The following is a 50908-nucleotide window of genomic DNA, read 5'->3' as shown; positions in this document are numbered from 1 at the left end:
GCGTGGCTCATAAAGCTTACAAATGTCAGCACAACGATACTTTATACATTTTACACAAAGAGTCTGGCAATCATTGTCGCCACACATATGGTGCATTTTGCAAATGCTTGCTCTTGGGTTGTTAGGATCATGATTGTTGGCACAGGGAATAGGTGCAAAGTTCTTGGACTTCCTATCAGCAATGTAAGAGTGTTTTCTGACCTCCTTTGATATGGTACTGGGATCTTTATCTATTGCTCTGGCAATGGTTCTAAATGAATCACCATTGTTAAGTCCCTGTTCTATCTTGTTCCTTGCTGATAGATCCATGTGCTTTTGATTGCCTTTTGGTCTATTATCATTCATCTTATCTCTCTTTCTACACAGGCAGGCAATCAACTGCCTGTCTATAATACAAAGAGATAAGAAAAAATATAAGTAAAAATTTATCGTGTAAGACTTATTTCTACGTACGTAGAATTTAGTGATGCAATGTAGAATTCAAAATAGCAATTAACCACTGCCTTATTTGAGGTTACCACACCATTATATAGATGATCATATGTTTCAGTTCACTTATTCAATGGATGTGGCAATCCATTTTTTCTTGTATATGCCCGTTTTCACTTCCTGAAAATTTGCCTATGGGTGTGTTAACTTAAAAATATGACTATATACCCATTCCACTGTGACAATCCTGCGGTGTAGGATAATTGCTTAGATATTGCTATTCTTATCTTATGGATTTAACCATTTTTATAGTGGTTTTTGTTCATGAGTAGGATAAATGTTTGATTTTTACTCTTTTTATCCTACATTCTGACTAGGATTTCTGCTGGTTTGTAGGCTAAATCAATAGATTTTTTCGCGTTTATCCTACTTTTCTCTCAATCGCAGTGTTCAGAAGGCTGAAAATGTAGGATAATTCCGATAGAACTTCATGTTTTATCCTAAGTCGCAGAAAAATCACTGTGATAAGATAGGATAAATATTACTATTCTCCCGCTTTTATCCTACAGCTCATTAAATCTCTCATTTGCCAAGTTTATATCGCCATTCAATTCATCCCTCAAAAAGGCCGTCCCCATTATCAGAATTGCCATTTATTTCCATTCGTGTTCAATTTTCCATGTTCAATTCAGTCCATAGATCGTGAAGAATAATGGTTTGGGCATATAGTACCCTTTACAATGGTAGTCGCGGGTATATAGTCACGCATATTTCTGAAAGTAGCCGCCCCCTACTGTTCTCGGAGTCAGAGCCTGAGGCAATAACACCCAGCCACACCGCCAGGTGCTTGCCATTGACGGGTTCTGAGGAAAACGCTACAATGCTGAATCCGACGGTGCGAGAAGATCTACTGTTCCCATCATCCTCACCGTCGGCTCACAGGCCAAGGCGTTTTTCTAAGGCCCAGTCAATGGTGGCGTACACAGCCGCAAACTATACTTTTTCTAATAGGGTCATTGGGATGCTTAAAGTGACTTATCAACAGACAAGGGCAGACATTGCCCCCTAACTTCTACCTCACTTAAGCATATACAAAGAAAGAGTATTTTGCTTATAGGTTTACTTTTTATATTGGAGTGATTCAGTGTGGAACAAATAAGAAAATACAAATAATCCATAAACAGTCAACTTCTTAAGGAAGTCTTAAGATTTGCGATAGAAATTCTTAAGATTGAGACAGTTCTATTTACATGCATTTTTAGTTGTGATAAAGTGGCATCGTTGAACGACAAGTTATTAGTTACGAAACCTTATTTCTGCTCGAAAGAGCAATGGATGATGCGGACAGCGTGTCTAATTCGCTGCTTATGATAGCTTACGCAGCTATGATTCTTGCGTCTTCCAAATCTCACAAACATTGAACATACAGGGATGTCTATGATTCCTTCATAAAAATAGTGTGATGATCACTATAGTTCTTTTGCGCGCTTTTTGCGTTGTCTAACTGACTCTTGCTGTAAGTGTCTGTCTGTATTCCTGTGTGTTTAATGTATTGTCTTTTATTATTGCAAAAACAAAGAAAAAAGTTGTCGAAAGATTTTTCTTTCGACAACTTTTTTTAAAGATTATCAATTGCGTTATTCATTGCTTCGTTGACCTGTGCATCCATCTTTGATGTGATCTCAAGGTGGAGCATATCGATTATTCTGTTATCTATTGAATATCCCAGTCTGTCAGCAGCCTGTTTAAAATCATCCTTATGAGAAGAAACATAGCTTTGACGCATGCTTGAATCAAGCATTCTGGTTGCCTGCAAAGAATCATATGCTTTGTCAAAGTCTTCACCAAATTTACCTTTTACATCTGCACCGGCGGTAAGAGCGTTTACAGAAGCGCTGCCTGGCGATAACTGATTTAAATACTTACTTGTTATTCCGTTTGCTGCGGCCAAAAAGTTAAAATCCATTTCCACTTTTCTCCTATATAAATAATTGCAAAGACGCTTATTTTTACCTCATGATGTATATCGGATGGAAAGTTTAAAATCTGAAGTGGTTAACCTAAAAATATCTCTTTTTGTTATAATATTGATAGTGAATGTCCTTATTTGTGGGAATTAGAGTATTTGAATAGCATTAACAGAATGGATTGACTGGTACACTAAGTGATGTTTTCGTCATAAATTGAATAATGAGGATAAAAAACTTATAATCAAAAAATAGTATTGTTTAAAAAAGAATAATAATCATAAGGGGAATATAAGATGAGTCCTAGAATTGCTAATCCGGAAAAATATGAAGAGTCAAAAATGTCAAAGGGAGAACTTAGATATACAGAGCGCAGCAGATGGCTTCTGTTTGGACTTCCCTGGACTTTTACAAAGTATGAGATAAGAGACAATGATTTCACTATAATTAATGGCTTTTTTACTGTTCGTGAGAACGACTGCTACATGTATAAGATCAGTGATGTAGAGATTACAAGAACGCTTCTTCAGCGCATTGCAGGGCTTTCAACTATTACTTTGTTTACGTCTGATGTCACAGATAGAACTATTACTATGAAGAATATAAAACATGGACGTGAGATAAAAGATTTTCTTCTGCAGGCTTCTGAAGCCGCTAGAATAAAGAGAAGAACTGTAAGTATGCAAAACATTGGTTTTGGAGCAGGGGATATTCATGATGCAGATGATTCTGATGACTTAAGCGGACATATTGACAACTAAAGAGAAAGCAAACATAAATGTGCATTTCGAATCCCTAATATGATATAATTATCTGCTTATCTCAATAGGAGGGGATCATTAATGGCAAAAGAATTTGATGTGATAATCATTGGCGCAGGCCCTGGCGGCATTTTCTGCGCATATGAACTTATGGAGAAGAGGCCTGATCTCAAGGTTCTGATGATAGAAAAGGGGCGCTCTATTGAAAAAAGAAATTGCCCCAAGAGAGTTACAAAGACTTGTGCGGGTTGTAAACCATGCTCAATTACTACAGGATTTGCGGGAGCAGGAGCTTTTTCTGATGGAAAGCTGTCACTTTCTCCTGATGTTGGAGGAACACTTCCTGATATTCTTGGGTATGATGAGGCTACAAAGCTTATCCATGAGTCTGATGAGATATATCTTAAATTTGGCGCAGACACAAGCGTGTATGGTGTTGATAAAGAGGTTGAGCTTCGTGAAATCAGAAGAAAAGCCATAAACGCTAATCTTAAGCTTGTAGAGTGCCCCATAAGACATCTTGGTACTGAGGAGGGATACAAGATTTACTCTCGTCTTCAGGAGCATATTTTAAGTAAGGGCGTCACAATAGAATTTAACACAATGGTCAAGGATATCCTTGTGGAGAACGGTATTGCTACAGGTGTGCTGACAGATAAGGGCGAGACATATCTTGCAAAAGAGATTGTATCTGCTGTCGGAAGAGAAGGCGCAGACTGGTTCAAGGACAAGTGCGAGGAAATTGGAATTGAGACAAAGCCTGGAACCGTAGATGTGGGAGTCCGTGTTGAAGTCAGGGATGAAGTGATGCAGTTTCTCAATGAAAATCTTTATGAGGCCAAGCTTATTTACCATACTCCAACGTTTGATGACAAGGTCAGAACCTTCTGTACAAATCCTTCAGGGGAAGTTGCTACAGAATATTATGAGGGAGGCCTTGCTGTAGTTAACGGACATGCCTATAAGGGAAAAGAGTTTAAGACAAACAATACCAATTTTGCACTTTTGGTGTCTAAAAATTTTACAAAGCCATTTAAAACACCAATTGAATATGGTAAAAAGATAGCAGAGTTATCAAACATGCTCTGTGGTGGCAAGATACTTGTTCAGACCTATGGTGATTTCAAAAGAGGCCGTAGAACGACTGAGGAGAGGCTTTGCAGGAACAATCTTATTCCTACACTTAAGGATGCTGTGCCAGGAGATCTTTCACTGGTATTCCCACATAGAATAATGGTCGATCTGGATGAAATGATCCAGGCTCTTGACAAGGTTACTCCGGGAATTGCTTCAGATGAGACCCTTCTTTATGGCGTAGAGGTTAAGTTCTACTCCAACAAAGTTATTGTTAATAAAGACTTTGAGACCAGCATTAAGGGGCTTCGTGCCATCGGAGACGGAGCGGGCGTCACAAGAGGTCTTCAGCAGGCTAGTGCGAATGGACTTTCTGTTGCACGCAGCATTATAGGCAATATGAAATAACAGGTAGACATGATTTTTAAAACTCTAAATAAGCGAAAAAGTAAACTGAATATTTTTTCAGCCACTTTAGCTCTGGCTTTATCTCTTGCTCTCACCGGGTGCGGTACGGATCTTTCTGATATAAGGCTTGTATTTACCACAGGTTTTTCCAAAAATGAGGTATTTACTATCGAAGACCGAAGCTGCAACTTGTCCGAGGCATTAGTGTATTTGGTAAATACCCAGGAAGGCTATGAACAGAGCTTTGGGAATGATATCTGGCAAAAAGAGACTGATGAAGGCACCGTTGAAGACAGATTGAAAGAGTCGGTTCTTGCCAAGGTTGCACAGATAAAGGCAATGAATCTTTTGGCAGAGAAAAACGGAATTGTACTTGATGATTCTGAGATGAGTCTTGCACTCCAGGCGGCAGATGAATATTATGGGGGTCTTACAGATGCTGATATAGCAGCAATGGGGAATGTTACTTTAGAAGAAGTGGCTTCCATATATGAGGAGAGAGCACTGGCAGATAAGCTTTATGATTACATCATAAGGGATATTAACCCTGAGATAAGCGATGATGAGGCGAGAACCATAACGGTTGAACAGATACTTCTTAAAACCTATACTCTTGATGCGAGCGGTGAGAAAACTCCGGTCAGTGATACTGAAAAAGCAGCTATCTACAGGAATATGAGGAGTATTGTAAGTGAGCTTAATGATGGAAAGAGCTTTGAAGAACTCATGACTCAGTACAATGAAGCTGACGAAGAGACTATATCTTTTGGTAAAGGAGATATGGAACCGATTTATGATACGACTGCATTTAATCTTGGAACAGGTGAAGTAAGCGATATCATTGAAACCTCAGAAGGATATGTGATCATCAAATGTATTACGACTTTTAACAGGGAAGAGACAGAAGCTAACAAGGAAAAAATTGTTGCTGAAAGGAAACGAGAGGTTTTCGGACAGCAATATGATGCCTTTGTGGCAACGTTGAATAAAAGACTTAATGAGAAATTGTGGAATTCGGTTACATTGGTGGCCGATGAAGGAGTTTCAACATCCAATTTGATGGATGTATATCAAAAATATTTTAGATAATAGTGCAAATCCCACAGACAGATTATTGTCATGTGGGATTTTTTGTACAAATAGTAAAAAAAGGCGTCAGCCCTTATTTATTTTATTTAGTTCAGTGGTTTCGATGACTACAAGGAGAGTAGTGTCTGAAGTGAGCTTTCTCTGAGGATCTATAAAGCCCCATTTTGTCTGGCTGTTTTTTACAGCGACAACGTTGAGCTTGTATTTCTTTCTGAGATCAAGCTCCAAAAGGCTCTTTCCAATCCAGCTGTCTCTTGGCCTTATTTCAACCATTGAGAGATTTTCATCGAGTTGGAAATAGTCAATGAAAGTATCCGAAATAAGGATTCTTGCAGATTGCAAACCTCCGAAGTCCTCAGGAATGATGATCTTATCTGCTCCGACTTTTTTGAGTATGGAAGACATCCTTTCTGAGGAACTTTTTGCTACAACAAGTGGAACACCAAGTTCCTTGGCAACTGCAACTGACATGATGCTGGCGGATAGATTTCGTCCCATGGCACAGACAACAATATCCATATTTTTTATATCAAGTGACTTTATTTCTTCTTCGTTTTCAAGATCGGCACATACGCCTACAGTACAGAAATCAGCCATTTCTTTTATAAGGTCTTCATCTTTGTCAGCAACAAGGACGTCAGCTTCCATTTCATATAAGCTTTTAGCAAGGCTTATTCCATATCTACCTAATCCTAAAACTGCAACTGATTTTTTCATTGTAATTCTCCTTTATCCTACGTAAAAATTGCCTTCGATATATTTAACTGAACTTTTTTTGTTTTTTCTTTTAGCAAAAAAGATTGCCATAGAAATGGGCCCTATCCTACCAAGGTACATGGATATTATTACGATAATGCGACCTGCCGGATTCAGGGTTGATGTAACGTCTCGTGAAAGACCAACTGTTGCGGATGCGCTTACTATCTCAAACAGGGCATCTGCAAACGGCAGTGATGAATCTGTTGCCATCAGTAAAAGAGTAAATACGATAACTGTAAATGAGCTGACAGCCAATATTACTGTGGACTTACGCATAAGGTCATAAGATACATTCCGGTTAAAGACAAGAGTCTTATCATCGTCGTTTATGTAACTTAAGATATTTAATGTTGCCAAGAAGAAAGTGACGGTTTTGACTCCTCCTGCTGTTCCTACCGGTGAGCCGCCTATAAACATGAGAATATAGGCCATGATGCAGGAGACATCGGTCATGGATTTTTGTGAAAAACTTGCAAAACCGGCAGTCCTAAGAGTAACAGACTCAAATAAGCTGTTTAGGATTTTTTGAGGAAGTGGCATGTTTCCTATAGTTCCTGCGTTGTTGTATTCAAATAGAAGGAAAGATAAAGTTCCAACTGTAATGAGGATACCTGTCAGTGAAAGAACAAGTTTTGTGTGTTCAGACAGGCGCTTCCAGATGATTTTTGGAGAGTATCTTTTTTTTATGCCATCTAAAATTCCGGCAGATAAGTCAAACCATACTACATAGCCGAGACCTCCCAGAACTATAAGCGTCATGGTGGTAAAAAGGACCAGTGAATTGGAATTGAAGATTCCCATACTGGTAGGACCGACGACGTCCATTCCTGCGTTACAGAAAGCAGATACGGAGTTAAAGATCGCAGCCCAAATGCCTTTCTTATATCCTAAAAGCGGGATAAAACTGATGGAATAAATAATAGCACCGAGTAGCTCGACAATTATTGTTCCGCGTATGATTCGCACAAGTATTCTAAGGACACCTGATCTTTCATTGAGGTTAAGGGCATCTGTGAGCATTATTCGCTGGCCCATAGAGATTTTTTTTCTGGTAAAGAGCATGAATAAAGATGCTACGGTGATGATACCAAGACCTCCGATTTGCGCAAGAATCATGATTACCACCTGTCCAAAGATACTCCAATGGCTGTAGGTATCAACTACAACAAGCCCCGTAACGCATACAGAGGTGGTAGCGGTAAAAAAAGCAGTCAGGAAATCTGTGGTATTTCCTGATGCTGATGCTATGGGAAGTAGCAAAAGCAGTGTTCCTATTAGTATAGCTCCTAAAAAACTGAGCGGTATAAGGTGTTCTGAAGAAAAACTCCATTTTTTCAAAAAGGTATTCCTCCTGGAAAACAAGCATTGTCAACCAATTATACTTCTTTGCTATTTGCTTAACAAGCGTGGACATTTTTTGTAGGAACATTTATCAGAAAGACTATAACAGATCCAATATTTGAATTATCCAATTCAATTGAGACAATAGACTTTATGACATATATATTCTTCCGTAATATTTTTATCTATATTATAATTATAGAAATGGAATTCTTGACATATATGTTAAGCAATACACAGGATATAACAACACTGGCATAGGAGGGATATATGAATGATAATATGAGAGTTATTGGAAGGAAGATGGGGATCAGAATGGGAATTCTTATGAGCTTTTGCCTGGCACTCACCGGGACACTTTCTTCAGGTCACTTTACGCCTGTTGGATTTATTTTTAGTTTCATTGTAAGTGCGATCATTAGCATACTCATTGGTTTTGTGGTCCCAGTAGGTAAAATAACCGGTGATGCTTGCCGCAAGGCAGGATTTAAGCAGGGAACCATAAAAGAGCGCCTGTTAAGCAGTCTTATTTCAAATCTTATTTATACGCCACTTATGACTTTTGTAATGATACTACTTGCATATACTATGGCCATGAAACAAAGCGGCGGGATGGCACAGCTTTCATTCCTTCCAATGTTTCTTCATTCTCTGGTCATTTGCTTTATAGTTGGGTACGTGCTTATTTTTATATTCCAGCCGCTGTTTATGAAGCAGCTTTTGAAAAAATATCATTCTTGACATATGACTGATATGTACCGAACCGGCCGCAGAAAAAATTTTAACTGAATTTGCCAAAATGTATTTCGATTCGTATAAATGGATAACAAATAAAACAAAACATTTGTTGATTACGATTATACTTGTATGAATTATGTTGATTCAGAAACAATTGTTTATTTATTGGAGGGCAAAACTATGGCTGATGAAAAGAATGTAAGAATGGAAATAACTGATGAGTATCTTGAGGATGTAATTGGCGGTGCCAGGCACAAGGGAAGCTGTCCAAAGGGCGGAGATCATGAGTTTGAGAAAACCGGAGTTAAAGTTCTAAAAAAAGATGTTCTTAAGTGCAAGAAGTGTGGAAAGAGGATAGCAGCCAAGTAAATACATGTTTTTGGGAATGATTTAGTTGTTGTGTAATATTGCGATTAATGCTTTTTAATGATAGAATCTTTGAGTCGCTGACAAAAATTGTTGGTTAGATATTCAAATAGCGGAGAAAGTATTCACGATTAGGAGATTTGTTCATGTTAAAAAAGTATATCATCGTATTTTTGATTTCAATGGTTCCTCTGGTGGAGCTTAGAGGAGCTGTTCCTTACGCAATAGCTATGGGACTTCCCGTGCTTCCAAGTTACATTATCGCAATTATCGGTAATATGGTTCCGATGCCTTTTATTTTCTTTTTTGCAAGAAAAGTGCTTGAATGGGGCAAAGATAAGCCGGTGATCGGTGGATTCTTTACATTCTGCCTTGAAAAGGGACATAAAGGAGGAGAAAAGTTAAAAGAAAAAGCAGGAAAGGGTTTATATTGGGCGCTTTTCTTATTTGTAGGAATTCCGCTTCCCGGAACAGGTGCATGGACAGGTACACTTGCTGCTTCAATCCTCGATATGGATTTCAAAAAGAGCGTTAAGGCTGTTGTTTGCGGAGTAGTACTTGCAGGTATTATAATGGGACTCGGAACAAAGGTAGTAATGCTTATAGGAAGTTTGTTTTAATAGAAAATGACTATTTGTTTGATGACATTTAGTTTTACCAAAAAGGAATAAACATGGAAGCTTATACAGATTTTGCAAGCGTATATGATACATTCATGGATGAAACCCCATACGACGTATGGGGTAATTTTATTGCAGAATTAATTGAAAAATATGGTATTAGCAAGCCTGCAGTGACAGAGCAGGACGAAATTGAAGAAAATAGCGAAGAAGCACTTACTCAGGAAAAAAATCTTGTGGTGGAACTTGGCTGCGGCACAGGCAGCTTTACAATTGAAATGGCCAAAAAAGGCTATGACATAATGGGAATTGACTTGTCTCCGGATATGCTTGATATTGCCAGAAACAAGGCGGCAAAAGAAGGGCTTAATCTCATGTTCCTTGAACAGGATATGAGAGAGCTTGACCTTTATTGTACTGCCGGAACGATAGTTAGTGTCTGTGACAGCATAAATTATCTGCTTGAAAATGATGACGTTATAGAAACCTTCAGACTTGTCAACAATTTCCTGTTTCCAAAAGGATTATTCATATTTGATTTTAATACCCTTCACAAATATAGAGATGTGATAGGTGATGTGACTATTGCAGAAAACCGGGAAGATTGCAGTTTTATCTGGGATAATTATTATCATGATAAAGAACATATAAATGAGTATGATCTGACAATCTATGCCTGTTGTGACAAGAAAAAGGAACTGTTTAGAAGGTCAGTAGAAACACATTATCAAAGAGGCTACACTCTTGAAGAGATGATTTCTTTCATAGAACAGGCAGGCCTTGAATACATAACTGCCATAGATGCGGATACTCATGCTGAGCCGACGCCTGACAGCGAGAGGATTTACATTATCGCAAAAGAAGCGGGAAAAAATATGTAAAATTCATATCAGAAGTATGGAACTATTGAATGTAACACTGGTTTACATATCCATGTAAATATATTAAAATAACGTGTATGCTTTGAAAAAAAGTAACAATTTATAATAAAAAACGAAATAGGAGTATTGAATTATGGCATTACTTAAAAAATGGCGTGATATGGCTTATTCTGAAACTGCAGATAAGGGAAGTCTTCAGAAACTGTGGACAGAGTATTTTCAGAAAGAGCGTGATATTTATGCAACTCTTTTGAAGAACCCTGATGAAGTTGTAAAGGGAACTGTAAAAGAACTTGCTGAGAAATATGGCGTTGATATTATGACAATGGTTGGATTCCTTGATGGTATCAATGACTCTCTTAAGGAACAGAACCCTATCGATGATATGGAAGAAGACACAGAGGTTAACCTTGGTTTTGACAAGGAACTTCTTTACAAAAACATGGTAAATGCCGGTGCTGACTGGCTTTACAATCTTACTGAGTGGAAAGCTATCTTTGATGATGATAAGAGAAAAGCCCTTTACAAAGAGGAGAAGGCTTCACATACAATCAGAAAAGAGAACAAGGTATATCCTAATGATCCATGTCCATGTGGAAGTGGCAAAAAGTATAAGAAGTGCCACGGCAAAAATGCTTAATTTGCGATATTGATCCGATAGATAGGATTAATACAATATAAATTTTGAAAGAGGCTGCTCCCGGTAGGGGTAGCACGAAAGGATGAAAAATGAATAAAGAAGAGTATTTACAAGTTTACCGTCACTCACTTGCACACATTCTTGCCAAGGCAGTTATCGAGCTTTACGGTGAGGAAGTACAGTATGCTATCGGACCTCAGATTGAGGATGGATGCTACTATGATTTCGTACTTCCCAAGGCTGTAACACAGGATGACTTCAAGACAATCGAAGACAAGATGCGCGAGATTATCAAGAGAAGAGAGGATTGGACACGTAAAGAGGTCTCAAAGTCGGAGGCACTTGAAATGTTCAAGAATCAGAAGTTCAAGACTGAACTAATCAATGATCTTCCAGAGGATGAGGTAATTACTGTTTACTATACAGGTGATGATTATGTGGATCTTTGTCGCGGACCTCATGTAGAAAACTCTCAGGAACTCTTTAATGCATCTTATCAGATCAAGTCTGTATCAGGTGCATATTGGAGAGGAGATGAGCATAGAGATCAGCTTTCAAGAATCTATCTTTATGCTTTCCCTAGCAAGGATGAGCTTAAACAGCACATCAAGATGATCCAGGAAGCTATGGAGAGAGACCACAAGAAGATTGGTGCTGCGCTTGATCTTTTCATGTTTGATGAGACAGCTCCTGGTATGCCTTACTGGCTTCCAAGAGGATGGAAGATGTATCAGGCACTTCTTAAGTATTCAAGAGAAGTACAGGAAAGACATGGCTATACAGAAATTGCAGCTCCTCTTGTTAACAACAAGAAGCTCTGGCTTATCAGTGGTCACTGGGCTCATTACGTAAACAACATGTTCATGGTTCCCGGTGTTTCAGGATGGCTTAAGGCAGACGCTGAGATTCCCGGTGTACTTGAGAATATCAATGAGCCTGCAGAAGAGCCAAAGAACATCAAGATCCAGGCTGGTTCTGTTATCTATAATCGTGAGCAGGACGATACAATGGCAGCTAAGCCAATGAACTGTCCTAATGCCATGATGACATATAAGAGAACAAATCACTCATACAAAGAGCTTCCTATCCGTTACAGCGAGTATGATGTTCTTCACCGTAAAGAGAAGTCAGGACAGATGAATGGTCTTTTCCGTGTTCAGGAGTTCCGTCAGGACGATGACCATACATTTGTAATGGAATCTCAGATAAAAGAGGAAATTGCAGACGTTATCTCTATCGCAGATGAGATTTACAAGACATTCGGTGTAACATACAGAGCTGAGCTCTCAACAAGACCAGAAGACTTTATGGGTGATATTGAGGTTTGGAACAGAGCTGAGGCTGCTCTGAAGGAAATTCTTGATGAGAAATACGGCGAGGGCGGATATGAAGTAAATGAAGGCGATGGTGCTTTCTATGGCCCTAAGATTGACCTTCAGATCAAGGACGCGCTTGGAAGAGAATGGCAGTGCGGAACTGTACAGCTTGACTTCCAGCTTCCTCATAACTTTGGCCTTACATACCAGGCTCAGGATGGCACAATGCAGATGCCGGTAGTTATCCACAGAGCTATTTATGGATCACTTGAGAGATTCATTGGTATCATCATTGAGAACTTCAAGGGTGTATTCCCATTCTGGCTCAGCCCATATCAGGTTGGTATCGTTCCGATTAGAGTTGAGCATAACGAATACGCTGAGAAGGTAGAGAAAGCTCTTATGGCAGCAGGCGTTCGTGTTGAAGCTGATTACTCAGACAACAACATGAAAGAGAAAATCAAAAAGTTCAAGAATTACAAAGATCCATACATTCTTGTAATTGGAGACAAAGAAGCTGCTGAGGGTACAGTGTCTATCAATGTACGCGGTTCAAACAAGCAGGTTCAGAATGTTCCTTTAGAGACATTTGTTGAAATGTGCAAGAAACTCAACACAGAGCATTCACTTGAACTTATAGAATCACTTTAATTAACCATAGGCACAGCTATTTATTGGCTGTGCCTATATTTAAGAGGATGGAATGTCTGAAAAAAGAATTAAAGTCACAAAAGACTGTATTGGAATAGGGTTTATTGTTGCGGCTATATATTGTCTGGTCAGAGCATTTCTTCTGACCTTTTCTACTGATATTTGGTACGACGAGCTCTTTTCAATAGAATTTGCCAAAAGACCTTTTGAGGAACTTATAAGACTTACTTCAAAAGATGTGCACCCGCCGTTTTACTACATGATCGTAAGGGTGTTTTTGGTTCTTGGGAACAGCTTCGATCTGCCAATTGAAACAAGCTGCAAAATTGCTTCAATAGTGCCGTTTTTGCTGCTATTTATTTATGCAGTAACTATCATCAGAAAAAATCATGGGATGCTTGCTGGCGGACTTTTTTGCTTTGCGTCAGTTACAATGCCGGGACTTCCTGAATACACAACAGAAATCAGAATGTACAGCTGGGCACTTTTCTTTGTGACAGCTTCACTTATACATGCCTTCAATCTGATGAAAAACTATCTGAGCGAAGACAGAAAATGGGATTTACCAAACGGGATTGCGCTGTTTTTGTTTGGAACAGCAGCTTTTTATACCCATTACTATGCTGCACTTTCAGTGGCAATTATTTATTTCTATGTTTTACTTTGGATGATAATAAAGTACGTTGCTGTTATGGGCGGCAAAGGTGACATAAAACACCTTAATTTCAAGGCAATCGCAGCTGTTATCATCAGTGCTAACCTGACAGCTGTTTGTTATGTTCCATGGCTTTCGGTTCTCCTTGGACAGGCACATACTGTGAGCGGCAACTACTGGATACAGCCTGTGGGACTTAGGACCTTTGGAAGCTGTATCAAATATCTTTTTAGCGGATATTTCTCAAATAGCATCATTACTACTGTCATAGCGGTTATATTGTTCATACTTGTTGCCTTTATTGTGGTTAACAATGCGATCAGACTGGTAAAATGTGGATATCAGGATGAAAATGAAAAGGTAAAAGACCTTCAGAATCTTATGGCAGCCATGGTACTTCCTTTATTGGTTATTGTCGGAATTGTGGCATCAATGTTGATTCGCCCTGTGTTTGTTAACAGGTATATGATCCCGGCAATGGGGACTTTCTATTTTGCTATGAGCATTAGTATAGGGAGTGTATTTAATGGGAAAGGTACCAAAAAAATCACACAGATAGTATATTGTACATTGGGGATACTTATTGCTGGAGTCGGATGTGTGGATTTTAAAGGCTTTATTGGTAATGAAGAGTACCGACAGGTCAACATGGAAAAGACATTGGAGCTCTTTTCCGAAATAGATTCAGATACAATCATTATCAGTAACTTTGATCATGTGCAGGGGCTTTTGGGATATTATTTAAATGGTGATGAGCTGGAAGATGGGCACAAGATATATCTCTACTACGGACAGCCGGAGACGCTTGTGGATGAAATGATCACAGGACTTTATTCGATTGAGGATTCTGTGGATGTTGAGAATTATCTTTTGTCAGGAAAAAGAGTTCTTTTTCTCGGAAGTTTTAACAGCAGAGAAGTTATACTTGATGAGTGGAATAAAGAATATGGTATAACCTATGAGAATCTTGGCAGCTATCTCATGGAAAGATATTGGTTTGATGTATTTGAACTGAGTCTTTAATTGGAGGAAATATGAAAAGGATACGAGCCGTTTATCTGCTTTTGCTGGCTGTTTTCTTGGCTATTATAAGTAGTGTTGGAGTTTTAGATGGCATAACAGTTTTTGCCAAGGATGAATTAAAAGAAGCCAGACAGTGTACATTTGTAGTGCCATCTGAGTTTACGCTTCAGGCTGAGACGGGGATTTTTATCAATAAGAACGAGCCTATGGAGTCTTCATCAATAAGCTATGATATTTATGATAATGGTAAAAAGGTAACCCTTACTAATAGGGAAAAGAAAATGAATCCTGCGTCCATAGAAAAAGCTGCAATAGACAATACGTCTAATCTCACTAAAAGTGAGTATGAAAAGCTTTTATCAGATTCATACAATGATGCATTTGGAAGTGATGTTGACTTTAAGGTGGAAAGCTTTGAGAATATTACAGTGGATGGCTATCCGGGATACCATATTGAGTCAAGCTTTATGGTACCTGATCAACAGAAGGCGTACCAGACAGTGTACATGATACTGTCTAAATACAAGACTTTTACGATCACTTATCAAAGGGCTGAAGATGATAAGTGTCAGGAGCTTTTTGAGCAGAGCGCAGCTACAATTCATGTGAATTAAAGAGCTAAGTATTGTCAATTTGTGGCAATACTTAGCTTTTGCTTTGGAATAGCCGATATATTAATAGCTATTTGTGGTAGAATATATAAGGATTTTTATGTCTTTGGAGGAAAGTTATGCGAATTATTATTGTGGGCTGTGGAAATGTTGGTCAGACCCTTACTCAGCAGCTCAGCAAAGAAGGACATTATATTACCGTTGTAGAGGAAAAAAGTAGTGTTGTTCAGAATGTCGTAAACAGCTATGACGTTATGGGAATTGTGGGCAATGGTGCCAGCTACTCTATCATGAAGGATGCCGGAATTGAAAAGGCAGACCTTATGGTGGCTGTAACTGACTCGGATGAGCTTAATCTTTTGTGCTGTCTTATTGCTAAGAAGGCAGGTAATTGCCACACTATTGCACGAGTACGTAACCCTGTTTATAAGAAAGAAATAAATTTTATAAAAGAAGAACTTGGCTTATCAATGGTCATCAATCCTGAGGAGGCTGCTGCCAATGAAGCTGCAAGACTGTTAAAGCTCCCTTCAGCAACAAAGATTGAGACATTTGCGCGAGGCAGGGCAGAGCTTATCAAAATGGTTATCAGTGAGGATTCAAGGCTCCGCGATAAGGCACTTAAAGACATCCCTACAGATCTTAAAAAGCAGGTTATCATCTCAGTTGTTTCAAGAGGAAAGGATGTCTTTATCCCTGATGGAAACTTCATATTAAGAGCAGGAGATGAGATTACTATCATCGGCTCCAGCAGAAATACGCTTAATTTCTTTAAAAAGATGGGTCTTCCGACTGCTAAGGTTCATTCAACAATTATTGTCGGAGGCGGTGAGACCGGTTACTATCTTGCCGGTCAGCTCATATCCTATGGTATTAAGGTAACTATTTTTGATAAGGACACAGAGCGTTGCAAAGAGCTTTCAGAGCTACTTCCACAGGCACTTGTGATCAATGGAGATGGTACTGATAAAGATATGCTTTTGGAAGAAGGGATTACCAGAGTAGAGTCATTTGCTTCTCTTACCAATCTTGATGAAGAGAACATAATGCTCTCCATGTATGTTAAAAATATCAATCCCAAGGCAAAACTTATTACAAAGGTTCACAGAGTCAACTATGGTGAGATAATAGGGTCTCTTGATATTGGAAGTATCATTTATCCAAAGAACATCACTGCTGAACGAATAGTGCAATTTGTTCGTGGGATGTCAGCATCAAAGGATAGCAATATAGAGGCACTTTATAAGCTCAATGATGAGAGAGCTGAGGCCCTTGAATTTATAGTAAGAAGTGGAAGCCCTGTTATTGGCGTTCCTTTGGCTCAGCTTAATCTTAAGAAGGGCATTCTTATAGCCTGCATAAATCATTACGGAGAGATCATAACTCCTAGTGGAGAGAGTGTTATAAGAGACAGAGATTCGGTAATTGTAGTAACTACGCTTACCGGATTAAAAGACATTAACGACATACTGGAGAAGTAAAATGAACTATTCAATGATCAGATATATCCTGTTCAGACTTTTCAGAATCATGGGATTTCTTTTGATGTTGCCGTTTTTTGTGGCAATCATTCACAAGGAATATGACAGCGCGGAGTCTTTCTTTTTACTGATTGTTATCACGCTTGTTGTTGGTATCCTTGGTTCAGTAAAAAAACCAAAGAGCACCGTTATTTATGCAAAGGAAGGCTTTGCAATAACTGCTCTTGCCTGGATATTTATGAGTATGCTTGGAGCTGTGCCGTTTGTTATGACAGGCACAATTCCTAACTATATAGATGCTCTTTTTGAGACTATATCAGGCTTTACAACTACAGGAGGAAGTATTCTCACTTCAGTAGATGGAATTGAATATAGTGTTCAGTTCTGGCGTACATTTACTCACTGGATTGGTGGCATGGGAGTATTAGTGTTCCTGATAGCGGTTATTCCAATGGTTGATGGCTATAGCATGCATCTTATGAGAGCCGAGAGCCCCGGACCTGTAGTTGGTAAGATTGTTCCAAAGGTAAAAGATACAGCAAAGATCCTTTATCAGATATATATCGCTATTACTCTTTTGGAGATCATCTGCCTTATTATTACTGGAATGCCTATATACGATGCGGTTACTATTACTTTTTCCACTGTAGGAACCGGTGGATTTTCTGTTAATAATGCAGGTATCGGTGGATATTCAATCGCAAGCCAGGTGGTTATCACTGTATTCATGGCACTTTGCGGTGTTAACTTTACTGTATATTATTTTCTTATCAATAGAAAGCCTAAAGAAGCATTTGCAGTAGATGAAGTTAAGTACTATTTTGCAACTATGTTTATAGCTGCTTGCCTTATTTCCATAAACGTATATAAGGCGGGAATAATTACAGATGGAATGCTTTCGTTCCATCACTCACTGTTTGCTGTTACTTCAGTTATGACTACGACGGGATTTGGAACTTTGGACTTTGATAAATGGCCTATGTTTTCCAAAATGATTCTTTGCCTGTTATCTCTTGTTGGAGCCTGTGCGGGTTCTACAGGTGGTGGATTTAAGTTCTCAAGAGCGATAATTGTTATAAGAAATGCCAGAAATGAACTTAACTACCTTGTTCATCCTAAGTCCGTAAAAAGAGTTTATATGGATGGTCATACTGTAGAAGGAACCACTGTAAAATCGGTGTCAGCATATTTGGGACTTTATGTAGTTACTTTCATGGTATCCTGCGTACTGGTGGCTCTTGATAATTTTGACTTTCAGACCACGGTAACATCGGTAGCAGCAACTATCAACAATATCGGCCCCGGTCTTGGAATGGTTGGTCCTATGGGTAATTATTCAGAGTTCTCAGTTCTTTCTAAACTGGTCTTGATGTTTGACATGCTTGCCGGAAGGCTTGAGCTCTTGCCTATACTCATTTTCATGAACCCCAAAACCTGGGAAAAATGAAATAATTATTAAATTTTTATAAACAAGCTCTTGAAAAATGTGTCCAAAATGTGATAAACTCTAATTGTATTTGTGAATAGAAATGAAATTATAGGTGGGTTGAAATGACAAAAACAAGGAGAACAATGCTTATTGTTCTTGGCGCATTTCTCTTGGGTATATCAGTACTTGCCGGTGCAATAGTGCTATTTAGTACTGGAAGTGAAGCCAATATGGATATTAGCCGTAGTATTTATGAGAGCTCTCATGAGGCATCCACTAAGAGTGAACACATCAGGCTCTCACAGAGAGTGACAGTTAAGACTGACGAAGGAACACTTCCGTTTAGTGGAACAATTGCTAAATCGCATGATGCTTTTTATCCGGGAACATACAAGATAGTTTTTAGTAATAATGCTATTTTGACTAAAACAGCAACTGTTGAAGTTAAGTTTCAGGTAAAAGAGGGAGAGACTGTATATATTCTTACGGGCAATAAGGATGGCGGATATTCTCAGTATGCTGAGGTTGTTGCCAAGGAACAGAATTGTGTTGAGTTCCAAACCAATATTTTACAGAATTATACACTCTCTACTACAGATATATGTGGCGCTCAGGAGGCTATGGCTAGTCTCGTAGGCAACTGATCATATTTTGTAAATTGCATATCGGATTGCGTACAGTAATAGTAAATGTGCGGGGTAGAAGATATAGAAAAGATATTTGAGCTTTCCTAAATCTCTGCCCCGTTTTTTGTTGTAGAAAAAGAGGAGAATAAAACCGGGGAAAGCTTTGAATTCATTGGCAATTCCGCAGAGCAGAATATAGGAAGCAGGGATGCTTACAGATTCATAGAAGCGGAAGAAGTAAAATATAAGCATTACACCTATTCCAAATTCGCGATAGTCACAGTTAATAACATGTGCCGTATAGGCACCAATTGCTATAACAAGGGCGCTGGCAGGATAGAGTGCAATGCGAGATATCTTTTTACCTGACATAGATAATTCTTTTCTAAAAAAGTCTACGGCCCATATAACGAGAAGACCAATAAGGAGTGAAAACATAACGTTGGCACTGTACATAAAGTTTTTGTCAGCTTTATTGAATGCCAAATCATAGGGATATTCAGAAATAATAGCAAAAATAAACAGACTAAGAGCGTATCTTAGTCTGTTTTTAGTATGTATAAAACCTTCAACCAGAAGAAAAGCAAATATCGGAAAGGCACTGCGGCCTACAAATCGCATGGCCTTGTAAAACATGTTAAGCTTATCAAATTCCAAAAGATTCTTTTGAACGCCTACCTGATATACAGGAAGGATGATTGCTGCTCCGATGTGATCGATAAGCATACATATACATGCGATTATCTTAAGTGTATTGCCATTAAGTTTGCGGTATTTGTCTAAATTCAGGTTCATAATTTTTATTCAAAGATGATGTTTTCCCAGGTGTCTGAAGGAACAAGTGCAATGTAGGTTTTACCAGTGTTGATCTGAAGCTCTTCGCCATTTTCATCATAATACCTGGTTACTCCGGTCTCACTTGTTTTTACCCATGTAACGTCCTTGGCAATGCCGTTTGTGAGGTACCATGCATATTTGCCTGAATCGATGCAGTTATAGATAAGATAACCGTTGTCATCAAGCTGGACAAAATCGCAATTTTGAAGGATGACATTCTTAAATGCAAGAACTTCTCCATCCTCGGCATCTTCATGAATTTCGCCATATTCAGAGTACTCATAGAGGCCTGTTTCAGGATTGTAAGTAAGAGTTGATCCGTTGTGCCAGAATGGAAGAGAAACTTTATTTGCTGTGTAGAATCTTGAATATTTTTCATCAAGTTTTACATGCTCTCCATAAGGAACAAAATTAAAGTGTTCACCTTCGTTGGCATATTCGTTGTAAGTTGTTTCGTAACCGGCTGTTCCCTCATAATCAGAGAAGTTGCTCTCAAGGTCACCGCCAACAATGTACTCTGTGAACTCTTTTGACTTACCATTATTGATTCGTGAAAAAGTTCCGGAGAAATGAGCTGACCATGGCTGTGAGAAATACTGGTCATTGTAGTATGGTCCGCCATCATGGCAAAGAACTGCATTCCACTCAGCAGCAAGCATTATGTTTGTTGGACGGGTACTTCTGATACTTCCAAGTTGTTCGATGCTACCCCAGTCTTTTACAAGACACATAAGTCTGGTAATTCTGTCGTTTTTAGTACTGTTCATGAGCTCGTATACAACGTCTGCTTCAGAAGTTCCATAGTGTGGAAGAGCCTTTACTTCATTATCTACCATCGCTGCGATAGGGCGCTGATTTTTGATCTCTTCGCTGATGGGTTCACCTGTGAGCTCACTGAAATACATTCCCTCAGGGAGAACGTAAGGCTCATCAGAATCAGAAACTTCCTCTACAGTTGCAGTTTCAGTACTTGAATCATTTTTTTCTATTGCTTCATAAGAAGCATCACCTGAAGGAGTATCTTCCGTCTCGGTTGATGAGCATGCGACTACTGAAAATACAGTAACTGCGCACATTATTGAAGCGATAGCTTTTTTGGCATATCTATTGATATACATTTTCATACTCTCCTTAAAATAAAGTCAATCTATATTGTAACAAATTTAAGAAAATATTTCCAATAGTGTCAAAGAAACAACAAAGTGCCGTGTAAAACCGAAAGTATGTTATACTGATAAAAGCGAGGTATTGCGGATGAAACTTATGTTTATTGGTGCTGACCATGAGGTGACAGGAAGCTGTCATTATCTTGAGGCAGCAGGTAAAAAGATATTGGTTGATTACGGAATGGAACAGGGCAAGGACTATTTTGAGAATGTTCCGCTTCCGGTTAGTGCACCTGAAATTGATTATGTTTTCCTGACACATGCACATGTCGATCATTCGGGAAATCTTCCGCTTCTTTATGCCAAGGGCTTTAGAGGAAAGATTTTTTCTACAGTTGCAACAGCTTCTTTGTGTAATATAATGCTCAGAGACTGCGCCCACATCCAGATGCAGGAAGCTGAATGGAGAAATCGAAAGGCAAAGAGAACCAAGGATATAGCGGAGATGGAACCGGCATATACCATGGAGGATGCCGAAAAAACCATAAAGTGCTGTGTGCCTTGCAGATATGGAGAAGAAGTAGAAGTCTGCGAAGGTATTAAGATCAGGTTTACTGATATAGGACATCTGCTTGGATCGTCCAGTATTGAGGTGTGGCTTCAGGAAAAAAATGTATCTAAAAAAATTGTTTTTTCCGGCGATATTGGAAATAAGGACCAGCCACTTATAAGGGATCCACAAAAAACTGATGCGGCAGATTACGTGGTAATGGAATCTACTTATGGTGACAGACTTCATACAACTGACAGGCCTGACTATATTAAAGCCCTGACAGAAATTCTTGAAAGAACTTTTTCCAGGGGTGGCAATGTTGTCATACCTTCTTTTGCAGTGGGCAGAACTCAGGAAATGCTGTATTTTATCAGAAAGATAAAAAAGGAAGGACTTGTAAAGTCAAACCCGGATTTCCAGGTGTTTGTGGACAGTCCGCTTGCTGTTGAGGCCACTGAGATATTCAATGACAATCAGATGGATTGCTATGATGAAGAGGCTATGGAACTTGTCAAAAAGAGAATCAATCCTATCACATTCCCGGGACTAAATCTCGCAATCACAACCGAAGAATCAAGAGCAATAAACGAGGATCCGGAGCCAAAGGTCATCATTTCTGCTTCCGGTATGTGTGAGGCAGGACGAATAAGACACCATTTAAAGCACAATCTCTGGAGAGAGGAGTGCACGATATTGTTTGTGGGCTATCAGTCGGTAGGGACTACAGGACGTGCTATTGTGGATGGAGCTGATCAGGTAAAGCTTTTTGGAGAGACAATTGATGTAAAGGCAGATATCTGTAAACTTGAGGGCTTGTCAGGACACGCAGATAAAAATGGACTTATTGAGTGGATAAACGGCTTCACTGTGCAGAAACCTAAAAAAGTTTTTGTGGTTCATGGTGAGGACAGTGTATGCAGCTCTTTTGCCGGGTGCTTAAGAAGTGAATATGGATTTGATGCTATGGCTCCTTACAGCGGCACGGAAGTTGATCTTATTTCAGGAGTTGTTCTGAAGGAAGGAATGCCTATTCCTGTAAAGAGAAAAGAATCAACGCTTGTTTCGGATGTTTATGCAAGGCTTAAAGCTGCCGGTGCAAGACTTATGGGGATAATCGCAAAAAGCGAAGGGATAAGCAACAAAGATAAAGCTAAATTTGCAGATCAGATAAACTCACTTTGTGACAAATGGAGCAAGTAAGAGTTTATAGTAGGAGGAATTATGAGCAGAGCTGACGAGATCTTTATAAATATGTGTAAAGATATATTGGAAAATGGAACTTCAACAGAGGGAGAAAAAGTAAGACCACATTGGCCGGATGGAACACCGGCTTATACCATAAAGAAATTCGGCGTGGTCAATAGATATGACCTTTCTAAGGAATTCCCAATCATGACCCTTAGAAAGACAGCGCTTAAGAGTGCAACAGACGAGATTTTATGGATATACCAGAAAAAGAGTAACAACATAAATGACCTTAACAGCCACATTTGGGATGAGTGGGCTGATGAGACAGGTTCTATCGGAAAAGCATACGGCTATCAGATAGGACAAAAGAGTATTTATAAAGAGGGTGAGTTTGACCAGATGGACAGGGTTATCTATGACCTTAAGAACAACCCATTCAGCCGCAGAATCATGACTAATACTTATGTATTTTCTGATCTTCATGAAATGAACCTTTATCCTTGTGCTTACAGCGTGACTTATAATGTAACACAGAAGAAAGGTGAGGACAGACTTACACTTAATGCGATTCTCAACCAGAGATCACAGGATGTTTTGGCAGCCAATAACTGGAATGTGGTTCAGTATGCAGTTCTTGTGCACATGATTGCACAGGTTTGCGATATGAATGTGGGTGAGCTCGTGCATGTTATCGCAGATGCTCACATCTATGACCGCCACGTGCCGCTTATCAGGGAGCTTATTGAGAGAAAACCTCTGCCGGCTCCAAAATTCAAACTCAATCCTGATGTAAAAGACTTTTACGAGTTTACAAGGAATGATGTATCACTCGAAGGTTATGAAGTAGCCGGCGACCAGATAAAAGACATTCCGATAGCCATCTAATAACACCATTTGGAGGACATATGAAAGCAATAGTAGCAGTAGACAGCAATTGGGCAATTGGACACAAGGGTAAGCTCCTTGTCAGTATTCCTGCCGATCAGAAGAATTTCAGAAATCTTACAACAGGCAATACAATAGTTTATGGAAGAAAGACCCTTGAGACTTTTCCACAGCAGGTGGTTCTTCCAAACAGAAGGAACATAATCCTTTCAACAAGAGAGGATTATACAGTAAAAAATGCAGAGGTTGCTCACAGCAAAGAAGAACTGTTGGAACTTGTTAAAGATGTTGATACAGACAGCGTATTCATTATTGGCGGTTCAAGTGTCTATAACGAGTTTATCGATGAATGCGATACTGCAATAGTTACTTTTATCGACAAGGAATATCAGGCTGATTCTTACTTCCCTAATCTTGATAAGGATCCGAACTGGGAGCTTGTAGACGAGAGTGATGAGCAGGTTTATTTTGATATAACCTACACATATAGGACTTACAAGCGCAAATAAAAGCGGGGTTGTATTTTAATTATGGATAAAAAAAGAGCTTTGATTCTTATAAATAAGACATCAGGAACAGGAAGGGCTGCCAGCGAGACGCTGGAAATAGCAACAGCTCTTGCACAGAAGGGGTATGAACCTATAGTTTACCCTATTCTTCCGGGGAGCAACCTGACATCAGAGGAAATAATACCTCAGTATGAAGGAAAGGCCGACATGATTATGTGTAGTGGCGGTGATGGAACACTCAATCATGTTATGAACGCTATCATGCATATGAAGAAAAAACCACTTCTTTCCTATGTTCCATCGGGAAGTACCAATGATTTTGCCAAGGGACTTGGTATTCCTTCTTCTAGGGCAAAAGCAATAGAGGTGGTTTCCACAGGAGTGCCCTATACCTATGATGTTGGCAGAATGAACGATAAATTTTTTAATTATGTGGCTGCGTTTGGGGCTTTTTCAAAGGTGAGCTATGCCACAGACCAGGAGCTGAAGAATGTTTTGGGCTATGCTGCCTATGTTATCAGTGCAATAGCGGAACTTCCTCAGAATATAGGTTATAGTTGCCATATGAAGATTGAAGCGGATGATCTGTATGAAGAGGGGGATTTTATTTTCGGCGCAGTAAGTAATTCTGCTTCGGTTGCAGGAATGACTCTTTTTGCAGACAGCGATATAAAGCAGGATGATGGCTTTATGGAGCTTCTTTTGATAAAGGCTCCGAAGAATCTGGCTGAATTCAATGCGGTAATATCTGCGCTTGCTACAAAAGAGCCTGACAATCCATATATTATTTATAAGCAGGTAAAAAGTGCAAAGTTTGTTTCCGAGGGTGAAACAGAGTGGACGCTGGACGGAGAATTTGGTGGAGCATTCAAAGAAACAGAGATAGAAGTTGTTGAGAAGGCAATAACTATTCTTGTCGGAAAAAAATAGTATTGACGAAAACGTTTAAGTAAGTCAATATCATTAGTAAAAAACAATTATTTTTGAGGTTTGGGTATGAGCAAGACATGGGATATAGAAAAGTTTAAGCTTTCAGCAAGAAGCGCAGCTGCAGAGGGCATAGTTATGCTCGAGAATAAAGACGGCGCACTTCCTCTTGAAAAGAATGAGAAGATCGCTGTTTTTGGAAGAGCTCAGATGAATTATTACAAGAGCGGAACCGGATCAGGCGGAATGGTCAATGCCCGCTATGTTGTAGGAATTTACGAGGCACTTGAAGCTTCAGGCAAATTTAAGATCAATAAAGATGTCAGAAAAGCTTACGAGGATTTCGTAAAAGAAAATCCTTATGAGTCAGGATTTGGTTGGGCTTCAGAACCATGGTATCAGAAAGAAATGCCTATAGCAGATGAGCTTGTAAAAAAGGCAGCAACAGAGTCTGATAAAGCTATTTTCATCATAGGAAGAACAGCAGGTGAGGACCAGGATAATAAGGCTACAGAGGGAAGCTATCTTTTGACAAAAGAAGAAAGCAAGGCTCTTGCCAAGGTATGTAAGGCATTTAAGCATACAATAGTTCTTTTGAATGTTGGAAATATCATAGATATGAAGTGGGTGAAGGAGTGTAAGCCTTCAGCAGTATTATACGTTTGGCAGGGCGGTCAGGAAGGCGGAAACGCTGTACTTGATGTTCTTAGTGGAGATGTTAATCCTTCAGGTAAGCTTTCAGATACAATTGCCTTGGATATTAATGACTATGCTTCAACCAGGAACTTTGGCTCAGAGAAACAGAACTTCCAGGAAGAGGATATCTATGTTGGATACCGCTATTTTGAGACCTTTGATAAAGAGAAGGTTCTTTATCCATTCGGATATGGACTGTCTTATACAAGCTTTGATATAGCTTTGGGAGATTTTTCTTTTGACAAAAAAGAAGGAGTAACCCTTGAAGTATTAGTTTCAAACACAGGTGACAAAGCAGGTAAGGAAGTTGTTCAGGTGTATTTTGAAGCACCAAACGGCAAGCTTGGAAAGGCTAAAAGAGTCCTTTGCGGCTTTGCAAAGACAGATGTTTTAAAGCCTGGTCAGTGTCAGAAACTTGAATTTGATGTGCCTAAGTACTGGATGGCTTCTTATGATGACGGTGGTGTTACAGGTCACAAGTCTTCATATGTTCTTGAAGAGGGCAAATATACTGTTTATGCAGGCAGTGATGTAAGAAGCGCTGAGGCGGCAGGTGAGTTTTCTTTAGACAAGCTTGAAGTTGTATGCGAGTGCGAGGAAGCGTACGCTCCTGTTGATAAGTTTAAACGACTTAAGGCAGAAGTAGCCGGAAAAGATGTTAAAAAGACCTATGAAGATGTTCCTCTCAGAACTCTTGACCCTAACAAAAAGAGAAAGGACAGACTTCCAAAGGCTCTTAAATATACAGGTGACAAGGGCTATAAGCTTGTGGATGTTGCTAATAAGAAAGTGAGTCTTGATGAGTTCATAGCTCAGTTGTCAGACAGAGATCTTGTCACAATGATGCGTGGAGAGGGAATGTGCTCTCCAAAGGTAACTGCCGGTATTGCAGGTGCTTATGGCGGAGTTACAGATTCTCTTTCAAAATTTGGAATTCCTGTAGGCGGTTGTTCAGATGGACCTTCCGGAATCCGTATGGACTGCGGGACACATGCTTTTTCACTACCAAACGGAACATGTCTTGCCTGCACATTTAATGAAGATATAAACGAAGAGTTGTTTGGCTGGGAGGGACTTGAACTTAGAAAGTTCAGGATTGATGCCCTTTTAGGACCTGGAATGAATATTCACAGAAGCCCTCTTAATGGCAGAAACTTCGAGTATTTTTCAGAGGATCCATTCCTTACAGGTAAGCTTGTTTCTGCACAGCTTCGTGGTATGCACAAGTATGGAGTGACAGGCGTTATCAAGCACTTTGCAGGAAACACTCAGGAGACTAACAGACACAACGTGAATAATGTTGTATCTGAGAGAGCACTTCGCGAGATCTACTTAAAGGGCTTTGAGATTGCTGTAAGAGAAGGTGGAGCAAGAGCTGTAATGAGCACATATGGCCCTGTAAACGGTCTCTGGACAGCAAGCAGTTATGACCTTCTTACTACTATCCTAAGAGAAGAGTGGGGATTTGATGGCATTGTCATGACAGACTGGTGGGCAATGGGCAATGATGAAGCAAATGGCAAGGGAAGCTATGCTAACGTTGCAGCACAGGTACGTGCCCAGAACGACCTTAACATGGTTAATTCAAGCGCTGAAGATAACTCCAATAAGGATAATCTTGATGATGCTATAGAAAAGGGACTTGTAACAAGAGATGAGCTTGCAAGATGTGCAGGCAATATCTTAAGGTTCCTTCTTAAGACTCCTGCTTTTGAGCACCTTATCGGTAAAGAGTCTGCTCTTGATAAGGAACTGAAAGCTGCAATTGATGAGGATGATGCATCTCTTCAGGATATGATCAAGGTTAAGTTCGATAAAAAAGAACTTTCACTTGATACAAAGCTTATAAATACAGAAAAAGGTGAAACAACAGTATTTCTTTTGTCTACACCTACAAAATGTGAGATGGATGTTGAACTGGTACTTAGAGCAGATAATCAGCCTGATGTTGCTCAGCTTCCTTTTTCAATCTTCCAGGACAGACAGCTAATAAAGACCATCACTCTTACAGGAATGGACAAAGAGTGGAAGAAATTCCGCATAAAGCTTGCTCCATCTTTCCTTGGAAACTTCTACCTGAAGTTCTATTTTGCTCAGAGTGGTCTTGTGTTTGATTCTGTAAAAGTTATAAAAACTAAAGAAATGTAAAATATAGAGAGTATTCTAGCGTAAGTTTTTGCTTATGTTAGGATGCTCTCTTTTTGTATATGCGTACGTAGCCGCAATCTAAAATTTTTAGAGAGTTAAAGAAGTCACTTACGCATATACAAAGTGAGAGTGTTTTGTAATAAGCAAAATGACTACAAAATATTCTCACTTTTTTGAATATAAAACTAAAGTATCATAAAAAATAACCCCCCAGGGGGCTTAAAATGGACTTTTCTCTGGCATATAATCCTATAGACATTAAAAATTGGAGGACGGAGATGAAGAGTAAAAGTATTTCATTTGTACTGGGGATCATTTTAGCTTTCTCTATGATCGGATGTGGTCAGAGCGCAACTACTGAGTCAAAAGAGGTTCAAACTTCAGAAACTCAGAATGCACAGACACAGCAGAAAGGAAGTCAGGATCAGGCAGAAACTACAGCTGAACATGCAGTAGCAGCTGATGATGCAGAGAGCATAAATGTTTATATAGGTGGATCTATTTTTGATTCGAGCATGGATCCTGTTAAAGGCTTTATGAGCTATGGATATCCATTTGTAAATGAGGCACTTATCCAGGCTGATACCAATTCGGAATATGTTGCAGATCTTGCAACTGACTGGGAAGTAAGTGATGATGCACTTACTTATACATTTAATCTTCGTGAGGGAGTTACATTCAGCGATGGAACACCTTTCACAGCAGAGGATGTTGTTTTTACCTATGAAGAGGTTCAAAAGAACCAGGCTAATAATGAAAATGTCGATCTGACAAAGCTTAAGTCTGTAGAGGCAGATGGCGATTACAAGGTTGTATTTACACTTAATGAGTGCTATTCACCATTCCTTGATACAGTAGCAATGCTTCAGATAGTTCCAAGCGATTCTTATAACAGTGAGACATTTGATACAGCTCCTATAGGAACAGGTGCATATAAGGTTGCTCAGTACGATACAAATCAGCAGATCATTTTGCAGATCAATGACAGCTACTGGGGTGGCACACCTGATATTGAGCAGGTAAACATCATCTCAATGGATCAGGATACAGCTTACTCCAATGCAGTATCAGGTCAGCTTGATGTAGTAATGGTTGGTTCAACATATATCAATGAGACAATTGACAATATGACTCTTCACAAACTTGAGACAATGGACGTTCGTAATGTGAGTCTTCCTACTCTTACAGAGCAGGTTATGAAGGACAGCCAGGGCAATGAATATAATGTAGGTAATAACGTTACTAGTGATATTGCAGTTCGTAAGGCTCTTTCAATCGGTATCAATCGTCAGGAAATCATTGATAATGCATTTAACGGCGAAGGAAAGCCTGCTGTTAATTTCACAGATAATCTTCCTTGGGCTTCAACTGATGACTACGAAGACAATCAGGTTGATGAGGCTAAAAAGATCCTTGAAGATGCTGGATGGATTGATTCTGATGGCGATGGAATTCGCGAAAAAGGAGATCTTAAGTGTTCATTTGATCTTATAGCTCCGGGTAACGATGAAGATCGTTATAAGCTTGCAACAGCTCTTGCTGAGAATGCTAAAAACCTTGGAATTGAGATAAATGTCCGCAATGAGTCATGGGATGTTGCTGTAGTAGAAGAGAATACAACTCCTATTGTCTGGGGCTGGGGACAGTTCTCACCAACAGTTATCTATTCAACGTATGATTCAGAGATGTTCCTTGAGGCACAGTATGCCAACGTAACAGGATATACAAATGCAGATTGCGATGCAGCTATTGAAAAAGCCTTTGCAGCATCAAACCAGGCAGATGCAAATGCTGCATGGAAGGAAGCTCAGGCAATTGGAGACAGTGAATACCCATACCTGTATCTTGTAAATATCGAGCATTCATATTTTGTAAAAGATAATCTTGATATTTCAGAAGCAACACAGATTCCACATCCACATGGTCATGGAAGCCCAATCATCTGTAACCTTAAGGACTGGGTATTAAACTAAAAGATTATTGAACAAAGATAATTCATTCGGATACCACCCCGTGAATGAGGTGGTATCTTTTTTGAGGTAAGTAGCTATGAGAACCAGAAATATTTTATACGAACTGATTCGTATGCTTCTTTTGCTGATACTTGTGAGCTTTTTGGCATTTGTACTGATTGCGAAATCGCCAATTGACCCGCTGGTATCTTATATTGGAACCAATTCAACATTGTCACCTGAAGCTAAACAGGAGATAGTGGAGCACTGGGGATTAAATGAGCCTGTCTTTACGCGTTTTTTTAAGTGGCTTGTAAATATACTTCATGGAGACATGGGGACATCAATAACATATAAAAAAGCAGTTAGCAGTGTTATTATTGAACGCTTCTCATATTCAATAGTGCTTATGCTTTTAGCGTGGCTTCTGTCAGGAATACTTGGATTTGTAATTGGAGTTATCTGCGGAATAAAGCAGGGCGGAATATATGACAGAATTACAAAGCTCTTTTGCCTGATGGTCAAATCAGCACCTACATTCTGGCTGGGACTTATGTTCCTCGTTGTATTTGCAGTCAGCCTCGGCTGGTTCCCAATCGGAATGGCTGTTCCTATGGGAAAACTTAAGAGTGAAGTTACTGTCTGGGACAGGCTTTATCATCTGGTACTTCCGGTGATCACTCTTACTGTGGCCAATATAAGTGAGGTGGTTCTTTATACAAGACAAAGAGTCGTTGAGATAATCGGAAGTGACTATATCCTGTATGCAAGAGCACGCGGTGAGAACCAGAGACAGATCATCAGACGTCATGTTCTTAGAAACGTCATGCTTCCTGCTATAACTTTGCAGTTTGCTTCATTTAGTGAGCTTTTTGGCGGAATGGCACTTGCTGAAAATGTATTTGCTTATCCAGGAATCGGAACAGCAACTACAGCTGCGGCTTTAAGTGGTGATGCACCTCTTCTTATGGGTATTGCTCTTATTAGTGCGCTCTTTGTTTTTACAGGCAATCTTATTGCCAATATTTTGTATGGAATTTGTGATCCCAGGATCAGGGAAAAGGAGGAGTCATGAGAAATACATCTTTGTGGAACAGACGAACACGACTTACTCTCCTTATTGTTTTAGCAGCTACTTATCTTTTGGTAGTGTTTTTCTGGGGACTTTTTATTGATCCAAGTGAGTATGGTGTTCATTATGAAAATAAACTCCTTGCTCCCAGTGCTCAGCATCTTTTTGGTACGGATGCAATGGGAAGAGATATGTTCAAACGTTGTATCAAGGGACTTTCAAACAGCCTTGTGATAGGTCTTTTGGCTTCTCTTGTTAGCTCTGTAGTTGCACTTATTATGGGAATTGCATCTGCGGTATTTGGCGGCTTTGTAGACCGCTTTGTAAATTTGTGCGTTGATCTTTGCATGGGACTTCCGCATATTGTTCTGTTGATACTCATATCCTGCATGGTAGGAAGAGGAACAGTTGGCGTTACTGTGGCTGTTGCGCTTACACACTGGCCTTCACTTACCCGAATCGTGAGGCAGGAGGTTCTGCAGCTTAGAAATACACAGTACGTACTGGCTAGCAGAAAAATGGGAAAAAGCTATTTGACTATTGCCCTTACACATATGGTTCCTCACGTGCTTCCGGCTTATCTTATAGGACTTATCCTTTTGTTCCCACATGCCATCATGCATGAAGCATCAATTACGTTCCTGGGATTTGGTCTGCCAAAAGAAATGCCGGCTATCGGAGTTATCCTGGCAGAATCTATGAATCATATAACCACCGGAAAATGGTGGATGGCTCTTTTCCCTGGGCTTATGCTCCTACTGGCTGTTGTTTTATTTGATCTTATCGGTGAGACGCTTAAAAAGCTCTGGAATCCAAACAGTGGTAACGAGTAAGGAGGGAACATGGGAAAGACACTATTAAACGTTGAAGACCTGGTTGTAGCTTTTTCTATGTACCGGGGCGACACATTAAAAAAAGAAAACCTTGAAGTTATCCACTCACTATCACTGGACGTAAAAGAGGGCGAGATACTTGCTGTTGTTGGTTCAAGCGGATCAGGAAAGAGCATTTTGGCGAGCGCTGTCCTCGACCTTCTTCCTAAGAACGCGATTGTGAGCGGTAGGATCACATACGACGGGAAACCACTTTCCATGAAGACTACACCTGATCTTTATGGAAAAGAAATCTCTTTTATCCCCCAGTCTGTGGATTATCTTGACCCGCTTATGAAGGTTGGAAAGCAGGTTCAGGGCGTTAAAGGCAGCAAAGCCCGTCAGGAGGAGCTGTTTAAAAAGTACCGTTTAGGAAAGGATACAGAGAAAAAGTATCCGTTCCAGCTCTCAGGAGGAATGGCAAGGCGTGTGCTCATTTCAGGCGCTGTTATGGGAAATCCCAAGCTTATAATAGCCGATGAACCAACACCTGGTCTTGATCTTGAGCTTGCAATGGAGACATTAAAGCATTTCAGGACACTTGCTGATCAGGGAACAGGAATCCTTATGATCACACATGATATAGACCTTGCCCTTAACGTGGCGGACAGAATTGCAGTTTTTTACGCAGGAACAATAGTTGAGATTGCATCAACACAGGACTTTTTAAGTGGAAGAGATGCTCTTAGACATCAATACACAAAGGCTCTTTATGATGCGCTTCCACAAAACGGCTTTAAGCCAATACCAGGAGCTCAGCCCTATGCAGGAAGCCTTCCTTCGGGATGTCTTTTTGCAGATCGCTGTCCATACAGGGATGATGCCTGTGCCGGAGAGCAGCCAGAGCGTGAAGTAAGAGGCGGAAAGGTTAGGTGCGCTCATGCAACTTGAAGCAAAAAATGTAAGTTTTAGATATGACAAAAAAAGTCCCTGGGTTTTGATGGATGTTTCACTCTCTATCCAAGAAGGCGAGAGAGTGGGAATTGTTGCTCCATCCGGCTTTGGCAAGACAACTCTTGCAAGGATACTGGCAGGATATGAGAAACCATCAGAAGGCCAGGTGCTCATAGATGGAAAGGAGCTGCCTTCAAGGGGATTCTGCCCGGTGCAGCTTATCTATCAGCATCCGGAGCTTTCTGTAAATCCCAGGTGGAGAATGGAGAAGACGCTTAATGAGTGCTTTACTCCTGATGAAGCTCTTTTGGCTAAAATGGGAATTGAGAAGGAGTGGCTGCACCGCTGGCCTTCAGAACTCTCAGGAGGAGAGCTACAAAGATTCTGCATAGCAAGGATTCTTACACCGAAGACCAAAATCCTTATCTGCGATGAGATATCTACAATGCTAGACGTTATCACTCAGGCTCAGGTCTGGAATATCCTGCTTGATATAGCCAAAGAGCGAAACATGGGCATGGCAGTGATCACCCACAACAAGGCCCTTGCAGAGAAAGTCTGCACAAGAACCGTAAGACTTGACAAATAAATATACTTTATTGTAAACGTACGCAGCCGAGCTGAAAGTGTAGGTATAGCTCTGTTCACTCTGATATTTTTCAATGTGATAAATTGGACATAAAACACCCACAAAAGACTTGTTTCATACTTATTCAGAACACAAGTCTTTTGTGGGTTTATTTATATCCATTTATCATCATTTCAAAATAAATCGTTCACATCACTATGCCTACACTTTCAGCTCGGCTGCTGTTCTTGCAAAAAATTATTCTTTATATGTGTAGTAAACCATAAATCCATAAGTGCCCATAACTTTGGATGGAGCGATTTAGTATGAGCAATAGAGACAGTTAATATAAAATAAAAGCCTTGTTTTCTGTTTTGAATAAGCATGAAAGAAAACAAGGCGCATTATTTTATATTTACTGTGTCTTTGCGAATACTCCGAGATCTATCCGAAGTTATGGGCACTTCTGGATTTTATGCCACTCGCAAGAAAGTATATATTCTTGAATTGGTAATTTTTAGAATGTATATTATTATGAGGTGGAATCTATTTAAGGTTGGGTGAAGGCAATATGCCATTTTTATATGTAATAAATGTAAGTAAAAAAGATAGTCATAAGTTTGCAGAGATCACAGGATTTGAGGGAAGTGTCAGAGAGCTGGTTGTGCCGGATAGGATTGATGGCTATGTGGTGGAGGCCGTAGGAAATCATGCTTTTTCAGGAAGAGATGATATTGAAAGTGTTGTTCTTCCGAACACGATAAAGACTCTTTACGGGTTTGCTTTTCATAACTGCAGGAAACTAAGGAAGATAAGTCTTTTTGACAGTATTGATGACTATTATGACGGAGTATGCAGGCAGTGCGACTCTTTGTCTGATATTGAGATACATATAGAGAGGAACTGGTACGAGGTCATCCGAAACTTTCTTGCGGATAATGACAGGACTCTCAGATTTATGATCAAAAGAGATGGATTTACATCTTGTCTTGTTTTTCCTGAGTATGTCTACGATTTTTCTGAAAATACCATGGCAAGGACAATCCAGTTTTCCATTGGTGGCAGCGGGATGATCTACAGGGAATGCGTCGACAGAAGGAACGTTAACTACAGGGAGTATGACAAGCTTTTTGAAAAGGCCGTTATAGATGGAAACGCTGTTTCAGAAGATATAGCCATAGGAAGAGTTCTTTTCCCTTATGAGCTTGCTCCCGGGTACCGGGAAAGGTACGAGATGTTTATTAAGAAAAATGGCAGGAGCATTGTGGAAAGACTCATAAAAAATATTGAAAATAGTGGAGAAAATGCAGTTTTGGATGTTGATGAGGTTTCTCCGATGAATCTGATAAAAAAGCTGATCCCATTTTTGGATGATGAGGCCATGGATCATGCTATAAAGCTTACTTCAGAAAAGGGACTTACTCTATTGAGTGCAGTTTTGATTGGAAGCAAGAAGCCGCCTGTGGTGAGTGTTTCTAAATTTGAATTTTAATGGAAAATATTGAGGGTAAAGGGTGTTTGAAAAAGTATCTGTAGAAAAGTGTACATCATACGATAAAGAACTGGTGAAAAATAGCCTTGATAAGGCGATTGATGAGATAGATGGTCTTTCTTTTGTTAAGGAAGGCATGACTGTTGGACTTAAGCTTAACCTGGTAGGGGCAGCAGCGCCGGAAAAGGCGGTGACAACGCATCCTATGATTGTCAGAAGGCTCTGTGAGCGCCTGACAGAAATGGGGGCAAAGGTTGTCATTGGAGATAGCCCGGGAGGTGTGTTTAACAAAAGCTACGTCTTTGGAATTTATAAGGCATGCGGGCTTCTTGAGCTTGAAAAGGATTTTGACGGAAAGGTGAAGCTTAATGAAGACTTTTCGGAAAAAGATGCAGAGTTTGCAGATGCAGTCAGCATAAAGACTTTTACCTACACAGGCTGGCTTGATGATGTGGATGCTATCATTAATGTATCAAAGCTTAAGACTCACGCTATGATGGGCATGAGCTGTGCGGTTAAAAATATGTTCGGTACTATCCCCGGGGTTACTAAGCCTCAGTATCACATGAGATTTCCCGAGGAGAGGGCGTTTGCCAATGTCATGGTGGATCTCAATGAGTTTTTTAAGCCGCAGCTTTATATCGTTGATGCCATAGACGGAATGGAGGGCAATGGCCCTACAGCAGGGGACAAAAGGCATATCGGGGCGGTTCTGGCATCTAAAAAGCCCTATGCTCTTGATGTAGTCTGCGCTGATATAATTGGAATGGGCATCAGGGATGTTCCGACAATAATGGCTGCCTTTGAAAGAGGACTTGGGCCTGAGAGCATTGCAGATGTTGATATTGTTTCTTTATCTGATGGAGAGCATATTAAGGTAGCTGATTTTAAGAGGGCAACTATACATCAGTCAATTGACTTTAGTGGAGGCGGATTTGGTAATAAGATGAAATCCGTTTTGATAAAGCTCTTTTTACAGACAAGACCGCAGGTAAAGGCAGCAGAATGTGTTGGATGTAAAAAGTGCTATGAAACATGTCCTGCAGGGGCTATCACAATGGTTGAACGAAATGTAAAGGGGAAAGTTTTAATGATTCCTGAGATTGACAGAAGTAAGTGTATCAAGTGCTTTTGCTGTCAGGAGTTTTGCCCAAAGGGAGCTATGAAAGTACACGAAAATCCGCTCGGGAAATTTGTCAGCACAATATAATGAGAGCGATAATAAGCTTATGGTACAAGAAGAGATAAGTTACAGAGAAAAACTTGAAAAGATAGGAAGGCAGGTTCTTGAAGCCTCTAGGACAGAGCTTTATGTAGCCATGAGATTTATGGGGGAAGCTCTTTCATCACTGTCCTATGAGATGGATCTTTCAACGACAACTGTAGGTACTGATGCTGTGTCAATCAGGTATAATCCTACATACGTGTCATCTCTGTTTGTGGAGGAACCCGGGAAGTTAAACAGAACCTATCTTCACATGATACTTCACTGCATTTTCAGGCACATGTACACCTCGGCAAAATATGAGGATGTGGATCTTTTTGATCTGTGTGCTGATATAGTGGTGGAGATGATCCTTGATGGGATGGACTATCAGTGCATTTACAGGGTTACATCGGACTATCGCGAAAGGTGGTATGAGCGCCTTGAAAAAGAGCTTAAGGTCCTGACGGTAGAAAAGCTGTACAAGTTCTTTTCTGATCCTGAAAATAACATAGATATTTTGGAAATAGAGAAGCTTTCAAGAGAGTTTAAAATGGATGACCACAGCTTTTGGCAAAGACTTCCAAAAGATGACCAAAAGCCTGATGATAATGAGAAAGAAAAGCCTCCGATAGATGAGGATTTTGATGGTCCTTCCGGAAAAAATACAGACCAGAAAACTACGGAAAAGTATATAAATCCCAAAAGGCTTAAGGCTATACAGAACAAAGAAAAAGACTGGGAAAAGTCAGCAAAGCGCATGGAAACCGAGATAGAGACTATCGGCAAAAGACATAGCGACAAGCTCGGAAAACTGGAATGGATATTAAAGTATGAGAACACTTCACGTACGGATTACAGGGAGTTTTTGAACCGCTTTAAGGTGATCCGTGAAGAGGGCGGCATAGACATGGACAGTTTTGACTATGGCATGTACAGCTTTGGAATAGAGCACTATGGAAATATGCCTCTGATCGAGGAGAATGAGTTTAAGGAAGTCCGCAAGGTAAAAGAGCTGGTGATAGCTATCGACACTTCGGCGTCCTGTAAAGATGAGCTTGTTCAGCGTTTTCTTAATGAGACAGCAAGACTTCTTTTTACAGAGGAATCTTTTTTCCAAAAGATTAAAATACATGTTATCCAGTGCGATGATCAGGTTCAGAGGGATGAGCTTATTGACAGCGTAGAAGCAATGAAGAAATATGCGACCGGTATACATGTTGAAGGCGGCTATGGAACGGATTTCAGGCCTGTATTTGACTATGTGGATAAGTTGCAGTCGGCCGGAGAGTTTGAAAATCTCAAGGGCCTTATCTATTTTACTGATGGCTACGGCATCTATCCGGAAAAAGAAACTGCTTATGATACCGCATTTGTTTTTCCGCAGGATGGCGACTATGAGGATGAAAATGTTCCGGTATGGGCGATGAAATTGTATGTATGATTAAAGAGGAAGCAGATCATGAATATAGATGAAGCGAAAGTTGAAGTCAAAAATGCAGTGAGAGCCTATCTTGAAAAAGATGAGGTAGGACAGTATGAGATTCCTGTGGAGAGGCAGAGACCAATTCTTCTCATGGGACCTCCCGGAATAGGAAAAACTGCAGTTATGGAGCAGATAGCTCATGAGCTGGGAATCGGCCTTGTGTCATATACGATAACCCACCACACAAGGCAGAGCGCAATTGGCCTTCCAAAGATCACGGAAAAGAGCTTTGGTGGAAAAGAGTATTCTGTGACTGAGTACACCATGAGTGAGATCATTGGAGCTGTATATGAACAGATTGAAAAGTCCGGGGTGAAAGAGGGAATTCTTTTCCTCGATGAGATAAACTGCGTATCTGAGACGCTTGCGCCTACTATGCTTCAATTCCTGCAGTACAAGACCTTTGGATCACACAAGCTCCCTGAAGGCTACATAATTGTTACCGCAGGCAATCCGCCTCAGTACAATAAGTCAGTCAGGGATTTTGATATTGTAACTTTGGACCGAGTACGTCAGATCAACATTGAAGAAGATTTTGAAGCCTGGAAGGATTATGCCTACAAGGCGGGAGTTCATGGCTCTATTTTGGCTTATCTTGAGATCAAAAAAGATAATTTCTACAACATAAGTACAGATGTAAATGGCAGGAGCTTTGTGACAGCCAGAGGATGGGAAGATTTATCAAGGATAATCAAGGTTTATGAGAAACTTGGTATTGGTGTTGATGAGAACCTTACTGCCCAGTATCTGCAGAATAAGGAAATAGCGAGGGATTTTGCTACTTACTACGAGCTGTACAGAAGATACAATGAGCTTTACAAGATTCCTGATATTTTGGAAGGAAGGTTTCCTGAGGATAAGGAGACTTTACGAAAAGGATCTTTCGATGAGAAGCTCAGTATCATAGGTCTTTTGTCTGATAAGCTCATGGAAGAATTCAGAGATTATGCCCAGGATGAGGCTGTTCAGAAGGAGCTGTTTGAAATCATAAAAGTAGCAGGGAATGCTTTGGGTAATGACACTGACAGCGTGCGTGAGTATCTGGAAAACACAGCATCCTCAATGGAAAAAGAGACTGAGAATCAGCTTTCTATTGGCATGATCAGCAGAGAGGATGAGAGGATAAAGAGACTCACTGTTTCTTACCTGCGTGAGCTTTTGGAGAAAACCAGCCTGTCTGATGGTGATCAGTTTGAAGAGGCCAAGAAGTGGTTTAAGGAGAGAGAGGACGCAAGGCAGGCAAGGATTGTGGAGACCGGACGACATCTTACAAACAGCTTTGAGTTTTTGGAGCAGACCTTTGGAGATAAAGAGTCTCTGTCAGGAAGCCAGGAAATGGTTATTTTCCTTACGGAGCTATCAAGTGCTTACCACAGTCTTAAATTTGTCCGCGAGACCGGAAATGATGCCTACTATAAATACAATAAGCTTCTGCTTCTAAACGACAGAAAGCAGGAACTTAAGGATATTGTAAAAGAGCTTGTTTTGTAATATGGAAAGGAGTCGGTAAATAATTACTGACAAGGTGGTTACATGGAGAAGGTAAGACTTGGGATTATCGGTATTGGAGGAATGGGGACCAACCATGCGCGCAGCATTTTGGAAGGCAAAGTGCCTGACATGGTTTTGACTGCGGTGTCTGATACCAGGCCAGAAAGGCTTTCATTTGCAGAAAAAGAACTGTCAAAGGATCTGGCTCTTTATTCAGATGGAAAGGAACTGATCGACTCAGGAGATGTTGATGCGGTACTTGTAGCAACGCCGCATTATATGCATCCTGATTATGTGATCTATGCACTTTCTCACGGAGTTCATGCTATCACAGAAAAACCAGCGGGTGTATATACCAGGCAGGTAAAAGAGATGAATGAGGCAGCAGGCAAAAGTGATAAAGTTTTTGCCATAATGCTCAATCAGCGCACAAACTGTGTATACAGAAAGCTCCATGAGATGATAGAAAGTGGAGAACTTGGTGCGCTAAAACGTATGAACTGGATAATTACTGATTGGTACAGGACCCAGAGTTATTACGATGCAGCCGGTTGGAAGGCAACCTGGGCAGGCGAAGGCGGCGGAGTGCTTATCAATCAGTGCCCTCACCAGCTTGATCTGTTGCAGTGGCTCTGTGGTATGCCTGTAAAAGTGAGAGCTTTTTGTCACAATGCAAAATGGCATGACATTGAAGTTGAAGATGATGTTACAGCCTATATGGAGTTCGAAAACGGCGCTACAGGAGTCTTTGTCACTACTACAGGTGATGCTCCCGGAACAAACAGACTTGAACTTACTTTTGAAATGGGCAAGATAGTTTGCGAAGATGACAAGCTTATTTTTGACAAGCTTTCAGAGAGCGTTTTTGAGCATTGCAAACATGAAAAAGAGGGATTTAAAAAGCCAGATTGCACCAGAGTGGAGATTGAGACAGATGGACTCAATGAACAGCATGTTGGAGTATTAAAGGCATTTGCGGATAAAATCCTTGGAAAAGGAGAGCTTGTTGCAGAAGGAGTAGAGGGAATCAACGGGCTTACTCTTTCAAATGCGATGTACCTTTCATCCTGGCTTGATGAGACTATTGAGCTTCCGTTCGACGAAGACCTTTTTTTTCGAGAATTAGACAAAAGGATAGCAACATCGAAGCTGAAGGAAGATAAGGGAATAGTTTTTGATACTACAGGAACATACTAAAAGCGTATTGAAGATAGGCAAATGTTGGGTATAAGAAATCAGAAAATAGGGAGACAGATCATGAACAAAAAATACATTCTTACAGGCTTTGCAGATGAAATTGCACCTGAACTTGATAAACAGATAGAAGGAATAAAGGGACTTGGCATGAAGCATATTGAAATGCGCGGTGCTGACGGTAACAACCTTATTTTCCACAGCAACGAGAAGGTAAAAGAAATTAAGGAAAAACTGGATGCAAATGGAATATCGCTTTCAGCTCTTGGATCACCTCTTGGAAAGATCCAGATAACAGATCACTTTGAAAAGCATTTTGAAGAGTTCAAAAGGGCTGTGGAGATTGCGCATATGATGGAAACACCAAGGATCAGAATGTTCAGTTTTTATGTTCCTGAAGATAAACATGAAATTTATAAGGGGGAGGTCTTTGATCGCCTTGGGAAATTTGTAGACTATGCAAAGTCAGAAGAAATCCTTCTCCTTCATGAAAATGAAAAAGGAATCTATGGCGACAAGGCAGCAGAATGCCGTGAGCTTATGGATGAGTTCTATGGAGATAATTTCAAGGCTATATTTGATTTTGCGAATTTTGTTCAGGTAGGCCAGGATACGCTGGAAGCTTATGATCTTTTAAAGGACTTCATTGTCTATGTTCATGTTAAGGACGCTCTTTCAAACGATGGAAGCGTTGTTCCTGCAGGCCTTGGCGATGGAAATGTAAAGCTGATATTGACAAAACTTTTCGAAAATGGATTTGATGGATTCTTATCTCTGGAACCACATCTTTTTGATTTCGTTGGATTTGCTGATCTTGAGCAGAACAATGTTTCAATTGCGTCAGGCAAAGGCAGGAAGCTGTCAGGAATCGAAGCCTTTACCCTTGCTCACGATGCACTTATTAAGGTTTTGGGATAGATATAAGAAAGTTACAATATGGGAAGTCAGTAAGCCAAAAGAACCGTCCCAATGACTTCCAAAAAACAAAGAATAAACAAAAAATAAAAAAATTAAAAAAAATGTTTGACAAACATGTTAGACAATGCTAACATACATATTGTTAGCAAAAGCTAACAGTCAAATGACATACATAGTCATAAGAAATCTCCTACCTATTTCAGCCACGTCTTGCCAACGTGGCTGATTCTTTTTTATACAGCTCGTAGAGAGCTTTAATCTTAATAGAATTCCTGATATTAATTTTAATCAATAAAAGTGATTAATATCACCATGATGTAATTGTACAATATTGTGGTAACATAATATATATCAAAAAACATGAGCAATATTAATCTCTATTACGAAAATAAAGTCAACAAAGATGAACATAATTAATATCACCATAACAAAAAACATCAAGGAGAAAGCAATGAAAAACGTTAACAAGTATCAGCGTCAGTACTTTATGCCACCAAAAGCCACCTATGACTGGGTAAAAAAAGATTACCTTGATCATCCGCCAATCTGGTGCAGTGTTGATCTAAGAGATGGTAATCAGGCACTTATTGAGCCTATGAGCCTCGATGAGAAGCTTGAATTTTTTACCATGCTTGTTAACCTTGGATTTAAGGAGATTGAAATTGGATTTCCTGCTGCTTCTGAAACTGAGTTTGAGTTTGCCAGAACTCTTATCGAGAAGAACATGATTCCTGATGACGTTACAGTTCAGGTTCTTACTCAGGCAAGAGAGCACATCATAAAAAGAACTTTTGAAGCTGTAAAGGGCGCTCCAAGAGCCATCATTCACCTTTATAACTCCACATCTGTGGCACAGCGTGAGCAGGTGTTTAAAAAGAGCAAAGAAGAAGTAATGAAAATTGCTGTTGATGGCGCAAAGCTTCTTGATAAGCTTGCAAAAGAGACAACAGGCAATTTTTCCTTTGAATATTCACCGGAAAGTTTCCCGGGAACAGAAGTTGACTATGCAGTTGATGTTTGCAATGCTGTTTTGGATGTCTGGAAGCCAACAGTCAAAAATAAAGTAGTCATCAATATTCCTACGACTGTTGAAATTGCCATGCCACATGTTTTTGCAACTCAGGTTGAGTATATCAGCAAGAACCTAAAGTATCGTGATGCAGTAGTTCTTTCTCTTCATCCACACAATGACAGAGGTACAGGCGTCAGTGATGCTGAGCTTGGATGTCTTGCCGGAGCAGACAGAATAGAGGGAACGCTATTTGGAAACGGTGAAAGAACAGGAAATGTTGACATCGTTACTCTTGCAATTAACATGTATTCACATGGTGTTGATCCAAAACTTGATTTTAGTCATATCATAGAGGTTGGTGAAACTTATGAGCGCCTTACCAGAATGCACATATATGAGAGACAGCCATACGCAGGACAACTTGTATTTACAGCTTTTTCAGGATCTCATCAGGATGCTATTTCAAAAGGTTTTGCCTGGCATGAGCAGAAAAAAGATGGCGGAATCTGGTCAGTTCCATATCTGCCTATTGATCCAAAAGACCTTGGAAGAGAGTATGACGGCGATGTTATCAGAATCAACAGTCAGTCCGGAAAGGGTGGCGTAAGCTATATTCTTAAGACTAACTATGGTATGATGGTTCCTAAGGAAATGCAGGCTGATGTCAGCTACACTATCAAGGATATCTCTGACAGAGAGCACGCAGAGCTTTCACCTGCCAGAATCTATCAGATATTTGAGGACAAATATGTCCACAACGACAATGTATTCAAGATTCCTTCTGTTCACTTCAAACAGATCGATGGTATTTTGGCAGAAGTTACAATTGCTCATGCGGATAAAGAACATATTGTTGAGGCCAATGGTAATGGTCGTCTGGATGCTGTAAGTAACGCTATTAAGCAGTATTTTAACGTTAGCTATGAGCTTTCAACTTATGAGGAGCATGCTCTTTCAAGAGGGTCATCTTCAAAGGCCTGCACATATGTGGGCATTACCTTTAATGGCAAGAAGTTCTGGGGCGTAGGAATTGATGAGGATATTATCAAATCTTCAATCAACGCTCTTGTAATTGCAGTTAATCAGATTGATACAGTAAAAGACATCAAGAATAGCAAAGATGAAAGAATTAATTCTATCATCAATTACATACAGGAGAACTACCTGACAGTAACACTTGATGATCTTTCAAAGCAGTTTTATCTTTCAAAACCATATCTTTCAAAGTACATTAAGGAAAAATCCGGAATGACCTTTGGAGAGAATGTGAAGAGGATAAGACTTAATAAGGCCAGCACGCTTCTTCGTAACGGAAACATGAAAGTTGAAAAGGTTGCAGAGGCAGCAGGCTATCAGAATGTTGAACATTTCAACAGACTCTTTAAAAAGAAATATGGAATGACTCCTGTTCAGTACAGAAGTTCCAGATAAAAAAGTGCCTATGGCACTTTTTTTATATCATAGCTTGAAATACTTAGCTTGAAATACATAATTTGATAAAAGAAATCAAAGAATCTATAATTGAGTTCTGAGATCATAAAGATCGAATGTAGTGATAATTAAAGGCAGGATTTATATGAACAGCTCACTTGAGTTTTTGAACTTGATAAAAAATCAGTCCGGAAATAAGGAAAAAGCTAAAGAAAATAGACTGGTGGAAGAAGTAAAGAGCTATGATTTTGGTACCGTAATTGCAGTTATTGATACTGAGACCAACTGGAATGATGAAGTTATGAGTCTTGGTGTTGCTATAGCAGATGCGTCTACCTATAAACTTCTTGGAAAAAGATATTATGTCTTTGACCCGGAATGCCGTGTGGGCGGTATTTACTCCAATGTTATGTATTATGGCGAAATTAAAGGAAAATCAATGACCAGGTCAGATGCATTGGCTGATCTGAAAGCTTTTTTGAATAAAAATGGTATAGATAAAATTTTTGCTTACAATGCAAAGTTTGATTATAATCACCTTCCTGAGCTGCAGGAATTTGACTGGTACGACATTATGCGTATAGCTGCCTACAAGCAGTTCAACACATCTATTCCTGCGGAGCTTCCTTGCTGTAAAACCGGCAGATTAAAGACCGGGTATGGCGTTGAGCCGATCATGCATTTTTTAACAGGTAATAACAAATACCGTGAAGTTCATAACGCAGTATACGACGCTGTGGATGAGCTTAAGATCATAGAACTTTTAGGGCATCCAATCGAGACCTATGAGTGCGGACTGATTTGACTGGGGAGTGAAAGAGCAGATTTCGGATAATGGTCTATTTGAGCAATGATATGAAATGCGTAGAAGTGTTAAAAATGCTATGATAAAAGTGATACTTTATATGATTTGCAGATGTATCATTTTATCAGGAGGTGTGTTATGGAAGAAAAGAAAAAAAGTTGGGTGAACGTGCTTATCCTTGGAGTTTGTATTGTAGCTAGCTGCGGGCTGTTGTCATTTGGATTATCCCATTTCAGATCAGAAAGCAGCCATGTCATTTCTGCGACGGGAAGCGCAAGCGTTGATTTTGAAGCTGACATTATTATTTGGAGAGGCTCTTTTTCGTCAGTTGCATATACATCCCAGGAAGCCTATGCAAAAGTTAAGCAGGACGCTGATTACGTAAGACAGTACCTTTTGGATAACAATGTATCTGAAGATGAGATAGTTTTCAGCTCTGTTGACATCAGCAGAACCTACAGAGATATTTATGATGCTAACGGCAATTACACAGGCTCTGAGCCGGATGGTTATCAGCTTACCCAGAGCGTAACTGTTTCATCAGGCAATCTCGATAATGTTGAAAAGATTTCCAGAGATATTTCCACTCTTTTGGATAAAGGAGTTGAATTGACATCTGATTATCCTGAGTACTACTATTCAGATCTTGATGCCCTAAAACTTGATCTTATCGATAAAGCTTCAATAAATGCCAAGGACAGGATCGATATAGTTGCCGAGAACTCCGGCGCCAAGCTTGGAAAACTCAAAAATTCAAGCCTTGGAGTTTTCCAGATTACAGCTAAAAACTCAGGAACAAGCAGCTATTCCTACGACGGAGCCTTCGATACAAGCTCACGTTATAAGACTGCTACTATAACTGTCAGGTTGGAGTATGATCTGAAGTAAGCTGGACTCAATGAGAAAAGTTATTTGATGATGATTTAATGACATGATGTGATTTAGCGCAGACCATTATAAGGTTTGCGCTTTTTTCTGTGCTTAAATTCTGAATTTAGTTTATTTCTTAAGACATCCTTAAGATTTGCAGTAGAAATTCTTAAGATTGCGTGCTAAATATTTACTCGGTCAAAAGTTTATGATAAGTTCTTTTGGCTGATTATTAATTCTTGCCATCAGGCGACTGTTAATGCGAACAGCATGTCTAAAATGCTGTGATGAAATCTGGTGTTGGCAGTATCTCAAGTGTAAAGAACATTGTTGATAAAAATAGGAGGTGCTATAATTTTTAATGAGCGAAAAAAGTAATAAAGATGGTGGAAAGAAGCGGCTGGACTGGCATTCCGGCTTTGAAGGAGGGCTTAGATATAGCTTTAGAAACTATGCTGATGATATTGAAATAGAGAGAGAACATCTTCTTTCCAAAGAGCCTTTACGTATTGATTTTTTAATTGTAAAAAAGAATATTCAAATAGTAATTGATAATGATATAGGTAGAAGCTTTAGGAAATACAACATAATTGAGTACAAAAATCCTGACGATGCGCTCAATATCGATGTTCTATGGAAATGTATCGGTTATGGAGGAATCTATAAAGGACTTGGCAATGTTGTAGATGAAATAAAGGCTGACGAAATAACAATCACTATTTGTAGAAGCAGAAAGCCAATAAAGTTATTTGAACAGCTGGAAAATGACGGATATATAGTAACCAAGTTGTATCCGGGGATATATCAGATTAGTGGAATAATAATAGTTCCAATTTTGATTGTAGTTCTTTCTGAACTAAATGATAAAGAACTTAAGGCTCTTAAAATCATGATATCTAATGCGGATGAAGACGATATAAGGAGCTTCATTACGGAAATAAGTAAATTGGAAACACAAGGTGATAAGAACAATGCTGATGCTGTGCTTCAAATAAGTGCAAACATTAACAAGACAATATTTGAAAAGATACGAGGAGAAAAAGATATGTGTGAAGCATTGAGAGAATTAATGGCTGATGACTTAAAAAATGCAGAGAAACAGGGAATAGAACAAGGAGCTGATAAGCATATTGTTGAGCAAGTATGCAAAAAACTTATTAAGGGAAAAACTATTTCAACTATAGCTGAAGAGCTCGAAGAAACAGAAAGTACAATAAAAGATATAGTTTCATGTGCTGAAAAGCATGCTCCTGAATATGACATTGAAGCTGTTTATGCGGAATATAGGGAAAAGAAAAATACATAATAAACATGGGAAAAGTGGCGTAATGAAAAATACTGAACATGTAATTGATAAAACTGTTTACATAGCAGATGGCGCAAAAGTAATAGGTGATGTTTCGATAGGGAAGGACAGTGCTGTCTGGTATAACGCTGTAGTAAGAGGAGATTCTTGCAAGATTGCTATTGGTGAACGTACCAACATTCAGGACCTTGCCTGCCTTCATGTTGATAAAAAATATAAGCTTGTAGTTGGAGATGATGTCACTATAGGACATAGCGCAATAGTCCATGGCTGTGAGGTCGGAAACAGAGTTCTTATAGGTATGGGAGCCATCATAATGAACGGTGCCAGGATAGGAGATGACTGCATCATCGGTGCAGGGGCTCTTGTTACGGAAAATGTAGAGATACCTTCGGGTTCCATGGTTTATGGCTCTCCTGCAAAAGTAGTAAGACAGCTGACAGATGAGGAAAAGCAGGGGATACTGGACAATGCAGCCCTTTATGTGGAGCATGCAAGGAAGGCGATGGATAAAAGCTGTTAACTTTTCTATGAAATGGTAGTGGGAATTATTGTGTAATGAATAACCGGGAGATAAAAATGAATCAAAAAGAGAGAATGTTGGCAGAACTTCCTTACAAGGCATGGATGGACGGCTTAAGCGAGGAACGTCTTGAAAACAAAAAGAAGATATATAAGTACAATAATCTTGAACCTGGCGATTTTGAAGCTCAAGACAGGCTTATTAAAGAAATACTAGGTAAAACAGGAAAAAATATCAACATTGAAGCTCCTTTTCATTGCGACTATGGGTATAACATTGAGGTGGGTGAGAACTTTTTTGCCAATTATAATCTCACTATTCTCGATGTTGGAAAGGTGAAAATCGGTGACAATGCTCAGATTGCACCTAATGTTTCAATTTATACCGCTGGTCACCCTGTTCATCCAGACTCTCGCAATTCAGGTTATGAATATGGAATAGCAATTACTATCGGCGATAATGTTTGGATTGGCGGAAATACATGTATTCTGCCGGGAGTAACCATAGGAAACAATGTGGTGATCGGTGCGGGAAGCGTAGTAACTAAGGATATTCCGGATAATGTAATAGCTGCCGGTAATCCATGTAAGATAATCCGTGAAATTACTGAAAAGGATAGGGACTTCTACTATCGGGATCGTAGGTTTGATGTGGGGGATTATTGCTGAAGTAAGTAAATTAGAAAAAACAAGGTGATAAGAACAATGCTGATGCCGTGCTTCAAATAAATGCAAACACTAACAAGACGATATTTGAAAAGATACGAGGTGAGGAAGATATGTGCGAAGCGTTAAGAGAATTAATGGCTGATGACCTAAAAAAAGCAGAGAAACAGGGGATAGAGCTGGGAATAGAACAAGGAGCTGATAAGCATATTGTTGAGCTGGTGTGCAAAAAACTAATTAAGGGAAAAACTATTTCAACTATAGCTGAAGAGCTCGAAGAAACAGAAAGTACAATAAAAGATATAGTTTCATGTGCTGAAAAGTATGCTCCAGAATATGATAGTGAAGCTGTTTATGCGGACTATAGGGAAAAGAAAAATATATAATTTGAATATCAAAGAATACTTAAAAGCGTAGATATGATACAAAATCTACGCTTTTCCTTTTACTTAAATTTTGTATATAGTTAATTTCTTAAGAAAACCTTAAGAATTACAGTAGAAATTCTTAAGATTGCACACTTCATATTTACACAGTCAAGTGATTATGATAAGTTGGTTTGGCTGATTGTTTATTCTTGCCATCTGGCAACTGCTAATATGGGCAGCATGTCTTAAATGCTGTGTTATAAATCTGGTGTTAGCGGTATTTCAAATGCAAAGAAAGAACATTGTTGATAAAAATAGGAGGTGCTATAATTTTTGTGAGTAAGGAAAATAATATGGGTGATAGTAATCAGCGTCTGGACTGGCATTCTGGCTTTGAAGGCGGCCTAAGATACAGCCTTAGAAACTACGCTGATGATATCGAAATTGAAAGAGAGCATCTGCTTTCAAAGGAGCCCTTGCGAATTGATTTTTTAGTGGTAAAAAAGAACGAGCAGGTAGTAATTGATAATGATATAGGAAGAAGTTTTAAGAAATACAATCTTATAGAGTATAAAAATCCTGATGATGCTCTAAATGTAGATGTTCTGTGGAAATGTATAGGATATACAGGAATTTATAAAAATCTTGGAAATACTGTAGATGCAATAAAAACAGACGAAATAACAATAACTATATGCAGAAGCAGAAAACCGTTAAGCTTATTTAAACAACTTGAAAAGAGCGGATTTGTTGTAAGTAAGCTTTATCCGGGAATATACCAGATCAGCGGGATTGTTGTTATTCCTATTATGGTAGCGGTATTATCTGAGTTATATGATAAGGAATTAAATGCACTTAAAATCATGACTTCAAACGCTGATGAAACCGACGTAAGAAGCTTTATTGAAGAAGCGAGTAAGCTGAAAAGAAGCGGCGATAAAAGCAACGCCGATGCCGTCTTACAGATAAGTGCAAATGTTAACAGAACGATATTTGAAAAGATACGAGGTGAGGAAGATATGTGTGAAGCGTTAAGAGAATTGATGGCTGACGATTTAAAACAAGCAGAAAAGCAGGGATTAGAGCAGGGAATATTTGGCACTGTAGATATACTAAGAGGTATGAATGTGGATGATTCCACAATTATTAAGCGATTATCCGAGCAATATAAAATCTCAGAAGACAAAGCTAAGAAATATCTGGAATAAAAGATATAGATATAACTTATGTGAATTTGAGGGAATTTGAGGCGTGGGTTTTGACATAACAAAATCTACGCTTTTCTTTTTACTTAAATTTTGTATATAGTTAATTTCTTAAGAAAACCTTAAGAATTACAGTAGAAATTCTTAAGATTGCACACCTCATATTTACACAGTCAAGTGATTATGATAAGTTGGTTTGGCTGATTGTTTATTCTTGCCATCTGGCAACTGCTAATACGGGCAGCATGTCTTAAATGCTGTGTTATAAATCTGGTGTTAGCGGTATTTCAAATGCAAAGAAAGAACATTGTTGATAAAAATAGGAGGTGCTATAATTTTTAATGAACGAAGAAAACAATAACAGTAGTGAGAAAAGGCGTATGGACTGGCATTCCGGTTTTGAAGGAGGCTTAAGATATAGCTTTAGAAACTACACTAGTGATATTGAAATTGAAAGAGAACGTCTTCTTTCAAAACAGCCATTGCGGATTGATTTTTTGGTAGTGAAAAATAATACGCAAATAGTAATTGATAATGATATAGGTAGAAGTTTCAGAAAATACAATATAATTGAGTATAAAAATCCTGATGATGCGCTTGATATTGATGTACTTTGGAAATGTATAGGATATAGTGGGATTTTTAAGAGTTTAGGAAATTATGTAAATGAAATAAGGGCTGATGAGATTACAATTACAATATGCAGGATTAGAAGGCCCAATAAATTATTTAGACAATTAGATGATGAAGGATGTGTCGTAACGAGATTATATCCTGGAATATATCAGATTAGTGGAATAATAGTTGTTCCAATTTTAATAGTTGTGTTATCAGAATTAAAAGATAATGAACTTAATTCACTTAAGATAATGACTGCAAATGCTGATGAAGGCGATATAAGGAACTTCATCACAGAAGCAAGTAAATTAAAAGAGCAGGGCGATAAAAACAATGCTGATGCGGTACTACAGATAAGTGCAAGCGTTAATAAAACAATATTTGAGAAAATAAGGGGTGAAGAAGACATGTGTGAAGCTTTAAGGGAACTTATGGCTGATGATTTGAAGAATGCTGAAAAGCAAGGAATAGAGAGGGGCTTGGAACAGGGCCTAGAACAAGGGGTTAATAACACAAATGAACTATATGCATGGCTTTTTGAACAGAACCGGGCTGCGGATGTTCAAAGAGCAACCAAGGATCATGCATATCTGAATAAACTTATGGAAGAGTACAAGAAAAGAGCTCAGCGCTATAATTGCTGATAAAGATGCTACCATTGCCAAACTTCAAGATGAACTTGAAAAGTATAAAAGAAATACATAAAACGTTGGTATTAATGACAAACGTTATTTGTCATAGAGAATAGTAAATGATAGAGGAATACGAAAGCGTAGATATGATATAAAAACTACGCTTTTTTCTGTAATAATAAACAATATATGGTTTATAATTTTAATATAGAGTTTATTATTTGAGAGATTAAGGAAAAATGGTCTGTTCACAAATTCTTTATTGTGACAGACCATTGTGTGCTCAATGCCAGTTTCCTAGCTTAACTAAATAGAACTATTATGAGTAATCAGCTCAAATCAGCTAATCATGCGGATTTGAGCTGATTTTTGTCATGTGAATGGTCTGTCACCGGATTACAGTTCCAGTAACATAATTCATACAAAAAACTAAAAATATATATTGACATAGATATCAAAATGTGTGGCCCCATTCCTGATTACCACCAGGAATGGGGCCCCTTAATCAAGAACGTATTCGCATTCACTCATGATTAAGGAGGTACACATTATGAACAATTTCCCATCAGAAGTCAAGCAGACTCTGAACAATATCATCAATGATATGGCTGAGGTA

Annotated in this window: 45 protein-coding genes; 39 read left to right on the top strand and 6 right to left on the bottom strand. The window is 39.3% G+C overall.

Going from position 1 to position 50908, the window contains the following annotated elements; genetic code table 11:
- Both BM146_RS14920 and BM146_RS14915 read right to left on the bottom strand, forming a co-directional pair.
- Positions 1-345, bottom strand: a 345-nt coding sequence (locus tag BM146_RS14920) for a helix-turn-helix domain-containing protein (protein ID WP_143087504.1), incomplete at its 3' end; no start/stop codon positions are given.
- A 1702-nt stretch (positions 346-2047) separates the two neighbouring features.
- Positions 2048-2395: a hypothetical protein gene (locus BM146_RS14915; protein WP_074890741.1), complete on the bottom strand. Its 348-nt coding sequence runs from the start codon at positions 2393-2395 to the stop codon at positions 2048-2050.
- Between the two features lie 297 nt (positions 2396-2692).
- Here BM146_RS14915 and BM146_RS14910 point away from each other — a divergent pair, with 297 nt between their 5' ends.
- From BM146_RS14910 to BM146_RS14900, 3 genes are all read left to right on the top strand, one after another.
- Complete coding sequence (locus BM146_RS14910) at positions 2693-3157, top strand: PH domain-containing protein (RefSeq protein WP_074890739.1); 465 nt, start codon at positions 2693-2695, stop codon at positions 3155-3157.
- A gap of 81 nt (positions 3158-3238) precedes the next feature.
- Positions 3239-4639, top strand: a complete 1401-nt coding sequence (locus BM146_RS14905; RefSeq protein WP_074890737.1) for an NAD(P)/FAD-dependent oxidoreductase — start codon at positions 3239-3241, stop codon at positions 4637-4639.
- Between the two features lie 9 nt (positions 4640-4648).
- Positions 4649-5728 (top strand): peptidylprolyl isomerase, encoded by a 1080-nt coding sequence (locus tag BM146_RS14900; protein ID WP_074890735.1) that lies wholly within the window; start codon positions 4649-4651, stop codon positions 5726-5728.
- A gap of 66 nt (positions 5729-5794) precedes the next feature.
- Here BM146_RS14900 and BM146_RS14895 read toward each other — a convergent pair whose 3' ends face one another.
- Together BM146_RS14895 and BM146_RS14890 are read right to left on the bottom strand one after the other, a co-directional pair.
- Complete coding sequence (locus tag BM146_RS14895; RefSeq protein ID WP_074890733.1) at positions 5795-6445, bottom strand: NAD-binding protein; 651 nt, start codon at positions 6443-6445, stop codon at positions 5795-5797.
- Positions 6446-6457: 12 nt separating this feature from the next.
- Positions 6458-7825 carry a TrkH family potassium uptake protein gene (locus tag BM146_RS14890; RefSeq protein ID WP_074890731.1) on the bottom strand — a complete coding sequence of 456 codons (1368 nt, stop codon included), beginning with the start codon at positions 7823-7825 and terminating at the stop codon, positions 6458-6460.
- Between the two features lie 273 nt (positions 7826-8098).
- Here BM146_RS14890 and BM146_RS14885 point away from each other — a divergent pair, with 273 nt between their 5' ends.
- The 11 genes from BM146_RS14885 (at position 8099) to BM146_RS14835 (ending at position 18883) form a co-directional block, all read left to right on the top strand.
- On the top strand, positions 8099-8569 hold the full coding sequence (locus BM146_RS14885) for a hypothetical protein (RefSeq protein WP_074890729.1): 471 nt from the start codon (positions 8099-8101) through the stop codon (positions 8567-8569).
- Between the two features lie 126 nt (positions 8570-8695).
- Positions 8696-8935, top strand: a complete 240-nt coding sequence (locus tag BM146_RS14880) for a hypothetical protein (protein ID WP_207649936.1) — start codon at positions 8696-8698, stop codon at positions 8933-8935.
- A gap of 143 nt (positions 8936-9078) precedes the next feature.
- Positions 9079-9552, top strand: a complete 474-nt coding sequence (locus tag BM146_RS14875; protein WP_074890726.1) for a COG2426 family protein — start codon at positions 9079-9081, stop codon at positions 9550-9552.
- A gap of 53 nt (positions 9553-9605) precedes the next feature.
- Positions 9606-10433 carry a class I SAM-dependent DNA methyltransferase gene (locus BM146_RS14870; protein WP_074890723.1) on the top strand — a complete coding sequence of 276 codons (828 nt, stop codon included), beginning with the start codon at positions 9606-9608 and terminating at the stop codon, positions 10431-10433.
- 133 nt (positions 10434-10566) lie between these two features.
- On the top strand, positions 10567-11073 hold the full coding sequence (locus tag BM146_RS14865; RefSeq protein ID WP_074890720.1) for an SEC-C metal-binding domain-containing protein: 507 nt from the start codon (positions 10567-10569) through the stop codon (positions 11071-11073).
- Between the two features lie 89 nt (positions 11074-11162).
- Complete coding sequence (locus tag BM146_RS14860) at positions 11163-13040, top strand: threonine--tRNA ligase (protein ID WP_074890718.1); 1878 nt, start codon at positions 11163-11165, stop codon at positions 13038-13040.
- Between the two features lie 52 nt (positions 13041-13092).
- Entirely contained in the window at positions 13093-14718 is a 1626-nt protein-coding gene (locus BM146_RS14855; RefSeq protein ID WP_074890715.1) for a glycosyltransferase family 39 protein, read from the top strand.
- A gap of 11 nt (positions 14719-14729) precedes the next feature.
- Entirely contained in the window at positions 14730-15332 is a 603-nt protein-coding gene (locus BM146_RS14850) for a hypothetical protein (RefSeq protein ID WP_074890713.1), read from the top strand.
- A 116-nt stretch (positions 15333-15448) separates the two neighbouring features.
- Entirely contained in the window at positions 15449-16810 is a 1362-nt protein-coding gene (gene trkA / locus BM146_RS14845) for a Trk system potassium transporter TrkA (protein ID WP_074890711.1), read from the top strand.
- A 1-nt stretch (position 16811) separates the two neighbouring features.
- Positions 16812-18257 (top strand): TrkH family potassium uptake protein, encoded by a 1446-nt coding sequence (locus BM146_RS14840; RefSeq protein WP_074890708.1) that lies wholly within the window; start codon positions 16812-16814, stop codon positions 18255-18257.
- A gap of 104 nt (positions 18258-18361) precedes the next feature.
- Positions 18362-18883 (top strand): hypothetical protein, encoded by a 522-nt coding sequence (locus BM146_RS14835; protein WP_074890706.1) that lies wholly within the window; start codon positions 18362-18364, stop codon positions 18881-18883.
- Here the strand turns inward: BM146_RS14835 and BM146_RS14830 are convergent, their stop codons facing one another.
- On the bottom strand, positions 18884-19660 hold the full coding sequence (locus tag BM146_RS14830) for a TraX family protein (RefSeq protein WP_074890704.1): 777 nt from the start codon (positions 19658-19660) through the stop codon (positions 18884-18886).
- Positions 19661-19665: 5 nt separating this feature from the next.
- Positions 19666-20820 (bottom strand): DUF3048 domain-containing protein, encoded by a 1155-nt coding sequence (locus BM146_RS14825; RefSeq protein ID WP_083413580.1) that lies wholly within the window; start codon positions 20818-20820, stop codon positions 19666-19668.
- Between the two features lie 136 nt (positions 20821-20956).
- On the opposite strand from BM146_RS14825, the gene BM146_RS14820 reads away from it, so the two are divergent.
- The 25 genes from BM146_RS14820 (at position 20957) to BM146_RS14700 (ending at position 50304) form a co-directional block, all read left to right on the top strand.
- Positions 20957-22561 (top strand): MBL fold metallo-hydrolase RNA specificity domain-containing protein, encoded by a 1605-nt coding sequence (locus BM146_RS14820; RefSeq protein WP_074890702.1) that lies wholly within the window; start codon positions 20957-20959, stop codon positions 22559-22561.
- Positions 22562-22582: 21 nt separating this feature from the next.
- The gene (thyA, locus tag BM146_RS14815) at positions 22583-23434 is read left to right on the top strand and encodes a thymidylate synthase (RefSeq protein ID WP_074890699.1); all 852 of its coding nucleotides are present in this window, start codon (positions 22583-22585) and stop codon (positions 23432-23434) included.
- 20 nt (positions 23435-23454) lie between these two features.
- The gene (locus tag BM146_RS14810; RefSeq protein WP_022774608.1) at positions 23455-23943 is read left to right on the top strand and encodes a dihydrofolate reductase; all 489 of its coding nucleotides are present in this window, start codon (positions 23455-23457) and stop codon (positions 23941-23943) included.
- Positions 23944-23964: 21 nt separating this feature from the next.
- Positions 23965-24873: a diacylglycerol/lipid kinase family protein gene (locus BM146_RS14805; protein WP_074890696.1), complete on the top strand. Its 909-nt coding sequence runs from the start codon at positions 23965-23967 to the stop codon at positions 24871-24873.
- Between the two features lie 66 nt (positions 24874-24939).
- Positions 24940-27714: a glycoside hydrolase family 3 protein gene (locus BM146_RS14800; protein ID WP_074890694.1), complete on the top strand. Its 2775-nt coding sequence runs from the start codon at positions 24940-24942 to the stop codon at positions 27712-27714.
- Between the two features lie 278 nt (positions 27715-27992).
- The gene (locus BM146_RS14795; RefSeq protein ID WP_242949415.1) at positions 27993-29687 is read left to right on the top strand and encodes an ABC transporter substrate-binding protein; all 1695 of its coding nucleotides are present in this window, start codon (positions 27993-27995) and stop codon (positions 29685-29687) included.
- 76 nt (positions 29688-29763) lie between these two features.
- Positions 29764-30741, top strand: a complete 978-nt coding sequence (locus BM146_RS14790; protein WP_074890691.1) for an ABC transporter permease — start codon at positions 29764-29766, stop codon at positions 30739-30741.
- A complete protein-coding gene (locus tag BM146_RS14785; RefSeq protein WP_074890689.1) occupies positions 30738-31571 on the top strand; it encodes an ABC transporter permease in 834 nt (277 codons plus the stop codon). The genes BM146_RS14790 and BM146_RS14785 overlap by 4 nt, the downstream gene beginning before the upstream one ends.
- A gap of 9 nt (positions 31572-31580) precedes the next feature.
- Positions 31581-32501 (top strand): ABC transporter ATP-binding protein, encoded by a 921-nt coding sequence (locus BM146_RS14780; RefSeq protein WP_074890686.1) that lies wholly within the window; start codon positions 31581-31583, stop codon positions 32499-32501.
- Positions 32491-33093 carry an ABC transporter ATP-binding protein gene (locus tag BM146_RS14775; RefSeq protein ID WP_074890684.1) on the top strand — a complete coding sequence of 201 codons (603 nt, stop codon included), beginning with the start codon at positions 32491-32493 and terminating at the stop codon, positions 33091-33093. The genes BM146_RS14780 and BM146_RS14775 overlap by 11 nt, the downstream gene beginning before the upstream one ends.
- 550 nt (positions 33094-33643) lie before the next feature.
- Positions 33644-34564, top strand: a complete 921-nt coding sequence (locus tag BM146_RS14770; protein WP_074890682.1) for a leucine-rich repeat protein — start codon at positions 33644-33646, stop codon at positions 34562-34564.
- A gap of 22 nt (positions 34565-34586) precedes the next feature.
- A complete protein-coding gene (locus tag BM146_RS14765; RefSeq protein WP_074890680.1) occupies positions 34587-35774 on the top strand; it encodes a DUF362 domain-containing protein in 1188 nt (395 codons plus the stop codon).
- 19 nt (positions 35775-35793) lie between these two features.
- Positions 35794-37212: a vWA domain-containing protein gene (locus BM146_RS14760; RefSeq protein ID WP_074890745.1), complete on the top strand. Its 1419-nt coding sequence runs from the start codon at positions 35794-35796 to the stop codon at positions 37210-37212.
- 18 nt (positions 37213-37230) lie between these two features.
- Positions 37231-38745 carry an AAA family ATPase gene (locus tag BM146_RS14755; protein WP_074890678.1) on the top strand — a complete coding sequence of 505 codons (1515 nt, stop codon included), beginning with the start codon at positions 37231-37233 and terminating at the stop codon, positions 38743-38745.
- A gap of 42 nt (positions 38746-38787) precedes the next feature.
- The gene (locus BM146_RS14750) at positions 38788-39942 is read left to right on the top strand and encodes a Gfo/Idh/MocA family protein (RefSeq protein WP_074890675.1); all 1155 of its coding nucleotides are present in this window, start codon (positions 38788-38790) and stop codon (positions 39940-39942) included.
- Between the two features lie 60 nt (positions 39943-40002).
- The gene (locus BM146_RS14745; protein ID WP_074890672.1) at positions 40003-40857 is read left to right on the top strand and encodes a TIM barrel protein; all 855 of its coding nucleotides are present in this window, start codon (positions 40003-40005) and stop codon (positions 40855-40857) included.
- Positions 40858-41308: 451 nt separating this feature from the next.
- A complete protein-coding gene (locus BM146_RS14740; RefSeq protein ID WP_074890669.1) occupies positions 41309-43300 on the top strand; it encodes a 2-isopropylmalate synthase in 1992 nt (663 codons plus the stop codon).
- A 145-nt stretch (positions 43301-43445) separates the two neighbouring features.
- Positions 43446-44105: a 3'-5' exonuclease family protein gene (locus BM146_RS14735; protein WP_242949414.1), complete on the top strand. Its 660-nt coding sequence runs from the start codon at positions 43446-43448 to the stop codon at positions 44103-44105.
- 138 nt (positions 44106-44243) lie between these two features.
- On the top strand, positions 44244-44993 hold the full coding sequence (locus tag BM146_RS14730) for an SIMPL domain-containing protein (RefSeq protein WP_074890666.1): 750 nt from the start codon (positions 44244-44246) through the stop codon (positions 44991-44993).
- 343 nt (positions 44994-45336) lie between these two features.
- Positions 45337-46281, top strand: coding sequence for a hypothetical protein (locus tag BM146_RS14725; RefSeq protein ID WP_074890663.1), 945 nt, complete (start codon positions 45337-45339; stop codon positions 46279-46281).
- Positions 46282-46303: 22 nt separating this feature from the next.
- Entirely contained in the window at positions 46304-46804 is a 501-nt protein-coding gene (locus BM146_RS14720) for a gamma carbonic anhydrase family protein (protein WP_074890661.1), read from the top strand.
- Positions 46805-46860: 56 nt separating this feature from the next.
- Entirely contained in the window at positions 46861-47472 is a 612-nt protein-coding gene (locus tag BM146_RS14715) for a sugar O-acetyltransferase (RefSeq protein ID WP_074890658.1), read from the top strand.
- A gap of 110 nt (positions 47473-47582) precedes the next feature.
- Complete coding sequence (locus BM146_RS14710) at positions 47583-47855, top strand: hypothetical protein (protein WP_143087503.1); 273 nt, start codon at positions 47583-47585, stop codon at positions 47853-47855.
- A 317-nt stretch (positions 47856-48172) separates the two neighbouring features.
- Positions 48173-49045, top strand: coding sequence for a hypothetical protein (locus BM146_RS14705; protein WP_143087502.1), 873 nt, complete (start codon positions 48173-48175; stop codon positions 49043-49045).
- Positions 49046-49383: 338 nt separating this feature from the next.
- Positions 49384-50304 (top strand): hypothetical protein, encoded by a 921-nt coding sequence (locus BM146_RS14700; RefSeq protein ID WP_074890652.1) that lies wholly within the window; start codon positions 49384-49386, stop codon positions 50302-50304.
- The last annotated feature ends 604 nt before the right edge of the window (positions 50305-50908 follow it).

It is taken from the genome of Butyrivibrio proteoclasticus, from assembly GCF_900115735.1.
In the GTDB taxonomy this organism is placed as follows: domain Bacteria; phylum Bacillota; class Clostridia; order Lachnospirales; family Lachnospiraceae; genus Butyrivibrio; species Butyrivibrio proteoclasticus_B.
Note: the sequence above shows the minus strand (reverse complement) of the source record. Positions and strands in the feature narration are given on the sequence as shown.

Coding starts and splice junctions, on each gene's coding strand:
- BM146_RS14915 (WP_074890741.1), bottom strand. CDS start 2,395: ATGGATTTTAACTTTTTGGCCGCAGCAAACGGAATAACAAGTAAGTAT.
- BM146_RS14910 (WP_074890739.1), top strand. CDS start 2,693: ATGAGTCCTAGAATTGCTAATCCGGAAAAATATGAAGAGTCAAAAATG.
- BM146_RS14905 (WP_074890737.1), top strand. CDS start 3,239: ATGGCAAAAGAATTTGATGTGATAATCATTGGCGCAGGCCCTGGCGGC.
- BM146_RS14900 (WP_074890735.1), top strand. CDS start 4,649: ATGATTTTTAAAACTCTAAATAAGCGAAAAAGTAAACTGAATATTTTT.
- BM146_RS14895 (WP_074890733.1), bottom strand. CDS start 6,445: ATGAAAAAATCAGTTGCAGTTTTAGGATTAGGTAGATATGGAATAAGC.
- BM146_RS14885 (WP_074890729.1), top strand. CDS start 8,099: ATGAATGATAATATGAGAGTTATTGGAAGGAAGATGGGGATCAGAATG.
- BM146_RS14880 (WP_207649936.1), top strand. CDS start 8,696: ATGAATTATGTTGATTCAGAAACAATTGTTTATTTATTGGAGGGCAAA.
- BM146_RS14875 (WP_074890726.1), top strand. CDS start 9,079: ATGTTAAAAAAGTATATCATCGTATTTTTGATTTCAATGGTTCCTCTG.
- BM146_RS14870 (WP_074890723.1), top strand. CDS start 9,606: ATGGAAGCTTATACAGATTTTGCAAGCGTATATGATACATTCATGGAT.
- BM146_RS14865 (WP_074890720.1), top strand. CDS start 10,567: ATGGCATTACTTAAAAAATGGCGTGATATGGCTTATTCTGAAACTGCA.
- BM146_RS14860 (WP_074890718.1), top strand. CDS start 11,163: ATGAATAAAGAAGAGTATTTACAAGTTTACCGTCACTCACTTGCACAC.
- BM146_RS14855 (WP_074890715.1), top strand. CDS start 13,093: ATGTCTGAAAAAAGAATTAAAGTCACAAAAGACTGTATTGGAATAGGG.
- BM146_RS14850 (WP_074890713.1), top strand. CDS start 14,730: ATGAAAAGGATACGAGCCGTTTATCTGCTTTTGCTGGCTGTTTTCTTG.
- trkA (WP_074890711.1), top strand. CDS start 15,449: ATGCGAATTATTATTGTGGGCTGTGGAAATGTTGGTCAGACCCTTACT.
- BM146_RS14840 (WP_074890708.1), top strand. CDS start 16,812: ATGAACTATTCAATGATCAGATATATCCTGTTCAGACTTTTCAGAATC.
- BM146_RS14835 (WP_074890706.1), top strand. CDS start 18,362: ATGACAAAAACAAGGAGAACAATGCTTATTGTTCTTGGCGCATTTCTC.
- BM146_RS14830 (WP_074890704.1), bottom strand. CDS start 19,660: ATGAACCTGAATTTAGACAAATACCGCAAACTTAATGGCAATACACTT.
- BM146_RS14825 (WP_083413580.1), bottom strand. CDS start 20,820: ATGTATATCAATAGATATGCCAAAAAAGCTATCGCTTCAATAATGTGC.
- BM146_RS14820 (WP_074890702.1), top strand. CDS start 20,957: ATGAAACTTATGTTTATTGGTGCTGACCATGAGGTGACAGGAAGCTGT.
- thyA (WP_074890699.1), top strand. CDS start 22,583: ATGAGCAGAGCTGACGAGATCTTTATAAATATGTGTAAAGATATATTG.
- BM146_RS14810 (WP_022774608.1), top strand. CDS start 23,455: ATGAAAGCAATAGTAGCAGTAGACAGCAATTGGGCAATTGGACACAAG.
- BM146_RS14805 (WP_074890696.1), top strand. CDS start 23,965: ATGGATAAAAAAAGAGCTTTGATTCTTATAAATAAGACATCAGGAACA.
- BM146_RS14800 (WP_074890694.1), top strand. CDS start 24,940: ATGAGCAAGACATGGGATATAGAAAAGTTTAAGCTTTCAGCAAGAAGC.
- BM146_RS14795 (WP_242949415.1), top strand. CDS start 27,993: ATGAAGAGTAAAAGTATTTCATTTGTACTGGGGATCATTTTAGCTTTC.
- BM146_RS14790 (WP_074890691.1), top strand. CDS start 29,764: ATGAGAACCAGAAATATTTTATACGAACTGATTCGTATGCTTCTTTTG.
- BM146_RS14785 (WP_074890689.1), top strand. CDS start 30,738: ATGAGAAATACATCTTTGTGGAACAGACGAACACGACTTACTCTCCTT.
- BM146_RS14780 (WP_074890686.1), top strand. CDS start 31,581: ATGGGAAAGACACTATTAAACGTTGAAGACCTGGTTGTAGCTTTTTCT.
- BM146_RS14775 (WP_074890684.1), top strand. CDS start 32,491: ATGCAACTTGAAGCAAAAAATGTAAGTTTTAGATATGACAAAAAAAGT.
- BM146_RS14770 (WP_074890682.1), top strand. CDS start 33,644: ATGCCATTTTTATATGTAATAAATGTAAGTAAAAAAGATAGTCATAAG.
- BM146_RS14760 (WP_074890745.1), top strand. CDS start 35,794: ATGGTACAAGAAGAGATAAGTTACAGAGAAAAACTTGAAAAGATAGGA.
- BM146_RS14755 (WP_074890678.1), top strand. CDS start 37,231: ATGAATATAGATGAAGCGAAAGTTGAAGTCAAAAATGCAGTGAGAGCC.
- BM146_RS14750 (WP_074890675.1), top strand. CDS start 38,788: ATGGAGAAGGTAAGACTTGGGATTATCGGTATTGGAGGAATGGGGACC.
- BM146_RS14745 (WP_074890672.1), top strand. CDS start 40,003: ATGAACAAAAAATACATTCTTACAGGCTTTGCAGATGAAATTGCACCT.
- BM146_RS14740 (WP_074890669.1), top strand. CDS start 41,309: ATGAAAAACGTTAACAAGTATCAGCGTCAGTACTTTATGCCACCAAAA.
- BM146_RS14735 (WP_242949414.1), top strand. CDS start 43,446: ATGAACAGCTCACTTGAGTTTTTGAACTTGATAAAAAATCAGTCCGGA.
- BM146_RS14730 (WP_074890666.1), top strand. CDS start 44,244: ATGGAAGAAAAGAAAAAAAGTTGGGTGAACGTGCTTATCCTTGGAGTT.
- BM146_RS14725 (WP_074890663.1), top strand. CDS start 45,337: ATGAGCGAAAAAAGTAATAAAGATGGTGGAAAGAAGCGGCTGGACTGG.
- BM146_RS14720 (WP_074890661.1), top strand. CDS start 46,304: ATGAAAAATACTGAACATGTAATTGATAAAACTGTTTACATAGCAGAT.
- BM146_RS14715 (WP_074890658.1), top strand. CDS start 46,861: ATGAATCAAAAAGAGAGAATGTTGGCAGAACTTCCTTACAAGGCATGG.
- BM146_RS14710 (WP_143087503.1), top strand. CDS start 47,583: ATGTGCGAAGCGTTAAGAGAATTAATGGCTGATGACCTAAAAAAAGCA.
- BM146_RS14700 (WP_074890652.1), top strand. CDS start 49,384: ATGAACGAAGAAAACAATAACAGTAGTGAGAAAAGGCGTATGGACTGG.